The 54,549-nt window shown below is 62.6% G+C and carries 60 protein-coding genes, 1 tRNA gene and 1 riboswitch (1 of these 62 only partly in view); of the genes, 21 read left to right on the forward strand and 40 right to left on the reverse strand.

Going from position 1 to position 54,549, the window contains the following annotated elements; translation table 11 throughout:
• Positions 1-126: 126 nt before the first annotated feature.
• The 9 genes from ACUXUR_RS09815 to ACUXUR_RS09855 form a co-directional block, all read right to left on the reverse strand.
• Positions 127-849 (reverse strand): DUF6602 domain-containing protein, encoded by a 723-nt coding sequence (locus tag ACUXUR_RS09815; RefSeq protein WP_445502170.1) that lies wholly within the window; start codon positions 847-849, stop codon positions 127-129.
• Positions 846-1,607, reverse strand: coding sequence for a nucleotidyltransferase family protein (locus ACUXUR_RS09820; RefSeq protein WP_445502171.1), 762 nt, complete (start codon positions 1,605-1,607; stop codon positions 846-848). The genes ACUXUR_RS09815 and ACUXUR_RS09820 overlap by 4 nt, the downstream gene beginning before the upstream one ends.
• Positions 1,608-2,233: 626 nt before the next feature.
• Complete coding sequence (locus ACUXUR_RS09825) at positions 2,234-3,031, reverse strand: DUF3987 domain-containing protein (RefSeq protein ID WP_445502172.1); 798 nt, start codon at positions 3,029-3,031, stop codon at positions 2,234-2,236.
• Positions 2,974-3,744 (reverse strand): DUF3987 domain-containing protein, encoded by a 771-nt coding sequence (locus ACUXUR_RS09830; RefSeq protein WP_445502173.1) that lies wholly within the window; start codon positions 3,742-3,744, stop codon positions 2,974-2,976. Before ACUXUR_RS09830 ends, ACUXUR_RS09825 begins: the two co-directional genes overlap by 58 nt.
• The gene (locus tag ACUXUR_RS09835; RefSeq protein WP_445502174.1) at positions 3,741-4,607 is read right to left on the reverse strand and encodes a DUF7146 domain-containing protein; all 867 of its coding nucleotides are present in this window, start codon (positions 4,605-4,607) and stop codon (positions 3,741-3,743) included. The genes ACUXUR_RS09830 and ACUXUR_RS09835 overlap by 4 nt, the downstream gene beginning before the upstream one ends.
• On the reverse strand, positions 4,604-4,801 hold the full coding sequence (locus ACUXUR_RS09840) for a helix-turn-helix transcriptional regulator (protein ID WP_445502175.1): 198 nt from the start codon (positions 4,799-4,801) through the stop codon (positions 4,604-4,606). The genes ACUXUR_RS09835 and ACUXUR_RS09840 overlap by 4 nt, the downstream gene beginning before the upstream one ends.
• A 105-nt stretch (positions 4,802-4,906) precedes the next feature.
• Complete coding sequence (locus ACUXUR_RS09845; protein ID WP_445502176.1) at positions 4,907-5,821, reverse strand: hypothetical protein; 915 nt, start codon at positions 5,819-5,821, stop codon at positions 4,907-4,909.
• Between the two features lie 118 nt (positions 5,822-5,939).
• On the reverse strand, positions 5,940-7,133 hold the full coding sequence (locus tag ACUXUR_RS09850; protein WP_445502177.1) for a tyrosine-type recombinase/integrase: 1,194 nt from the start codon (positions 7,131-7,133) through the stop codon (positions 5,940-5,942).
• A 138-nt stretch (positions 7,134-7,271) separates the two neighbouring features.
• Positions 7,272-7,361 (reverse strand) — tRNA-Ser (locus ACUXUR_RS09855).
• A gap of 202 nt (positions 7,362-7,563) precedes the next feature.
• On the opposite strand from ACUXUR_RS09855, the gene ACUXUR_RS09860 reads away from it, so the two are divergent.
• The gene (locus ACUXUR_RS09860; protein WP_445502178.1) at positions 7,564-7,884 is read left to right on the forward strand and encodes a PetM family of cytochrome b6f complex subunit 7; all 321 of its coding nucleotides are present in this window, start codon (positions 7,564-7,566) and stop codon (positions 7,882-7,884) included.
• A gap of 178 nt (positions 7,885-8,062) precedes the next feature.
• Positions 8,063-8,722: a peptide-methionine (S)-S-oxide reductase MsrA gene (msrA, locus tag ACUXUR_RS09865; RefSeq protein ID WP_445502179.1), complete on the forward strand. Its 660-nt coding sequence runs from the start codon at positions 8,063-8,065 to the stop codon at positions 8,720-8,722.
• A gap of 39 nt (positions 8,723-8,761) precedes the next feature.
• On the opposite strand, the gene mepA is transcribed toward msrA, so the two are convergent.
• Both mepA and ACUXUR_RS09875 read right to left on the reverse strand, forming a co-directional pair.
• The gene (gene mepA / locus ACUXUR_RS09870) at positions 8,762-9,673 is read right to left on the reverse strand and encodes a penicillin-insensitive murein endopeptidase (RefSeq protein WP_445502180.1); all 912 of its coding nucleotides are present in this window, start codon (positions 9,671-9,673) and stop codon (positions 8,762-8,764) included.
• 107 nt (positions 9,674-9,780) lie between these two features.
• A complete protein-coding gene (locus ACUXUR_RS09875) occupies positions 9,781-10,971 on the reverse strand; it encodes an SDR family oxidoreductase (RefSeq protein ID WP_445502181.1) in 1,191 nt (396 codons plus the stop codon).
• A gap of 191 nt (positions 10,972-11,162) precedes the next feature.
• Here ACUXUR_RS09875 and ACUXUR_RS09880 point away from each other — a divergent pair, with 191 nt between their 5' ends.
• From ACUXUR_RS09880 to ACUXUR_RS09905, 6 genes are all read left to right on the forward strand, one after another.
• Positions 11,163-11,573: a PRC-barrel domain-containing protein gene (locus tag ACUXUR_RS09880; RefSeq protein WP_445502369.1), complete on the forward strand. Its 411-nt coding sequence runs from the start codon at positions 11,163-11,165 to the stop codon at positions 11,571-11,573.
• A gap of 140 nt (positions 11,574-11,713) precedes the next feature.
• Positions 11,714-12,421: a hypothetical protein gene (locus tag ACUXUR_RS09885; protein ID WP_445502182.1), complete on the forward strand. Its 708-nt coding sequence runs from the start codon at positions 11,714-11,716 to the stop codon at positions 12,419-12,421.
• A gap of 509 nt (positions 12,422-12,930) precedes the next feature.
• Positions 12,931-13,797, forward strand: a complete 867-nt coding sequence (locus ACUXUR_RS09890) for a DMT family transporter (RefSeq protein ID WP_445502183.1) — start codon at positions 12,931-12,933, stop codon at positions 13,795-13,797.
• The gene (locus ACUXUR_RS09895) at positions 13,794-14,885 is read left to right on the forward strand and encodes an ATP-dependent DNA helicase (protein ID WP_445502184.1); all 1,092 of its coding nucleotides are present in this window, start codon (positions 13,794-13,796) and stop codon (positions 14,883-14,885) included. Before ACUXUR_RS09890 ends, ACUXUR_RS09895 begins: the two co-directional genes overlap by 4 nt.
• A 97-nt stretch (positions 14,886-14,982) precedes the next feature.
• A complete protein-coding gene (locus ACUXUR_RS09900) occupies positions 14,983-15,156 on the forward strand; it encodes a DUF1328 domain-containing protein (RefSeq protein WP_445502185.1) in 174 nt (57 codons plus the stop codon).
• 188 nt (positions 15,157-15,344) lie between these two features.
• A complete protein-coding gene (locus tag ACUXUR_RS09905) occupies positions 15,345-16,433 on the forward strand; it encodes a TRAP transporter substrate-binding protein (RefSeq protein ID WP_445502186.1) in 1,089 nt (362 codons plus the stop codon).
• Positions 16,434-16,566: 133 nt separating this feature from the next.
• Here the strand turns inward: ACUXUR_RS09905 and ACUXUR_RS09910 are convergent, their stop codons facing one another.
• The gene (locus ACUXUR_RS09910) at positions 16,567-17,400 is read right to left on the reverse strand and encodes a lytic murein transglycosylase (RefSeq protein ID WP_445502187.1); all 834 of its coding nucleotides are present in this window, start codon (positions 17,398-17,400) and stop codon (positions 16,567-16,569) included.
• A gap of 140 nt (positions 17,401-17,540) precedes the next feature.
• On the opposite strand from ACUXUR_RS09910, the gene ACUXUR_RS09915 reads away from it, so the two are divergent.
• The 3 genes from ACUXUR_RS09915 to arsC all read left to right on the forward strand — a co-directional run bounded on the left by ACUXUR_RS09915 (position 17,541) and on the right by arsC (position 20,101).
• A complete protein-coding gene (locus ACUXUR_RS09915) occupies positions 17,541-18,179 on the forward strand; it encodes a hypothetical protein (protein WP_445502188.1) in 639 nt (212 codons plus the stop codon).
• Between the two features lie 204 nt (positions 18,180-18,383).
• Entirely contained in the window at positions 18,384-19,664 is a 1,281-nt protein-coding gene (locus ACUXUR_RS09920; protein ID WP_445502189.1) for an HWE histidine kinase domain-containing protein, read from the forward strand.
• An 11-nt stretch (positions 19,665-19,675) separates the two neighbouring features.
• Positions 19,676-20,101, forward strand: coding sequence for an arsenate reductase (glutaredoxin) (gene arsC / locus ACUXUR_RS09925; protein ID WP_445502190.1), 426 nt, complete (start codon positions 19,676-19,678; stop codon positions 20,099-20,101).
• A 3-nt stretch (positions 20,102-20,104) separates the two neighbouring features.
• Here the strand turns inward: arsC and ACUXUR_RS09930 are convergent, their stop codons facing one another.
• The 5 genes from ACUXUR_RS09930 to hrcA form a co-directional block, all read right to left on the reverse strand.
• A complete protein-coding gene (locus ACUXUR_RS09930) occupies positions 20,105-21,340 on the reverse strand; it encodes an MFS transporter (protein WP_445502191.1) in 1,236 nt (411 codons plus the stop codon).
• Between the two features lie 252 nt (positions 21,341-21,592).
• The gene (gene lepA, locus ACUXUR_RS09935; RefSeq protein WP_445502370.1) at positions 21,593-23,398 is read right to left on the reverse strand and encodes a translation elongation factor 4; all 1,806 of its coding nucleotides are present in this window, start codon (positions 23,396-23,398) and stop codon (positions 21,593-21,595) included.
• Between the two features lie 144 nt (positions 23,399-23,542).
• Positions 23,543-23,821: an STAS domain-containing protein gene (locus ACUXUR_RS09940; RefSeq protein WP_445502192.1), complete on the reverse strand. Its 279-nt coding sequence runs from the start codon at positions 23,819-23,821 to the stop codon at positions 23,543-23,545.
• Positions 23,822-23,941: 120 nt separating this feature from the next.
• Positions 23,942-24,355, reverse strand: a complete 414-nt coding sequence (locus ACUXUR_RS09945) for a hypothetical protein (protein WP_445502193.1) — start codon at positions 24,353-24,355, stop codon at positions 23,942-23,944.
• 102 nt (positions 24,356-24,457) lie between these two features.
• Complete coding sequence (hrcA, locus tag ACUXUR_RS09950) at positions 24,458-25,549, reverse strand: heat-inducible transcriptional repressor HrcA (protein ID WP_445502194.1); 1,092 nt, start codon at positions 25,547-25,549, stop codon at positions 24,458-24,460.
• A gap of 143 nt (positions 25,550-25,692) precedes the next feature.
• Between hrcA and rph the strand changes: the two genes are divergently transcribed.
• Positions 25,693-26,406, forward strand: a complete 714-nt coding sequence (gene rph / locus ACUXUR_RS09955) for a ribonuclease PH (protein WP_445502195.1) — start codon at positions 25,693-25,695, stop codon at positions 26,404-26,406.
• On the forward strand, positions 26,403-27,044 hold the full coding sequence (gene rdgB / locus ACUXUR_RS09960) for an RdgB/HAM1 family non-canonical purine NTP pyrophosphatase (RefSeq protein WP_445502196.1): 642 nt from the start codon (positions 26,403-26,405) through the stop codon (positions 27,042-27,044). Before rph ends, rdgB begins: the two co-directional genes overlap by 4 nt.
• Positions 27,045-27,230: 186 nt before the next feature.
• On the opposite strand, the gene ACUXUR_RS09965 is transcribed toward rdgB, so the two are convergent.
• Together ACUXUR_RS09965 and ACUXUR_RS09970 are read right to left on the reverse strand one after the other, a co-directional pair.
• On the reverse strand, positions 27,231-27,707 hold the full coding sequence (locus tag ACUXUR_RS09965) for a DUF2852 domain-containing protein (protein ID WP_445502197.1): 477 nt from the start codon (positions 27,705-27,707) through the stop codon (positions 27,231-27,233).
• A gap of 180 nt (positions 27,708-27,887) precedes the next feature.
• Positions 27,888-28,553, reverse strand: a complete 666-nt coding sequence (locus tag ACUXUR_RS09970) for a TetR/AcrR family transcriptional regulator (protein ID WP_445502198.1) — start codon at positions 28,551-28,553, stop codon at positions 27,888-27,890.
• 305 nt (positions 28,554-28,858) lie between these two features.
• On the opposite strand from ACUXUR_RS09970, the gene hemW reads away from it, so the two are divergent.
• A complete protein-coding gene (gene hemW, locus ACUXUR_RS09975) occupies positions 28,859-30,019 on the forward strand; it encodes a radical SAM family heme chaperone HemW (protein WP_445502199.1) in 1,161 nt (386 codons plus the stop codon).
• Positions 30,020-30,167: 148 nt separating this feature from the next.
• On the opposite strand, the gene gshB is transcribed toward hemW, so the two are convergent.
• Positions 30,168-31,115 carry a glutathione synthase gene (gene gshB / locus ACUXUR_RS09980; protein ID WP_445502200.1) on the reverse strand — a complete coding sequence of 316 codons (948 nt, stop codon included), beginning with the start codon at positions 31,113-31,115 and terminating at the stop codon, positions 30,168-30,170.
• A gap of 321 nt (positions 31,116-31,436) precedes the next feature.
• Here gshB and ACUXUR_RS09985 point away from each other — a divergent pair, with 321 nt between their 5' ends.
• The gene (locus ACUXUR_RS09985) at positions 31,437-32,306 is read left to right on the forward strand and encodes a lipid kinase (RefSeq protein ID WP_445502201.1); all 870 of its coding nucleotides are present in this window, start codon (positions 31,437-31,439) and stop codon (positions 32,304-32,306) included.
• On the opposite strand, the gene ACUXUR_RS09990 is transcribed toward ACUXUR_RS09985, so the two are convergent.
• On the reverse strand, positions 32,303-32,512 hold the full coding sequence (locus ACUXUR_RS09990; RefSeq protein ID WP_445502202.1) for a YjiS-like domain-containing protein: 210 nt from the start codon (positions 32,510-32,512) through the stop codon (positions 32,303-32,305). The two genes, ACUXUR_RS09985 and ACUXUR_RS09990, sit on opposite strands and share 4 nt — an antisense overlap.
• Before the next feature lie 103 nt (positions 32,513-32,615).
• Between ACUXUR_RS09990 and ACUXUR_RS09995 the strand changes: the two genes are divergently transcribed.
• On the forward strand, positions 32,616-33,488 hold the full coding sequence (locus ACUXUR_RS09995; RefSeq protein ID WP_445502203.1) for a LysR family transcriptional regulator: 873 nt from the start codon (positions 32,616-32,618) through the stop codon (positions 33,486-33,488).
• On the opposite strand, the gene ACUXUR_RS10000 is transcribed toward ACUXUR_RS09995, so the two are convergent.
• Both ACUXUR_RS10000 and rsmI read right to left on the reverse strand, forming a co-directional pair.
• Positions 33,485-33,862, reverse strand: a complete 378-nt coding sequence (locus tag ACUXUR_RS10000) for a YraN family protein (protein ID WP_445502204.1) — start codon at positions 33,860-33,862, stop codon at positions 33,485-33,487. The genes ACUXUR_RS09995 and ACUXUR_RS10000 overlap by 4 nt on opposite strands.
• An 89-nt stretch (positions 33,863-33,951) precedes the next feature.
• A complete protein-coding gene (rsmI, locus tag ACUXUR_RS10005; protein WP_445502205.1) occupies positions 33,952-34,890 on the reverse strand; it encodes a 16S rRNA (cytidine(1402)-2'-O)-methyltransferase in 939 nt (312 codons plus the stop codon).
• 140 nt (positions 34,891-35,030) lie between these two features.
• Here rsmI and ACUXUR_RS10010 point away from each other — a divergent pair, with 140 nt between their 5' ends.
• Positions 35,031-36,353: a penicillin-binding protein activator gene (locus ACUXUR_RS10010; RefSeq protein WP_445502206.1), complete on the forward strand. Its 1,323-nt coding sequence runs from the start codon at positions 35,031-35,033 to the stop codon at positions 36,351-36,353.
• Between the two features lie 156 nt (positions 36,354-36,509).
• Here the strand turns inward: ACUXUR_RS10010 and ACUXUR_RS10015 are convergent, their stop codons facing one another.
• Genes ACUXUR_RS10015 through ACUXUR_RS10030 form a run of 4 tightly spaced genes read right to left on the reverse strand, consistent with a single transcriptional unit; the run spans position 36,510 to position 39,674 of the window.
• Positions 36,510-37,019, reverse strand: a complete 510-nt coding sequence (locus tag ACUXUR_RS10015; protein ID WP_445502207.1) for an OsmC family protein — start codon at positions 37,017-37,019, stop codon at positions 36,510-36,512.
• Between the two features lie 20 nt (positions 37,020-37,039).
• Positions 37,040-37,828 (reverse strand): ABC transporter ATP-binding protein, encoded by a 789-nt coding sequence (locus ACUXUR_RS10020; protein ID WP_445502208.1) that lies wholly within the window; start codon positions 37,826-37,828, stop codon positions 37,040-37,042.
• Positions 37,828-38,682 (reverse strand): ABC transporter permease, encoded by an 855-nt coding sequence (locus ACUXUR_RS10025; RefSeq protein ID WP_445502209.1) that lies wholly within the window; start codon positions 38,680-38,682, stop codon positions 37,828-37,830. Before ACUXUR_RS10025 ends, ACUXUR_RS10020 begins: the two co-directional genes overlap by 1 nt.
• A gap of 23 nt (positions 38,683-38,705) precedes the next feature.
• A complete protein-coding gene (locus ACUXUR_RS10030; RefSeq protein WP_445502210.1) occupies positions 38,706-39,674 on the reverse strand; it encodes an aliphatic sulfonate ABC transporter substrate-binding protein in 969 nt (322 codons plus the stop codon).
• A 43-nt stretch (positions 39,675-39,717) separates the two neighbouring features.
• Positions 39,718-39,795: riboswitch (SAM riboswitch) on the reverse strand.
• A 140-nt stretch (positions 39,796-39,935) separates the two neighbouring features.
• Here ACUXUR_RS10030 and ACUXUR_RS10035 point away from each other — a divergent pair.
• The 3 genes from ACUXUR_RS10035 to ACUXUR_RS10045 are packed head-to-tail and all read left to right on the forward strand — an operon-like array spanning position 39,936 to position 44,006.
• Entirely contained in the window at positions 39,936-42,686 is a 2,751-nt protein-coding gene (locus ACUXUR_RS10035; RefSeq protein ID WP_445502211.1) for a [protein-PII] uridylyltransferase, read from the forward strand.
• Between the two features lie 60 nt (positions 42,687-42,746).
• Positions 42,747-43,370 carry a nucleotide exchange factor GrpE gene (gene grpE, locus ACUXUR_RS10040; RefSeq protein WP_445502212.1) on the forward strand — a complete coding sequence of 208 codons (624 nt, stop codon included), beginning with the start codon at positions 42,747-42,749 and terminating at the stop codon, positions 43,368-43,370.
• On the forward strand, positions 43,371-44,006 hold the full coding sequence (locus ACUXUR_RS10045) for a trimeric intracellular cation channel family protein (RefSeq protein ID WP_445502213.1): 636 nt from the start codon (positions 43,371-43,373) through the stop codon (positions 44,004-44,006). It begins immediately after the preceding gene.
• Between the two features lie 5 nt (positions 44,007-44,011).
• Here ACUXUR_RS10045 and ACUXUR_RS10050 read toward each other — a convergent pair whose 3' ends face one another.
• Entirely contained in the window at positions 44,012-44,950 is a 939-nt protein-coding gene (locus ACUXUR_RS10050; RefSeq protein WP_445502214.1) for a hypothetical protein, read from the reverse strand.
• A gap of 9 nt (positions 44,951-44,959) precedes the next feature.
• Between ACUXUR_RS10050 and ACUXUR_RS10055 the strand changes: the two genes are divergently transcribed.
• Entirely contained in the window at positions 44,960-45,124 is a 165-nt protein-coding gene (locus tag ACUXUR_RS10055; RefSeq protein ID WP_445502215.1) for a hypothetical protein, read from the forward strand.
• Here ACUXUR_RS10055 and ACUXUR_RS10060 read toward each other — a convergent pair.
• The 12 genes from ACUXUR_RS10060 to ACUXUR_RS10115 all read right to left on the reverse strand — a co-directional run.
• Complete coding sequence (locus ACUXUR_RS10060; RefSeq protein ID WP_445502216.1) at positions 45,121-45,741, reverse strand: alpha-ketoglutarate-dependent dioxygenase AlkB family protein; 621 nt, start codon at positions 45,739-45,741, stop codon at positions 45,121-45,123. The genes ACUXUR_RS10055 and ACUXUR_RS10060 overlap by 4 nt on opposite strands.
• 24 nt (positions 45,742-45,765) lie before the next feature.
• Complete coding sequence (locus ACUXUR_RS10065; protein ID WP_445502217.1) at positions 45,766-45,897, reverse strand: hypothetical protein; 132 nt, start codon at positions 45,895-45,897, stop codon at positions 45,766-45,768.
• Positions 45,898-45,918: 21 nt separating this feature from the next.
• Positions 45,919-46,539 (reverse strand): 2,3-bisphosphoglycerate-dependent phosphoglycerate mutase, encoded by a 621-nt coding sequence (locus ACUXUR_RS10070; RefSeq protein WP_445502218.1) that lies wholly within the window; start codon positions 46,537-46,539, stop codon positions 45,919-45,921.
• A 38-nt stretch (positions 46,540-46,577) separates the two neighbouring features.
• Positions 46,578-47,384 carry a 4-hydroxy-tetrahydrodipicolinate reductase gene (dapB, locus tag ACUXUR_RS10075; RefSeq protein WP_445502371.1) on the reverse strand — a complete coding sequence of 269 codons (807 nt, stop codon included), beginning with the start codon at positions 47,382-47,384 and terminating at the stop codon, positions 46,578-46,580.
• A gap of 176 nt (positions 47,385-47,560) precedes the next feature.
• The gene (locus ACUXUR_RS10080) at positions 47,561-47,866 is read right to left on the reverse strand and encodes a DUF1330 domain-containing protein (RefSeq protein WP_445502219.1); all 306 of its coding nucleotides are present in this window, start codon (positions 47,864-47,866) and stop codon (positions 47,561-47,563) included.
• 4 nt (positions 47,867-47,870) lie between these two features.
• Positions 47,871-48,158, reverse strand: coding sequence for a DUF1330 domain-containing protein (locus ACUXUR_RS10085; RefSeq protein ID WP_445502220.1), 288 nt, complete (start codon positions 48,156-48,158; stop codon positions 47,871-47,873).
• Between the two features lie 53 nt (positions 48,159-48,211).
• Entirely contained in the window at positions 48,212-48,940 is a 729-nt protein-coding gene (gene pyrF, locus ACUXUR_RS10090) for an orotidine-5'-phosphate decarboxylase (RefSeq protein WP_445502221.1), read from the reverse strand.
• Between the two features lie 8 nt (positions 48,941-48,948).
• Positions 48,949-49,572, reverse strand: coding sequence for a class I SAM-dependent methyltransferase (locus tag ACUXUR_RS10095; RefSeq protein ID WP_445502222.1), 624 nt, complete (start codon positions 49,570-49,572; stop codon positions 48,949-48,951).
• A 66-nt stretch (positions 49,573-49,638) separates the two neighbouring features.
• Positions 49,639-50,778 carry a molecular chaperone DnaJ gene (gene dnaJ, locus ACUXUR_RS10100; RefSeq protein WP_445502223.1) on the reverse strand — a complete coding sequence of 380 codons (1,140 nt, stop codon included), beginning with the start codon at positions 50,776-50,778 and terminating at the stop codon, positions 49,639-49,641.
• Positions 50,779-50,964: 186 nt separating this feature from the next.
• Positions 50,965-52,884, reverse strand: a complete 1,920-nt coding sequence (dnaK, locus tag ACUXUR_RS10105) for a molecular chaperone DnaK (protein ID WP_445502224.1) — start codon at positions 52,882-52,884, stop codon at positions 50,965-50,967.
• Positions 52,885-53,126: 242 nt separating this feature from the next.
• Positions 53,127-53,786, reverse strand: coding sequence for a DUF2268 domain-containing putative Zn-dependent protease (locus tag ACUXUR_RS10110; RefSeq protein WP_445502225.1), 660 nt, complete (start codon positions 53,784-53,786; stop codon positions 53,127-53,129).
• 208 nt (positions 53,787-53,994) lie between these two features.
• Positions 53,995-54,549, reverse strand: the 3' portion of a protein-coding gene (locus ACUXUR_RS10115) for a methylated-DNA--[protein]-cysteine S-methyltransferase (protein ID WP_445502372.1). The gene runs 306 nt beyond the window's last position; 555 of the gene's 861 nt are visible here — the last part of the coding sequence; its start codon lies off the right edge, out of view; its stop codon occupies positions 53,995-53,997.

Genomic DNA, 54,549 nt, shown 5'->3' on the forward strand with positions numbered 1-54,549 from the left:
ACGAAGCTGAAGTAAGGCTTTGGTCCGCTGAAACGGCTTAAGCAGACATTGCACGAGAAATCGGGCACACAAGGATCATGTTGATCAGGATCCTGACCGTGAGCAGCTTTGCTCGACATTGCCTCCTCAGTCTGTCAGCCACTTTGCGTAGGCGCGCATGTCAATCATCGGAACGGTGGCGCTCGCCTGGAGGCGCGCGATCAATTCGAACAGGAAGGCTGTTGCCGGTTTACCCTCCGGTGTGAAGGCGTAAGAGCCGTCATCGCAGCGGCTGAAATGGCCATGAGCAGCCACGCATCCGAGGTCGAATGCCCCGTCGACATCGCCAGAATCGAGCGCCTGAGAGAGCGATGGACCGAAGGGATCCTTCCAGGTGCTCTCGAACGTGAGCAGTCCGGCGAGAATGCGCGGAGGTTCCTTCGGCGTGGCCACGCCGCTCACGTGAGGGACAGGCAGGCTGGTGCGGTGGAGCCTGCGGACGCTTGCGGCCTTCTCCTGCGCGTAAGCGACGTTCCTGGCGTCGATCACCTGCTTGGCCTCAAAGACGGCATAGACGCTCTCGGCCGGAATGACGTTCTGGCCGTGCATCGTGAGGATGAACGGACTGTACTGCCGGTCAAAAATCACAACATCAATCTGTTGGCTGAACGCTCCGAGGCTGTCGGCGACCGTTGCCTTCGCGACGCTGTAGCGCTTGGGCAGGTAGGTGGACAGCAGTTCAAGCCAAACGTTCTCGGAGGCGTCACCCTTGGAGACGGGATGGCCGAGCAGAGACCGCGCGTGATCGAGCTTGCGCTGAATGTCATTGTGAAGGCCGGTCAGGAGATTGGAGAGGTTCCACTCGTTCATCGCACTAAATCCTCCCATGCGCCCGCAAGAGATCGCCTCGCCGTGATCTGGACCCTCGCCTTGTCGGTCATGCTGATCTCGTCCGAGAGAACGTTATTTGTGTTAGACGGGTCAAGCACACGGGCATTCGCGAACTGTTCGCTCAGATAGGTCAAGCACGTGACGATGTTCTGGCACAATGTGTTGTCGTAGACGCTTCCCAGTGCTTCAATGACCGTCAGCTCGAGATAGAGCGACGGGAAATCGAGCTTGCGCTGATCGCGCCAGAGCTTGAGGAGCCTGATCTCGTCCTGGCAGCCGGAGCCCGATACGATGGCGATGTGCCGGGCAACATTGGTCTTGATCCAAGTGTCGGCCTTGCGGCGATAGAGGCTGTGGTCCTCGGAGACTTGGGCCCAACGCCGGGCTGGGACGAGGTCGACGTCGAAGCCGCCGACGGTAATTCCGAGAGATACGTTCTGACGGCGCGGCTTGAACCCCTTTCGGTGCAGGAAGACGAAGAAGTTATTGTAGAGCTCTCGTAGCGTGCCCGGCGTCTCGTGATGGAGCGAGATGAAGATGTCGATGTCGGTCCCCGAGCGGTTCGCCGTGCCCTTGGCGAAGGAACCGCTCGGCATCGCATCAACGAGGTAGATGCCGGCCCATTCCCTCAGGACGGGGAGCAACTCGGCCCGAAAGATGTTCGCTGGCGTGTAGAGCCCTGTGGCGATTGCCTCGCGGGCTAAGATCGAGCGGAGATAATTGTCAGGAGAGGTCATTGAGGGCAGAGACAGGAGATCACCATCTAGGTTAAAGCACTCTGGCTGTCACGCAAGCTGACACGATTGCCCCTCACTCTTTCGCTTACGGGTTGGGGGAAGCCACGGGCGTATGGCGAGGACGGGCACAGCTATGACTTCTCAGCGTCAAGACCTGAGGACGAGTACGTCCAATACCGACGGAATTCTGACCCTAGCGCTCGCACTCATGCTCCATGATCTTGTAAAAGAGAGCCCGCGGTCGATTTTTTTGTGGAAGTAGGCCGGGCTGTTGCGAAACCCGCCTACTTTTGCGACTCCCAAAAGGCCCTTTTTCAAAGGGTGGATATGGTGATTGAGATAAGCGTCGACAGCGCTGGGCAGCATCGACTCGGCCGATTACCCCGAGACGTCAGCCAAGCAGCGAGGAAGGCCAGCTAAAAGGCCGAAAATTCAAATAACCAAAAATTCAAACGCTTCCCAGCCGTCAGCGTCCTGAGATACAACCGAGGCTGCCACAGATTGCGGACCACCAAGCCTGCACGGCGCTAAACTGCTAATCCTGCTAAGGCGCCGAACTTCGCAATGAGCTTTAGCAATTTTAGCAGTTTAGCCGATAGCCGGGGCTTCGGGCAGATCATTTTTGGTCAGGTCGGACGACGAATAATCCGCCAGACATCCCGGCGGCGGGCATTCTTGACGACCGCTGCCCCCTCATGCCGCACAAGCCAGTGATGCCCCTCCAGGATGGTGATGGCCTCCAGCGCCGATTTCTTGTCCCGAAGCGTGCTCGGCCCCCACTGATAGACGTCGGGCAGCGACACCAGCGGCTCGCTCCATTGCTCATGGAGCCAGGTCAAGAGTTGCTTTGCGCGGGAGATCTCAGGCCGTATGGCTGAAGCCCCTTCGAGACGGAGCGCCTCCTGAGCGTAATGCTGCGCCAGTGCGATGCCGGCCTCCAGAGCCTCGCTGGAAATCTCCCGACCCGTCACGTCGCGCACGAGCGACAGAATGCCCGCGAGGCGGGCGGCATGCTCGGCCAGTTTGCTGGCCAGCCCCCGGATCGGCTCCAGTCTTCCTCCAGGCCCAACCTCACTTTCCACCTCGTCGGAGAACCGAATCCAGCGGCTCCGAGCCGGACTCGAGAACTCCAAGGCAGGCGGGCTCAGTTCGTTGAGAGTACCCTGCGCAAGCGGCAGTGGCATTGCAAGGATCGTAATCAGCCGCTCGTCGAACGCGTCAATGGCAGGATCAGACTCGGCGGTCTCGCGCCAGAAGCGCGTGCCCGCCGCCGTCGGCGGAGCTGTAACCAGCAGCCGGGACAGGAGACCCTGATCAGCCAACAGCCGGTCAGACAGCAGAATTGTCGCAACATCCGGCTGGACCATCAGGTGCAGGGCCAGGCGGCGGCCCGGCAGAACGATGGCGCCGTCGCCGGCCCGCACGCGCCGGATCGGCTGTCCGTCCCACATGCTCGACAGGGACGTTGCCGTGCGGGGCTTCGTCTCCTCCCGCAGCCATGACCACCAACAAACTGGCCGCCCTCAGCAGAGAAAACCCCAAGGCTCGGCTGTCCGAGAGGCAACAGACGCTCGATGCCCTCAAAGGTCGGTTCCGTGCAGATCAGCATCGGATTTAGCGGTGCCATGGGCATCGGCCCCAGGAGCTTGAGCGCGACTTCCTTCGTCTGGACATCAGGATAGTGCTTCTTGTTGTTGAGCACCTGATCGCGCTGCTTGGCCCAGGCGTCTCGGGCATTGAGATAGCCCGGGAGCTCAGCCTCATATTGCTGACGCAGGATCTCCTCATGGCGTCGGATCGGCCGCAAGGCCTCATTGTCGGCGGTGCTCTTGCGCTCACCGGAAGCGCCAATAGTGATGAAGTAGCACGAGATGGGCCGGGTCTGCCCCATCGGAAGCCGCACGTCCGCATGACCTTGCACGGCCAGGGTGGCGGCACCGAGCACCGACTGGGCGCAGATGGCGAGGGGCGCCTGGGTTTTGACCTGGATTGCCTTGGCTGCATTGCCGAGCAAGGAGCCGAGGGCATCCGCCGGGAACGGCTCCGCTGGCGGCAACTCGCGCTGCAGCGGCAACGGGGATTCGGGCAAAACCGTCACGGCAGCATCGAACACGGCTTTGGCGTGATGGCTCGTCATGACTGGGCCCTCAAAAGATCGTTGAAGTCGTGTCCGAGAGGCGGAGCAGCGATCCGCACCTTCCGTCCTTCGGCGAGCCATCGCTCCGCCGCATCACACGCGGCATTCATGCCAACAGGATCAGGATCCGCCGCAATCGTCACCACGGTGGCCAATGGAAGCGGCGGCAGGCGAAGCGCGCGGATGCCATTGGCGCTCAGAGCTGACCAAGCCGGAATGCCCGTGGCGAGCTGGACCGACAGCGCCGTCTCAATCCCCTCCGCCACGGCCAGGTGCTCGCCGCAGGGAGACAAGTGGACGGCTCCGCCACAGACCGGACCGAGGCTCATCTTGACAGGAGACACAGGCGCCTTGCCGATACCGTCCGAGCACAGGTAGGTGCGATGGATCGCGACGATGTTCTGGCTTGGGCCACGCACGGCAGCGATCATGGCCGGAAGCTTGGTTCGGGACGGCGCATGCCAGCAGGAGAGCAGGAAGCGCAGGGTGGGCGGAACAGGTCCCGTGAGGCCACGGCTCTTCAGGTACACGTCCACCAACGTGCCCGCCGCTGGCTCGCTCGCGAACCACAAGCGCCATGCCCGATCCGTAGCTGTCGCGTCATTAAGGCTCTGTTTGGAGGCCCGGGCGGGTTCAGCAGCGACAGCGTCCGAGTCGAAGCCGTTCGAAAGGCCCATGGCGCGAAGGGCGCTTAGCACGGTCGCCTGCGGACAGCCGGCATGACAGTGAACCAGCAGCTTGCCGTCACGGCTGTCGCGCAGCGAAAGGCTCGGGTTATAATCGTCATGAGCCGGGCAGCGGGCAGTCCAGCCCGCGCCGCACCGCTGCCCATCGAGAGCACGAGCAATGATCTCGGCTCTCATTGCACACCCTCCTTGATCAGGGCGCGGATGTCTTCCACGCGCCAGGCGGTGATGTTCGGGCCGAGCTTTACGGGTTGCGGGAAGCGGCCCGAGCGCACGCCCGCCCACCAAGTTGCGCGCCCAATCGGGATAAGAGCGAGAACGGACGCAAGCCGGACGAAGCCGGTCTCAGGAAGACTTGTGGGATGCGGCATGGATCACCTCTGTCTAATGAGCGACAGGGCGATCTTCGACGATCCAGCGAGTGCTGTGGCCGAATTCGGTTTAGCCCAAGCCGAATTCGGTTTAGGCTACAAACATTACAGGGAAGGCGAGTCAGAATCGGATAGTACCTCGCTGGCGGCAGTCCTCAGGCAGCCCAGAATGGTACCCTCGTCGAGGTCAAGGCCCAATTCGTTGAGGTCAGACTTGATCTCCCTTACCGTCGTCGTCCGCGCCTTCTTTGGGTCCCACGCGTAGCCCTTGATTGCCATTGCTATCACCAAGCGCAGCAAGCTCGTGCGTGTATTCATCCAACCCGGAGGGTTTTCCTGCAACTGTAACTCCAGCTCTGAGATTCTCTGCCGAAGAGTGTCGTTCTCCTCCTGCAATCGGCTTCGCTGAGCCGCCAAATCTCCGTTCGGATCTTCCTTGCTGCCGGCGTGGCCAGACAGCGCAGTCGACGCTACTCCAAGCGCCTCTGGACAGCGAATGCCATTGCGCTCCAGCCACATGACAAACTGTTCTGGCACAACTGGAAATACCAATTCTGCCACAGCCTCCGCTCGCCTGATGCGCTCTCGAAGCTCAGCATACTCGTCGGCAAAGGCATGGTAGCCGACATAGTTCTGCACACGTTCCCAGTTCACCAAATCGGGATCCTTGCCCAGAGTTAGTGCAACGGCCTCATCGGACGACCAAGAGGGACGTTTGCCCCAGCGATTAAAGTCGGCCATTGCCACCCTTGGCTCAAAAACGCCCGCGGCGAACACCGAGTGGTCGAGGAACCCTTTGCTGTCCCTCACCTCATCCTCATACATCTCCTTGAGCCTTGCATCGGGCATGTCGTAGAGAGAGGTTATCCACGCCTCATTTTCCCGTAAGCGCTGCTGGGGATCATCAGAAGGCCCGGCAAGATGTTCAGGAGAGCGGTTCAACTCCTGTTCGAGCTTCTTAAGGTAAACCATCCGATCTCGGAGAAAGCGGATCATCTCCTCGCGGGACTTATCCGACATGAGGATCTCCATCGCTTTGGAATCACAGCAAGAGTGTGATCCGGCGACGGCGAACGCAAGCCGCCAGCTTCGGTGCGTCCGAGCTGCTTCTCTGGGAGAAGCGCCGCCTGATGAACCTCTACGCTGCCGCAGATGACACTGCAGTCACAAAGCGGTACCACTCATCCATCAGCTCGCGCCGTTTCTCCAGCAGGTCGCCTCTGCGGTAGGCCGCTTCGACGCGGTTCGGAATGGAATGAGCCAGCGCCATCTCGCAGACATCATGAGGATGGCTCGTCTGTTCCGCGGCCCAATCCCGGAACGCTGAGCGAAACCCGTGGGCCGTCACTTGAACGTGCATGCGGCGCAGCGCCATCAGGAGGGCCATGTTTGAGAGCGGCCGGGCAGGAGAGCGGCTCGGAAACAGGTAATCGCTCCCGCATCCAAGCTCCTTCGCCCTGTCAATGATCTCAAGGCATCGCGGAGCCAGGGGCACACGATGTTCTCGTCCTCCCTTTATACGCTTGGCCGGAATCGTCCAAAGCTGCTGTGACAGATCGATCTCGCCCCACGTGGCGCCGAGCACCTCATTGGTGCGTGTGGCGGTCAGGATCAGGAACTCGAAGGCGAGCCGCACGATCTCGGCACTGTTTGAGGCATGCAGTTTCTCGATGAACTGCGGCACGTCCACGTAGGGCAGGGCGGCGTGGTGGTCGGGTTCGTCGGATTGCTTCGGCAGTCCCTTCGTGACGCCCTCCACTGGATTGTCGCCTGACCGGAACCCGGCCGCCTTGGCCCAATCGAGCACGGTGCCAATCCTTTGGCGGACCCGGCGGGCGGTTTCTGGCCGGGTCAGCCAGATCGGCGCCAGAACTTTCAGGATCTTGGGCGTATCGATCTGATCCACCGCCAGCTCGCCCAAAACAGGATTAGCATACTGGCGCAGGGTATTGATCCACTGCTGGGCATGCTTAGCGTTTCGCCAGGAGCTTCTGTGCTCAGCATGAACCCGCTCCGCCGCATCAGCAAAGGTCGGAACGATACGAGTGCTAGTGCGCCGCTCCGCCACCGGATCTCCGCCCTGGCGAGCGATCTTGCGCAGGGCGAGTGCCGTCTCGCGAGCTTCAGCCAAGGAGATGAGACTGGCGCTGCCGAGACCTATGTCACGCCGCCGGCCCCGGACCACCGTCCGCAGGGTCCAGCGCTTTGCCCCGGAGACATCAACCTCAAGGTAGAGACCATTCCCGTCGGCATACCGGCCTGGCTCGCGCAGGGATCGAACCTGCACGGCCGAGAGCGCCTTCTCGGGATGCTTGCCTGATCTCTTGGGCATGGTGCACCCACATCTAACCCCACAATTTTAACCAGATTGGGCTGGATTGCAATAGATGCGCATGGACAGGCTCTGAGGCTCAAGCCATTGCTTAGGATGGTATTTCTGGACGGGGCTAGACGGTCTTGGACACGAGGATGGCGGAGGGAGCGGGATTCGAACCCGCGATACGGTTTCCCGTATACACACTTTCCAGGCGTGCGCCTTCAACCACTCGGCCACCCCTCCAGCACGGAACCCTTTGGCTTTCGCAACTCTGTTCGCATCTGGGCGAACGAGATCAGATTCCCCGCATCAACGCGGAGCGCTCCTGTAGCTCCAAAACGGTGCAAAAGGCAAGACCGATCTTCAGAAAGTTTGGGGGAGGTGACTTTGCGGCAGCCTCAAAACGCTCTAGATAATTCCTCTCTGTTCGGAGAGGTGTCTTCCCTTGAAATTCCTGGCGCGTAGTTTGGGACTTCTGCTGGTTGCGGCCGGCTTCATCGGTCTTGTGATCGATGGGACGCGTTCGATCGTCAATCATGACATCTCGTTCGTTTCGCTCTCGAGCGCGGCCGGCACCTTGTTCCCGGGCGGCGCGACGGGTTTCGAGGGGCAGATCGCGGCGCGTACCTATCCTTGGCTATGGGATCCCTTCGTCAGTCATTTCCTCCAGCTTCCAGCCTCTCTCACCGGCTTCCTGGTCGGCGCGCTGCTCCTCTGGGTCGGACAGAAGCCGCTCGAGCCCATCGGCTACCTCGCAGGGCGCTAGAGCGTTTCGAGCGAGATAGATAGATCCGGTTCTCCGTCTAAAGACTCGCCCAAGCAACGAGGAGGGCCATTTCCGTGATGATGGAATGGCAAAGCCCTTCACGGCAAGGTGAGGGCTCAAACCCCTCCTTTCGGCGGCATGGAGTGCCTACATAAGGCCAGTCACCAGAGAGGCCTTCATGTTCAGCTTCCGCAAACCCCTGACCCTTCCCACTCCGGATCAAGCTTTGCCTGGCCGTGCGGCTCCGCTTCCGACGGCCGAGCGTCACTTCGTCAATGGTCGTTCCCTCCAGCCGCCTTATCCGGAAGGCATGGAGAAAGCTCTGTTCGGGCTTGGCTGCTTCTGGGGAGCCGAGCGCAAGTTCTGGCAGATGGGCGACGGCATCTGGGTGACGGCCGCGGGTTATTCCGCCGGCATGACGCCCAACCCGACTTATGAGGAAGTGTGCTCAGGCATGACCGGGCACAACGAAGTCGTGCTTGTCGTCTTCGACCCGAAGGTGACGTCCTATGAAGCGTTGCTGAAGACCTTCTGGGAGAACCACGATCCCACCCAAGGCATGCGCCAAGGCAACGACGTGGGCACACAGTACCGCTCAGGGATTTACGTGTTCAACGAGGCTCAGCGCAAAGCGGCGGAAGCGTCGAAGGCAGCCTACGCTCAGGCGCTCGCGGAGCGCGGCTATGGCGCCATTACGACGGAGATCCTGGACGCCGGTCCGTTCTACTTTGCCGAGGATTACCACCAGCAATACCTCGCCAAGAATCCGAACGGCTATTGCGGCCTTGGCGGCACGGGTGTGTCCTGCCAGATCGGCACCGGTATCGCGGCTGAGTAAAGAAAACGCAGACAGAGAGCACTGTCTGCGCCTGCATTCTCACGGTGAAACGAGAACCCGCCGGCATTCCTCAGGCAGCTGCGCCATGGTGAGGGGCGGGCGCGGCTTGCCGGGCTTCGGATGGAGCATTTCCGGCGTGAACCAGCGCGCGAGCTCCTCGCCGCATCCATCGCCGCGCGGCGGCGGATCCTGATCGGAGCAGGTGGCGTCCCCCGCAGGACAGGCGATGCGGATGTGAAAATGATAGTTATGGCCGAACATCGGCCGTACCTTGCTCAGCCAGCCGCGATCCTGCCCGGCTTCCCGGCAGAGCGCCTTCTTGATCGCCGGGTTCACGAAAATGCGCGCGACGCTTTTCTCGGACGCGGCGGCACGGATGAGAGCCGTATGCTGCGGCGTCCAGACAGCGGGATCGACATCGAGCCAATCGCTGCGCACCATATTGGTCGCGGACATCTCCTCGCGCTCGAGCCGTGACAGGCGGCGATCGGGCATGGGAGTGAGCCACACATCCGCATCAAGGCCGATCTGATGGGAGGCGTGCCCCGTGATCATGGGGCCACCGCGCGGCTGCGAGATGTCGCCGATGAGAAGGCCTGGCCATCCATTGATGCTGGGTACGCGCGCGGAGAGGCGCTGCAGCAGGGCGATCAGCTGGGGATGTCCCCAGTTGCGGTTGCGGGACAGCCGCATGACCTGCCAAGTCTCCCCGTCAACAGGGATTGCAGCCGCTCCGGCCATGCAGCCGCGGGCATAGCTGCCGATGGAGCGCGCTTGAAGCGATGCAGGAGCCGTGCGTCGGCCGAACAGTTCCTTCGCGGCAAGGGAGGGATCGTCGGGATTGGCCAGGGGCGGCAGCGGCTTCGGGTCGACCGTGCCCTTGTCCTGGGCAGCAGCGGAGCCGCCGATGACGAGCGCGGTGATAAGGGCAAGGGAGCGAATCGGATTCATGCAGCAAGGCTAGCGCGTGCGCGCGAACTCTGGAACGACCCGCATGCTGTCATTGTGTCGCTTGAAGATGGGCCGGACCTCACAAGGTCCGGCCCCTTCCCTGTCGATCAATGCCGCGGCTGCGGACGGCCTTCGCTCGCGCCGCGTTGGCTGATATGACCGGGACCCATGGTGCGCTTGTCATGGCCATTGCCGGTGCGGCGCATGGTGGGCTGGTAGCGCGGCGTCGGGCGCTTCGCGTGGCTCGGGCGGCGTCCGGTGGTGGTGAAGGGTGCCAAGAGCAGGCTTGCGACCGCAGCGCCGATGCCGGCCAGAACGGCTGCCGTCGCGAAGGGATGGAGCTGCGCCTCGAGAAGCAGGCTCGTCTTGCGCGGCTCGCCGGGCAACGACGAATACATGTCGCCATCCTCGCGCGCGCGATAAAGGTCGCCATCCTCGCGCGCGCGATAAAGGTTGTCGCGCATCTGCCGTCGCTCGGACTGGTTGGTCGTCTGAGAGCTGTAGCCCGTCCACTCCATCGCCTTGTCCACCATGCGCGGGGCGACCTTGCCCATGGCGCCGATGACCCATCCGCCGAAGCCAATGGTGAGCTCGCGTCGATGGTGCTCGGCGGCGAAGACGATCGCCTTGGCCACCAGATGCGGATCATAGGTCGGTGGCGGAACGGCGGCCTCCTTGTCGAGATAGTTGCGGGCATGCTCGACATAAGGCGTATCGATGGAGGAGGGCTTGATGAGGGTGATCGCAATCGGCGCGCCCTGCTCCTCCAGCTCCATGCGCAAACCATCGGTGAAGGCCTTCACCGCATGTTTGGAAGCCGAGTATTGAGTCTGCAGAATCATGGTGCGTTCTGACAGCACGCTGCCGACATTGATGATGGTACCGCCGCGGTTGCGCAGATGTTCGGCCGCGATCATCGAGCCGTTGACCACGCCCCAGTAATTCACCTCGAAGAGCTGCCGCTGATCCTCGATCGGGATCTTGTCGAGCGGTCCGTAGAGGGCAACCGCAGCATCGTTGACCCAGGTGTCGAAGCCGCCGAAGGTGTCTATGGCGGTTTTGGCGATCCGCTCCAGATCCTCACGCCTGCTCACGTCCGCCGGCACTGCAATGGCGCGGGTGCCGCCCCGGCTGAGTTCGTCCGCGACCTTGCGCAGAGCCTCTTCGTTCCGGGCGGCCAGAACAAGGCCCTTGGCTCCGCGCGAAGCAAACAGATGCGCTGTCGCGAGGCCGATGCCGCTGGAAGCTCCCGTGATGACGACCACTTGCTCCTCGACCGGCTTCTGGCGAACGGGCATGGCGATCTCCTTCATTGTTCTGGGGGGAAGTCGAGGGTCAACGTGAGGGTAATCGCGGGGTTCCTATGGCAGCGCTTGATGCGAGAGCGGCCGCAAAACCTTGGAATGCCTAGGAAGTGCGGGCTCAACAACCGGAACGGCTTCTTGACCCGAGCGTTGCCTTAGACCTTGCAGATGAAGGGAGCGAGATGATGGAGACGACGGTACAAAGCAGCGATGTCCGTGAAACCCACAACCTGATTGCCAGCGACAAAGTAGAAGGGACTCCGGTTCGCCGCACGGATGGTGAGAAGATCGGAACGATCGAGCGTGTCATGATCGAGAAGCGGTCCGGCAAGGTCGCCTATGCGGTCATGAGCTTCGGCGGCTTCATGGGGCTGGGCGAGGAATACTACACGCTTCCCTGGAGCGTCCTGAAGTACAATACAGAACTTGACGCCTACGAACTGAATCTTTCGGAAGACCAGCTGCGCGGGGCGCCCCGTCGCACGGCCGAGGGGCATGACGCCTCTTATGATCGCGAATGGGAAGAACACGTCCACCGCTACTACAATGCCACCCCCTATTGGGGCGAGAGCGACCCGATGAGCACTGGCCGCTAAAGCAGATATCGGCCTCTCAAAAGAAAATCGCCCGGCTTTCACCGGGCGATTTTTTATGCCTCATATACCGGCCGACAGGGCTAGGCCCTCTCCTGGCGCATGAGGCATGCTTGGCTTAGCGCTTCGACTTCGAGGGGCTCTTGCGAGCGCCCGACGAACGCTTGGCGACCTTGCCGGACTTCTTCGTCGCGGAAGTGCGGCTGGACGCGGCAGCAGCGCGCTTGGTCGTCCGCTTGGCAGCCGTCTTACGGGCCGTAGCCTTCACCGCGGTGCGGCTGGAGCTGCGGGCCGGGGACTTGCGGGCCGTCGAGCGAGCGGAAGACTTGCGAGCCGAGGACTTCGCAGCCGACTTGGCGGAAGTCTTCCTCGCGGTGGTCTTCTTAGCTGCAGTCTTCTTGGCGGAGGACTTCGCCGAGGACTTTGCGGCCGACCTGGCCGAAGTCTTCTTGGCGGCAGTCTTCTTCGCCGTCGTCTTCCTGGCAGAGGACTTCGCCGAGGACTTCACGGCCTTCTTCGCCGTGGTCTTCTTGGCAGCAGTCTTCTTTGCAGCGGCCTTCGTGCCGGCCTTCTTCGTGCTCTTGCGAGCAGAGGAAGTGCCAGCCTTCTTGGCGCTGGTCCTGGAGCTCTTCCTGGCTCCGCTTTTTTTGGTGCTGGTCGCACCGGTGTCACCCGTGAACAATGCTGTCAGCGGGTTCTTGTTGTCTGTCGGCATAGCCGCCTCCTTCAAGGGCCTTCGCGTGCAACCGTCACGCTTGCAAGGCAACGTCGTTATACCAAGCGGGTTCCGATTAACGGAAAGTGTAGAAAGTAGAACTTGCACTTTTTCTGTGGATACTTTGCCAGGATGAGCTGCCTGAACTTGCGCTTTCAGAGCGCGATAGAAGGCGCGAGATATGACTCGCAGAGTCTCTTCTTCGGACTCTTCAACATCACTTCTGATCTATCAGATTAGTTTTGAGGGATACTTGAAATCCGTTTAAGATCAGCTACTTAGCGGCATATTTCCCATCCCCGTCTTTGCTTCGAGCTTCTTGTCGAGCACGTCGAAAATCCCTTCTGCACGAGAGGGATGGAGCAAGTGGAAGAGGTGTTCTTGACGTGCTTTTCGGGAGCCGAAAAATTTTTCGCGGTCCACTCAAAAAAATGCGCCCCGAAGGTCGTCGAAACGCAGTTTGATGCTTCGAATGACTCAAGAATCACCTCACGAGCATCCTGACGTAGGGACAGGAATGACTCTGAACCGTGCCTCTCGATTCATAGTGGAGCGACACGCGGCAATCTTGCCTCCCGCTCGACCCTTCACCTGGTGCACGAGGCAAGGTATCGAAGGGCATCAATCAACTCTCCATGGTCCATCTTGCCTCATCGCAACCTCCTCGCCGTCGTCGCCTGGATGAGCGGCGCGCTCCTCGCCTTCTCCGCAACCGCCGTTGCGGTTCGTGCGCTCGCCCCGAGCTTCTCGGTTTTTGAAATGCTGGCTATGCGCAATGCCGCGGGCGTCGCGATCCTGCTTGCTCTTGCCGGCTTCAAGCCGAAGCTCCGAGCCGGCTTGAAGCCGCGGCGCTTCTCGCTTCATCTTGCCCGCAACGTGCTGCATTTCGCGGGCACCGATGGCTGGGCTTTCAGCCTCACGCTTCTGCCTCTCGCCACCGTCTTCGCGCTTGAATTCACCACGCCTGCATGGGTGGCATTGCTCGCCATTCCGCTGCTTCAGGAGCGGATGACCTGGGGCCGTTTCGTGGCTGTCTTGCTTGGGTTTGCGGGCGTTCTCATCATCCTTCGCCCAGGTGTGGAAACGCTGCAGCCAGCAAGCCTCCTGATGCTGGGTGTGGCCTTCGCCTTCGCTCTCGTGGCCATCATGACGAAGCGCCTGACGCGAACGGAGAGCACCTTCTCGATCCTCTTCTTCATGAATCTGCTGCAGCTGCCCATGAACCTCGCCGGCGTCAGCCGGGCCTTCTGGCTCGCGATCCAGCCGGTGCATATTCTGCCGCTTGTCGGCATCTGCGCGGGCGGCCTGCTTTCGCACTATTGTCTGACCAACGCCTATCGCCGAGGCGATGCCACCATGGTCGTGCCCCTCGACTTCATGCGCATTCCGCTGATCGCCTTTGTCGGCTGGCAGCTCTATGGTGAGCCGCTCGATCCTTATGTGTTTCTCGGCAGCGGCTGCATCGTCGGCGGCCTTCTCTACAGCCTGAACCGCGAGGCGAAATCGTCATGACCTGGTCGCCGCAGCAAGACGCCGCCTTGAAAGCCGTGGCCGATTGGCTCCGGCGTGGCGACCGTCCGGTCTTCCGCCTCTTCGGATATGCAGGAACCGGCAAGACGACGCTCGCCAGGCACATCGCCGAAGGTGTCGACGGCGAGGTGGCCTTCGGAGCCTATACGGGCAAGGCGGCGCTCGTGTTGAGAACGAAGGGCTGCACGGATGCGTCCACCATCCATTCCATGATCTATCGCTCGCGGGAGGGAGATGAGAACGGCCCGCAATTCGTCATCAATCGGCAGAGTCAGGCCGCCAAGTCCGATCTCATCGTGATCGATGAATGCTCGATGGTGGACGAGGAATTGGGGCGCGATCTTCTCTCCTTCGGCAAGCCGGTTCTCGTTCTCGGCGACCCGGCGCAATTGCCGCCGGTGAAGGGTGGAGGATTCTTCACCGAGGCCGAGCCCGACGTGATGCTCACCGAGGTTCACCGGCAGGCCAAGGACAACCCGATCGTTCACTTATCCATGCAGGTGCGTGAGGGCGGCAGGCTCGAGCCCGGCTCTTACGGCGAGAGCCGCATCATCCGTCGCCGCGAGATCGACGCCGCCACCGTGATGGCGGCCGATCAGGTGCTGGTGGGTCTCAACAAGACGCGACGCCTCTACAACACGCGCCTGCGCGAACTGAACGGCTATCGCGATCCGATGCCGGCCGCCGGCGAGAAGCTCGTGTGCCTGCGCAATGACAAGACCAAGGGGCTGCTCAATGGCGGTACCTGGAGCATCCAGGCACTGCGCGGCATTCGCAACGATTTCATCCGCATGGACGTCATTCCCGACGATGACGTGCGCCGGAAATCCGTCGAGGTCGCAGTCCATAAGGCCTTCTTCGAGGGCACGGAGGAAGAGGTGCCGTTCGTCCTGCGCCGCGAGTCCGACGAATTCACCTATGGCTATGCGCTGACCGTGCACAAAGCCCAGGGCTCGCAATGGGACGACCTCGTGCTCTTCGACGAATCCTATGCGTTCCGCGAGCACCGCAGCCGCTGGCTCTATACCGGCCTGACCCGCGCTGCCGACAGGGTGACCGTCGTCATGTGAGGCTCCGGCAGAAGGGTCTGCCGAACCCGTCAAGGAACCGGGGCCAAGCTCTCGTGCTTATACGTCAAGCTGAACCGTTCTCGACGAGGCTTGCACGATGCTGAAATGGGCCCTGATTTTTCTCGTGGTGTCGCTGGTCGCAGGAGCCTTGGGATTCACCGGTGTCGCTTCAGGCGCCAAGACGATCGCCAAGATCCTGTTCGTTCTTTTCCTTCTCGGCTTCATTCTTCTCATTCTTCTCGCTTGGGGCGCGGGCGAACTGCTGATGTAGGCCGGGAGGACGCGGCTATATGATGCGTTAAGCATGCGCTCAGCGCATGTGGTCCTTGCTTCCGGGGCCCTGCCTTCCGGCGTAGAGATCCTTATGAGAAGCGTCTCCCTTTTTTACGTTTCGGGGCGCCAAGTTGAAACAATCTGTCTCGGCGGCGCGTTGAAACCTTCATTCGTGAAAGAGACGCCATGAAACGCCGTGCTTTCCTCAAAGCCGCCACCCTCGGTGCGGCGGCGGGAGCCATCGCCAAACCGGCCATCGCCCAGTCGCAACCCGAGATCCGCTGGCGCATGACCTCCGCTTTCCCGAAATCTCTCGATACGCTCTTCGGCGGCGGTGAGACCTTCGCGAAGCTCGTGTCGGAGGCCACCGACGGCAAGTTCCAGATTCAGGCCTTCGCGCCGGGCGAGATCGTCGGCGCGCCGCAGGCGGCCGATGCGATTGCCGGCGGCACCGTCGAGATGGGGCATACCTGCTCCTATTACTATGTCGGCAAGGATCCGACCTTCGCGATCGGCACCAACCTGCCGTTCGGCCTGAACTCGCGCCAGACCAATGCCTGGCTCTATCACGGCGGCGGCAACGATCTGCTGAACGAATTCTATGCCAAGCACAACCTCTTTGCGTTGCCTGCCGGCAACACCGGCGCGCAGATGGGTGGCTGGTTCCGCAAAGAGATCAAGACCGTGCAGGATCTGCAGGGCCTGAAGATGCGCATCGCGGGCCTCGCAGGTCAGATCATGCAGAAGCTCGGCGTGGTGCCGCAGCAGATCGCAGGCGGCGATCTCTATCCGTCGCTCGAGCGCGGCACCATCGATGCCGCCGAATGGGTGGCTCCTTACGACGACGACAAGCTCGGTCTCAACAAGGTCGCGCCTTATTATTATTACCCGGGCTTCTGGGAAGGTGGGCCGGCGATCCACTTCTTCGTCAATCTGCAGAAGTGGAACGAACTGCCGAAATCCTATCAGGCGGCCATCCAGGCCGCCTCCGGCTATGTGAACGTGGATACGCAGGCCAAGTATGATGCCAAGAACCCGGCGGGTCTGCGCAACCTGATCGGCAACGGCGCACAGCTGCGTCCCTTCTCGCAGGAGATCATGGACGCCGCCTACAAGGCCGCCAACGAGATCTATGACGAGATCTCGGCCAAGAATGCCGACTTCAAGAAGATCTACGACAGCTACAAGGCATTCCGGGGCGAGGAATATCTCTGGTTCCAAGTGGCCGAATACGCCTACGACACCTTCATGGTCCGCGCCCGCGCTCGCGGCTGACTGGACTTCACCACAGAAAAAGGGCGGGCTTCATACCCGCCCTTTTCAGTTAGCGCATCGTGCGGACCCGCAGGGCCGCGTCAGTGAAAAGTGGACCCGGTTCTCCGCTCAGAGCGATGCGATGCTCTAGGCTTCATTGGCTCGGGAACGCCGAGGTGTCTCCACCTGCAAGCTTGGTGGCGTAATAAGCAATGGTTTGCGAATAGACCTGCGACTTGTTCCAGGCGCGGATCGCTTCGAAATTCTGCGAGCCGGGCTCCCAGCCGCTGCCCCTGACCCAGCCGTGACTTTTGAGATAATTGGCCGTTGAAGCCAGAACGTCAGCCGGAGAGTGGAGCAGGTCCGCGCGTCCATCCCCATCGAAGTCGACGGCATGTTTCACGTAGTTCGAAGGCATGAATTGTGTCTGCCCCATCTCGCCTGCCCATGCCCCACGCATCTCGGCAGGTGAGAGATCGCCGCGATCGACGATGCGCAGGGCATCGAAGAGGTGCGCCTGGAAGAATTCCGAGCGACGGCAATCATAGGCGAGAGTTGCGACCGAGCGGATGACGGGGAGGTTGCCTTTCACCGCGCCGAAATCCGTCTCAAGACCCCAGATCGCCACGAGCACGGGACCCGGCACACCGTAGCGCTGTTCGATCCGTGAGAGGGTCGCGGCATGTTTTTTAAGCATGTTCGCTCCACCTTTCAGGCGCGCGGGCGACACCATGCGTCCGGCAAATTGTTCAAAGCTCTGCTTGAACACACCCTGGCCACGATCTTTCCGGATGATGCTCTGATCGAATGTCACACCCGACAGGCTTCGTTTCACCGCCTCCGGTGAAATGCCCTGCGCGATGGCTTCCTGCTCGATATCCCCAAGCCATTTCTCGAATCCGGCGGGATCCCGGCAGGTGGCGGCCGTGGCATGTCCCGCCGTAAGAAGAAGAGTTGCAATGACCGAGGCGCGCAGCAAAGCCTGCATGAGTTCTCTCCCAGAATTGTTCAGCTGTGGAGCGAGGTAGGGTCATTGTCAGGCAACTCAAGGCCGCTGCGCTTCAGGCAACCTGCCGAGCTTTGAGGCGTTGCCATGAAGAGAGGCCGATCTGAAGGTAATCGGAAGAGATGAGACACTATCTTGCAGGGCTGTCGTGCGTGGGATTGGTGGCGGCCATTCTGTGCGGGATCCCGGGAGCCCAGGCCGCAAAGATCCCGTTGCAGGGTGCCTCCGGCTTTGGTGAATTCATGCGCATGCAGTTCGATCAGCAACTCCGACAGACTCGAGTCGCAGGTCACGTCGCCTCTCACCTGTGCTTCTCCTTCGCACTTCAGCAGGAATGGCGCTCCACGACGGGCGGCATGGAAACGCGCCTGAAGTCGGTGCTTTCTAATGCGGAGCTCAAGGTCAGTCTTCGCCCTGCACATGAGCTTCGCGGACTGCAGCAAGCTGATCTGGCGAGCCGGGATGCCGCCTTCCTTCAGCAGGATTATGAAAGCCTTCTCGGCCGTCCTGCCCAGTCTGTTTCCTTGGTGTCTCTCTCCCCGGAGACGACCCGATGGTCCGCAACGTGGGTCGATGCTCATCTTCCCTCCGGCCCGTTGACAGTCGAGGCGTTCATCGTCCCCCTTTCAGAGGAGTGGGTTCTTGAGCTTTCCTTCTCGAATGTCGCTGAGAAGGAAGAGTACGATTCTCTAGTGCGCAGCCTTCTGTCAGGCCTGAAGGTGCACCATGGACATATCTGCGGCAGCCAAATGGCTTTCTAAACCAGGGATACAGCGGCATCCGCCATGAAAACTCTCCTCCGTAACTCGCAAAAGGGAATGGATCGGTCTTCCCGCAAGAGCTCATTTCAAGTCGTGAGCCCTTGTTCTATGTAGAACCGTCATAGTCCCTCCTCGCACAAAGCCGGTTTCGTGCTCACCCGTTATACAAAGATAGTCCCTGCCAATTCTCCTCTCGCGATGGGGATGGCCGTCGGCTGTGTCACCGTTGCGACCGCTGTGCGCCTTGCCCTGACGGCTGTCATGGGCCCCACGGCCCCGTTCGTCACCATGTTCCCGGCCGTCCTGCTGGCTGCGGTCATCGGAGGTCTCTGGCCGGGCCTGCTGGCGATCGCCCTGAGCATTGCGGCAACCTGGTACTTCTTTTTTACGTCGGGCACGGGCTTCGGCTCTCTCTCGGCAGCGGATGTGACCAGTACTGTCTTGTTCACGCTGGGGGCGCTTCTGGTGGTTCTGGTCGCGACATCCATGAGGCGCGCGGTTGAGCGCCTGGGGGAGGCACAGGAGAAGCTCCTTGCAGCGCTTGATGTCTCCAACACCGGGACATGGCGATGGGACATCCAGAGAGACATCGTCGAGTGGGATCCGGCCATGGTCAATGTGTTCGGGCTCAGCCTGAAGAAGACACCGCGCAATCTGGAGGAGTTCGTCAGTCTCATTCACCCTGAGGATCGGGGCTACGCAAGGACCGTGATCGGGGATTCTATCAAGCATGGAAAGACGATTGAGTACGAGTTCAGGGCGGTTCTCCCTGAAGGGGAGGAGCGGTGGATCTATGATCGCAGCCGTCCCGTCTATGATCCTGAAGGAAAGCCGCTCTACATGATCGGGGCGTGTCTGGACATCACCCGCCGCAAGAAGGCGGAGGAGCGGCAATCGCTCCTGATTCATGAGCTCAATCACAGGGTCAAGAATACTCTGGCGACAGTGCAGTCCCTCGCGATCCAGACCATGCGCAGCAGCCCCGATCCTGAGGCGTTCCAGTCTAATTTCATGGCCCGCCTGATGGCGCTGTCCGCCACCCATGATCTGCTGACCCAAACCTACTGGGAGAGCGCGTCGTTGAGCGAAGTGATCGAGGCTGAACTTCGACCGCACGGAGGCATCGACCAAGAGCGCATCAAGGCTCGAGGAGACGCTGTCCGGCTCAAGCCTCAGCAGGCTCTCAGCCTCGGGCTGGCCTTCCATGAGCTGGCGACCAACGCCATCAAATACGGTGCATTGTCATCGCCTCAGGGGCAGCTCTCGATTACCTGGAATCTCAAGACGGACGCTGCCGGCGAACGCCAGCTCCTTATTCACTGGCATGAACAGGGCGGACCTCCGGTCGCGAAGCCCAAACGCCAGGGTTTTGGAACACGCCTCATCGACCGCAGCATCGTGCACGAGCTCGGCGGTCTCATCGAGGTCGATTATGCTTCCACCGGCCTGGAGTGCCGGATCAAGGTTCCCCTGGCCTCCTCTTAAGGATACGGATCATGGATGTGATTATCTACCACAATCCGCAATGCGGGACCTCGCGCAATACGCTGGGGCTGATCCGCAATGCCGGGATCGAGCCGCATATCGTCGAGTATCTGAAGACGCCACCCACCCGATTGCTCATGCGCCAGCTCATCACGCGCATGGGCCTGGGTGTGCGCGACGTCATCCGCGAAAAGGGGACGCCGTATCGCGAACTCGGGCTCGATGATCCGTCGTTGAGTGATGATCAGCTGCTCGATGCCATGATGGAACACCCCGTTCTCATCAACCGCCCCATCGTCGTCACCCCGCTCGGTGTGCGCCTCTGCCGTCCTTCCGAGACAGTGATCGATATCCTTCCGCCGCAATTGGGCGAGTTCCGGAAGGAAGATGGCGAGATCGTCGTGGACGCAGCAGGTCGTCGCGCTCGAACGGCCTGAGTCTCAAGACGCTTCAAGCTGCGTCCCGACAGGAACCGTAGGTTCCGGAACGAAGAGTTCCTTCTCGGCTTGGGGAGGGGATGCACGCATGAGGCTGCGATAGGCTCCCCAGATCGCCATGAGAGCCTGAGCCACGATGACAATATAGAGAAGTCCCAGGCGTCCGAACTCCGTCATCGCGAGGCCCGAAATGACAGGCCCGATGACGGAGCCCGCACCCTGGAGGATCAGAAGGCCGCCGGCTGCCGCCACAAACTCGCCGGGCCTGACCATGTCGTTCACATGCGCGGTGACGATGCTGTAGGTAGGGATCACGCTGCCGCCGAAAACCGCGACATAGATGAAGATCAGCCATGTCGGCACTGTCGGCGGCACGAAATGGATCAATGCCATCAGGATGGTGGCCGCCATAGCCGATGCGGCGATGATGACGTGGCGCCGGTCCATCCGGTCCGACAACCAGCCGAGCGGCCAGGTGGTGACGAAGCCTCCAAGCGTACCGCAGGCCATGAAGATTGCGATCTCCGCCGTGTTCAACCCGCGCTCCTGCGCCCAGATGGGGCCGAGCGCGAAGAACGAACTGGTGGTGATGCCGCAGAGGACGGCAGCCACCACGCCGAATGGCGATTGTCGGTAAAGCTGCATCAGGTTGATCCTGGTGTCGCCGACCGCATGGGCTGGTGCAACCGCTCGTGAGAGCGCGGTCGGCACGAGCGCGAGGCAGATGAGAACGGCGACAAAGCAGAACAGCCTGAATCCGGCTGGATCGCCGGTCGGAAGAAGCATTTGTCCGCCAATGCCTGCGATGAGCCCCGTCATCCCGTAAACACTGAGGATCTGCCCGCGTGCCTGGGCCGTAACGGAGGCATTGAGCCAGCTCTCGACGACGATGAAGAGCCCCGCGAAGCAGAAGCCTGTCACCGCACGGGCAGCGATCCAGACGATTGGGTTGATTACGAGAAGATGGAGAAGTGCGACGCTTGCCGCGATGGCAGCCAACGCCGCGAAGGCGCGCGTGTGTCCCACCTGCTGGATGACGCGTCCGGCCCAGAGAGAGCCCACGACGATGCCTGCCCAGAAGGCCGCGCCTACAGCGCCGATGATCGTGGGTGAGAACTGCTCGATGCTGCCGCGCACGCTCAGGAGAGTGCCCTGCAGAGTGTTGCCGATCTGCATGAGGGCATAGCCGAGAAGAAGCGCAACCAGGGTCGGCAGCACAGAGCGCATGGAGGTGGGCATGGGCTCTCCTGAAAAGGCGAGTTTCTTTGAGTTTGTCTTGTCAGGGTTCAACTCGCCAACCGTATACCCATGGCATGCCGAAGCCCGACGTGGGAGAAACGCCGTGCTTTGTGGAGACCGTTGGGAGACGAGCCCTGTGCCTGGATTGAACTCTGGCCGGGAGGTCGGGTTCCGAAGTTTGACAGGGCAGCAAAAAAGCCTGGCTCGATATCAAGCCAGGCTCATCAAGATGCGTGGAGGTGTGGGCCGAGTTTACGTATCCATCTTCAGCGCGGCGATGAAGGCTTCCTGCGGGATGTCGACCTTGCCATACTGGCGCATCCGCTTCTTGCCTTCCTTCTGCTTGTCGAGCAGCTTGCGCTTGCGGGTGGCGTCGCCGCCGTAGCACTTGGCGGTCACGTCCTTGCGGAGCGCGCGGATGGTTTCGCGGGCAATGATCTTGCCGCCGATGGCCGCCTGCACCGGGATCTGGAACATGTGCGGCGGGATGAGCTCCTTGAGCTTCTCGCACATGGCGCGGCCACGGCCTTCGGCGCGGGTGCGGTGCACGAGCATGGAGAGCGCATCCACCGGTTCGCCGTTCACCAGCACCGACATCTTCACGAGGTCGCCCTCGCGATAGTCGGAGATGTGATAGTCGAACGAAGCATAGCCCTTCGAGACCGACTTCAGGCGGTCGTAGAAGTCGAACACCACCTCGTTGAGAGGTAGGTCGTAGACAACCATGGCGCGCTTGCCGACATAGTTGAGATCGATCTGCACGCCGCGTCGATCCTGGCAGAGCTTGAGCACGGCGCCGAGATAATCGTCCGGCGTGAGGATCGTGGCGCGGATCCACGGCTCCTCGATGGCCTCGATCTTCATCACATCCGGCATGTCGGCCGGGTTGTGCAGCTCCTTCGCCGTGCCGTCGGCCATACGCAGGTGATAAACTACAGACGGCGCGGTGGAGATGAGGTCGAGGTTGAACTCGCGCTCCAGGCGCTCCTGAATGATTTCGAGATGCAGGAGGCCGAGGAAGCCGCAACGGAAGCCGAAGCCGAGAGCGGCCGAGGTTTCCATCTCGTAGGTGAAGCTCGCGTCGTTGAGGCGGAGCTTGCCCATGGCAGCGCGCAGGTTTTCGAAGTCGGCGGCATCCACGGGAAAGAGGCCGCAGAACACCACCGGCTGTACCGGCTTGAAGCCGGGAAGCGCCTCGGCGGTGGGCTTGCGGTCATCGGTGATGGTGTCGCCGACGCGGGTGTCGGCCACTTCCTTGATCGATGCGGTGAGGAAGCCGACCTCGCCAGGGCCGAGCACATCCACATCGGTCATCTTGGGCCGGAACACGCCAATCTTGTCGACACCGTAGGTCGCGCCGGTTCCCATCATCTTGATGGTCTGGCCCTTCTTCAGCGTGCCGTCGATGATGCGCACGAGCACGACCACGCCGAGATAGGCGTCGTACCAGGAATCGACCAGCATCGCCTTCAGCGGCGCTTCCTTGTCGCCCTTGGGCGGCGGCAGCTTCTGGACGATGGCCTCCAGCACGCCCTCGATGTTGAGACCGGTCTTGGCCGAGATCGGAACCGCGTCGGAGGCATCGATGCCGATCACCTCCTCGATCTGCTCCTTGATCCGGTCCGGATCGGCGGCGGGCAGGTCGATCTTGTTCAGGACAGTCACGATCTCGTGGTTGGCATCGATGGCCTGATAGACATTGGCGAGCGTCTGGGCCTCCACGCCCTGAGAGGCATCGACGACCAGCAGTGAACCTTCGCAGGCGGCGAGCGAACGGGAGACTTCATAGGCGAAGTCCACGTGGCCGGGGGTGTCCATGAGGTTCAGGATATAGGTCTTGCCGTCCTGAGCCTTGTATTCCAGGCGCACGGTCTGTGCCTTGATGGTGATGCCGCGCTCGCGCTCGATATCCATGCTGTCGAGCACCTGCTCCGTCATCTCGCGGGCGGAAAGCGCCCCCGTGGTCTGGATCAGGCGGTCGGCCAAGGTCGACTTGCCGTGGTCGATATGGGCCACGATGGAGAAATTGCGGATGTTGTCGAACGTACGTGCGGTCATCATGAAACTCAGGCGGGTCTGAAACCCTGTTGGCCGGGCAATAGCAGCCCGGCCTCATAAAGCCAAGGGAAGGCGGTGTCGCGTAGCCGTTCCGGGGTCGATTCGGGCCCTTCCGTGCACGGAGGCGAGCTTTGCCCCTTCTTTCTAGTGGGCACCCAGGGGCAACAGAGTGGCGCTGGCCTCGTTCAGGCCCGCGATCTCCACCGGAATATCGTGGTGGCGGAACTTCAGCACAACCCGGTCGAGGGCGTTGATGCCGATGATATCCCAGAAATGGAAGGCATGGACCTCGGTGACGATCCCTTCCTGGCCCTGCTCGCGGCAGTCAAAGGCGTGCTGGAAGGCCTCCACCGTGGCGAAAAAGATCTCGCGGTTCACTTGGCAGGTCCGCACGTCGCCTTCCCGGGCAGAGACCGGGATCATCTTACCCTATGCATTGCTCTGTCCGAAAGCTGAGCGGCACGCGGTTTGATGGTCGGATTCACCGGTCCCGATGCGACAAGCGCAGGTCGCGTGCCTGCGCTTGTCGTCAAGGATGGAAGATCAGCGAGCGCATTCCACGGGAACGCGCTGGTCGGTACCCGGAACAAGCACGGTGCGGCACGGGACGCCGTTGATGACGCGAATCTCATGCGGTGCGGCATTGGGGAAGGGCGAGGCCGGAGTGCCGGAGATGGGAGCACCAGGAATTCCAGGAGCGGGGGCAGCGAAAATGCTTCCAGTCGTCGCTGGCTCCATGCCGATCATGCCGGACGGGCCGGCGCATTGAACCGGGATGCGCTGGTTGGTTCCATGGTCGAGAACGGTGCGGCAGGGCACGCCGTTGATGATCTGAACTTCATGCGGAGCGGCATCCGGGAAGGGGGAGTTTGGCGTGCCGCTGACCTGTGCCTGCGCGAGGCCGATCGACCCAAGCATGATGAGACCAGCGCTGGCGATGAATGTAAATCTCTTCAAGGTAACCTCCTGTAGGATGGGGTCTTGCCCCTTTGGGACGGAGGTTTAACGCTTGCGATAAGGTTAGTTTCCTCTCTCACGGCAAAGTGTGGGAGACAGTGACTATCGCCCTTGCTCCAGAATGCGTGAGATCACCTTGGCCGTATAATCCACCATCGGCACGATACGGGCATAGTTGAGCCGTGTCGGGCCGATGACCCCGAGAACGCCGACGATCTTCTGGCTGCCGTCCCGGAAGGGGGCTGCGATCATCGAGGAGCCGGAAAGCGAGAACAGCTTGTTTTCAGAGCCGATGAAGATCCGCACGCCTTCGCCCCCCTCGGCGCGGCTCAAAAGGTCGATCACGTCGGTCTGGGTTTCGAGATCGGAGAAGAGCAGGCGGATGCGCTCCAGGTCTTCCACCGCCTTCAGGTCGTCGAGCAGGTTCGCCTGGCCGCGCACGATGAGCTGGCGCGATTCCGCCGGGCCTACGGTGGTGGCAAGACCTGCCTCCACGAGCTTGGCGGTGAGCGCGTCGAGCTCGCGCTCCATCTCCCCGCGGCGGGTTTCGATCTCGCGCTTGAGATCACCCAATGTCTTGCCCTGAATGCGGGCATTAAGGAAGTTTCCTGCCTCCACCAGGGCGCCGGCGGGCAGGCCTGCGGGCAGATCGAGGAGGCGGTTCTCGACGGAGCCGTCCTCCGACACCAGCACCACGAGGGCGCGGGTGGGATCGAGTCGAACGAATTCGATGTGCTTGAGGCTGGCATTGGATTTCGATGTCAGCACCACGCCCGCGCCACGCGAGACGCCCGACAGAAGCGCCGAAGCCTCGGCGAGCGCCGTTTCCATGGTGTGGCCGGAAGCGGCCGCGCGCATCTGGGCCTCGATCCGCGCCCTCTCGTCGGCGGTCACGTCGCCGATTTCCATCATGGCGTCCACGAAGAAGCGCAGGCCGATTTCCGTGGGCAGGCGTCCGGCGCTGGTATGCGGCGCAAAGATCAGGCCCGCCGCCTCCAGATCCGCCATCACGTTGCGGATCGAGGCGGGGGAGAGCGTCATCGGCAGGATGCGGGAGAGATGGCGCGAGCCGACGGGTTCGCCGGTCACGAGATAGCTCTCGACGATCTGGCGGAAAATCTCGCGGGAACGGTCGTTCAGCTCCGCAATGGCGCGGGTGTCCGACAGGTTCGAGAAGGAGCCGTTGGCGTGCATGCGATGGGTTCTACGCTTTCACAATTCCACCCTGCAAGTGGTCATTATGTGCGGGTGAACGGTGCTTTAGGCAAGGCTTTCGCTTGCCTAAACCGCCTCCTGGCCCCAAAGAGGCTTCAAACAAGCCTGATGGAGAAACGAACATGCGTCCTTCCAACCGCGCCCCCGACGAATTGCGTCCCGTCACCCTGGAGCGAAGCGTCGCGCGCTATGCGGAAGGCTCCTGTCTCGTGACCTTCGGCAACACCAAGGTGCTCTGCACCGCTTCGCTCGAGGAGAAAGGTCCGCCGTGGCTGCGCGGCACCGGGAGGGGCTGGGTGACGGCGGAATATTCCATGCTGCCCCGCGCCACGCATGAGCGCACCAAGCGCGAGGTCAATTCCGGCAAGCCCTCCGGCCGGACGCAGGAGATTCAGCGCCTCATCGGCCGCTCGCTGCGCGCCGTGGTGAACCTGCCGGCCATCGGCGAGCGGCAGATCGTGCTCGATTGCGACGTGATCCAGGCCGACGGCGGCACGCGCACGGCCTCCATCACCGGCGCCTGGGTCGCCCTACACGAGTGCTTCACCTGGATGCAGAACCGCTCGATCATTTCCATCAACCCGCTGCGCGAGCCCGTCGCCGCCATTTCCTGCGGCATCTATCAGGGCCAGCCGGTGCTCGATCTCGATTACGCGGAGGATTCCGCCGCCGAGACGGATGCCAACTTCGTCATCACGGGTTCCGGCGGCATCGTCGAGGTGCAGGGCACGGCGGAAGGAAAGCCCTTCTCCGAAGAGGAATTCCTGAACCTCCTGCGTCTCGCCAAGGCGGGCGTGACGCAACTCGTGGAGCTGCAGAAGAAGGCCGTGGCGTGATGCAGCACCGTCCTCTTACCGGCAAGGTCGTCATTGCCACCCACAATGCAGGCAAGCTGCGTGAGATGCAGGAGCTGCTCGCTCCCTTCGGCGTGGAGGCCGTGTCGGCGGGCGAGCTCGGCCTGCCGGTTCCCGACGAGACGGGTCACATGTTTGCAGAGAATGCTGCCATCAAGGCACACGCTGCGGCGAAAGCCACGGGCCTTCCCGCGCTCTCCGACGATTCCGGATTGTGCGTCCACGCGCTCGACGGCGCACCGGGGTTGTTCACGGCGGATTGGGCCGGTCCCAAGAGGGATTTCTACGCTGCCATGGAGCGGGTGCATCACGAGATGGAAAAGCGCGAAGCGACCGACAAGCGCGCTCACTTCGTCTCAGCTCTCGTCATCGCCTGGCCCGATGGGCATGAGGAGCTGTTCGAGGGCCGCGTGTTCGGCGAGGTGGTCTGGCCCCCGCGCGGCGAGAAGGGTTTCGGCTACGATCCCATGTTCCAGCCGGACGGTTTTACGCAGACCTTCGGCGAGCTGTCATCGGAGGAAAAGCACGGCATCGACTGGTCGAAGCCGGAGCCGGAAGGTCTCTCCCACCGGGCGCGCGCTTTCCTCAAGCTCGCGGCGGGGTGTTTGCGAAGGGCTTAGCGCCACCTCTCGTCATCATCGGCCTTGTGCCGGTGATCTTAGTAACAACTTGCCTCTGCTCTCCTCAGGATGAGGACAATGGGGCTGGAAACGAGATGGCCGGGACAAACCCGGCCATGACGTACCATGACGTAAACAAGTTCCAAAAGCAGAAGCGCCCCGTAGGGCGCTTCGCTTGTTTGAGGCTTAAACGTTCGTCGGGCCGTTGCCGCGGCGCTTGGCCATGAAGGCGTCGAACTCCTCGCGATCCTTGGCGCGCTTCAGTTCCTCCACGAACTCACGGAAGGCGCGGGCCTCCTCGTCGAGCTTGCGGCGCTCCTCCTCGAGACGCTCCAGCTCGCTGCGGCGGTACTCGTCGAAGGCCGCATTGCCTGAGCTCGCATAGCCGAAGCCGCCGGTGGGGCGGCGCGATCCGAACAGGTCCTCAGCCGTGCGGCCGAAGGTGTCGCGGAAGAAGGCCCTCGCCTCGTCGTATTTCGGATATCCACACATTTTCCACACCAGATAGGCCAGCGCGAGCGGCCAGAACCAAATGAAGCCCAGGATGATGGCGACGATCTCCAGACCGCGTCGGGGTGAGCGCCCGCAGCGGCGGTGAGCGCCGGCATTCCAAGGTCCCGCATGAGGGCCCTGGTTCCAGGCGGTTGAAGCAGAGTCAGACATCGTAAGTCTCGCTATGTTAATGCTAACAACATTAACATGCGGATCGATTTTGGCGCTTTCAAGGGAGGTTTGTTCGATTTTTGGTAAGTCGAGGACAGCCCTGGAGAAGGCTTCCCATGAAGAAGGCTTTCCACGGAGAAGGGGAGAAGGCTTGGGGAACGGAAGCTCATCCAGCAGCCGTCAGCGGCCGGCCGTCCCAGGCTTGTCCTTCAGAGCGCCGTGGACCAGGGCGAGGACGCCTGCGCGAAGCAGCTCGTATTTGTCCGGTAAACCCGGACCTTTCGGAAGCTGGCCTGCGGCATCGAGGGTCGCGATGCCGTGAGAGAGGGCCCAGACCTCAAGGGCAATGAAACGGACATCCACGCCCTGGAAACCCTCGGGATAGGTCTTGGTGAGCGCCTCGACCAGATAGTCGAATGCCGTGGCCGGAGCGTTGGATTTGTCTGGGGGGCCTTTGCCCCACGGGCCGCAGCCTTCACCCTCCTGGGGCTTTGCTGAGAACATGGCCGTGTAGAAGCCCGGCTCCTGCTCGGCAAAGGCAAGATAGGCCTCGCCCATGCGGGTGAAGCGCTCCCGTGGCGTTCCCTCGCTTTGAAGCGCCTTCCCGAGCCGCTTGGCGAGCTCGTCGAACCCGCGGAAGGCCACTTCGGCCACCAGGGCCTCACGGCCCCGGAAGTGCCGGTAGAGGGCTGCGGGCGTGACGCCCACGAGCTTGGCGGCATCGGCCAGGGTGAATCCGCCAAGGCCGCGCTCGGCAATGAAGCGCTGCGCTGCCTCGATCAGCGCCTCTTTCAGATTGCCGTGGTGATAGCCCTGCCGATCGAACGGGCCGCGCCAATGCCGCATGATGGCTCCTTTGGACACTCCAAGAACCAATCTTAAGTCTCCGCTCCCCAAGTGGCTAGGGCGCAGGGCTCATGAAGGATGAACAACCACTTAGGCAAGAGGTTCGGAAAAGTTTGCGCAGAGAATTCCAAGAAGCGTCATCCCGGACGGCGAAGCCGATCCGGGATCCTCCGCCGAGTAAAGCGCCATACTCATCAGACGATCCCGGGGCTGCGCAGCAGAACCCGGGATGACCGCATGTCCGATGGCAACGACGCGACAACGCCACCCGTGACGTTTCTGCCTGGAACTGCCATATACGGCCCATGATCGATCATCCGACGCGCGATGTGGGCTTTGGCGTCTATGTCCATTGGCCCTTCTGCGCCTCCAAATGCCCCTATTGCGATTTCAACAGCCATGTCCGCCACCAGCCGGTGGATCAGGAGCGATTCTTGGCGGCCTTCAAGCGTGAGATCGCCCATACGGCAGCGCGTATTCCCGGTCGCACGGTCAGCAGCATCTTCTTCGGCGGCGGCACGCCCTCGCTCATGAAACCGGAGACCGTCGGCGCAATCCTCGATGCCATCGGCGGTGCTTGGCCGATTGACCCGAACGCCGAGGTCACGCTCGAGGCAAATCCAACCAGCGTCGAAGCTGAGCGCTTTCGCGGCTATCGTCATGCCGGCATCAACCGTGTGTCGCTGGGCGTGCAGGCGCTCAACGATCCGGACCTGCGCCGCCTCGGTCGCATGCATTCGGTTGAAGAGGCGCTCGCCGCGGTGAAGATTGCAGCGTCGATCTTCGACCGCTATTCCTTCGACCTCATCTACGCGCGTCCAGGCCACACGCCCGAAGCGTGGGCTCAAGAGCTCGAGCAGGCGATCGGCTACGCCGTGGAGCATCTTTCGCTCTATCAGCTCACCATCGAGCCCGGCACGTGGTTTCAGCGGCTGTTCGATGCGGGCAAGATCACCGTGCCGGACGAGGAGACGGGCCGCGCGCTTTACGACATCACGCAGGAAACCTGCGAGAAGCATGGGCTTCCGGGTTACGAGATTTCCAACCACGCCAGGCCCGGCGCGGAATCGCGGCATAATCTGCTCTACTGGCGTTACGGCGAATATGCCGGCATCGGCCCAGGCGCACACGGGCGTCTCGTCACCGGCAATGCGCGGCTTGCGACCTCGACCGAAAAACATCCCGAGACATGGCTCAACCATGTCGAGCGCGAGGGCCACGGCGTGATCGAGGAGGAGGTGCTCACCTCCGAGGCCGAGGGCGACGAATTCCTCCTCATGGGCCTTCGCCTGAAAGAAGGCATCGACCCGCGCCGCTACGAGGCGTTCACGGGGAGGCCGTTGAATGCGCGAGGGGTGAGCATTCTCGAAGAGGAAGGCCTCATCCGCATCGACGGCACGCGTCTTGCCGTGACGGAGAAGGGCTTTCCGGTGCTGAATGCGGTGATCGCGGAATTGGCGGCTTAATAAAGGTTTGCCCTGTCGTTCCGGGGCCGCGCAGCGGAGCCCGGAATCCATAAACACAACCTTTCAGGACAAAGCGGATGCCATGGCATCTGTCCTGCAGCAGTTGTCGTTATGGATCCCCGCCTTCGCGGGGATGACAGGGGGCGTGTTACACCCGCTTCACCTTCGACTCGATTGAATCCCACACCGTCACCGCAAGGTCAGGCCCGCCGAGGCGCTTGATGGCACGGATGCCGGTGGGGGCCGTCACGTTGATCTCGGTGAGATTGCCGTCGATCACGTCGATGCCGACGAGGATGAGGCCCATCCGCTTGAGATCCGGGCCGATGGTCTCGCAGATCTCGCGCTCGCGCGGCGTCAGATCGGTGGGCTTCGCAGCCCCGCCGCGCACCATGTTGGAACGGATATCATTGGCGGCCGGGACGCGGTTGATCGCGCCTGCCGCTTCGCCGTCGATGAGGATGATGCGCTTGTCGCCTTCCGTGATCTTCGGCAGGAAGCGCTGGATCACCCAGGGCTCGCGGAAGAGGGTGGAAAAAAGATCGTAGAGCGAGCCGAAATTCGGATCCTCGCGACCCACCTTGAACACGCTGGCGCCGCCATGTCCGTAGAGCGGCTTCATCACCACGTCGCCATGCTCGCGGCGAAACTCCTCGATTTCCGCCTTGTCGCGGGAGATCAGCGTCGGCGGCATGAGATGCGGGAACTGCGTGACGAAGATCTTTTCCGGCGCATTGCGCACATGCATGGGATCGTTCACCACGAGAGTCTTTGGGTGAATCCGTTCCAGGAAATGCGTGGCGGTGATGTATGCGAGGTCGAAAGGCGGGTCCTGACGCATGAGCACCGCGTCGACGGTCGAGAGATCGACTCGCTCCGGCTTGCCAAGCGTGAAGTGGTTGCCCTCCTCATCCCGCACCTCGATGGGGTCCACAAGCGCGACCACCTTGCCGTCATGCAGGGACAGGCGGTCGGGAGTGTAGTGCATGATCTGGTGACCTCGCCGTTGCGCCTCGAGCAGGAGCGCGAAGCCCGTATCGCCTGCGATCTTGATGCTGTTGATGTGATCCATCTGGATCGCAACGGTGAGGGTCATGATTGTGGTCTCCTGGCGCATCGTGCGGAAAAGTGGACCCGATTTTCCGCTGAAAACGATGTGCTACTCTAGAGAATGAGCATTTTTCGGCGAAGTGGTCCCGGTTCGCCATCAAAAATGCGGCACGGCAAGGAACGGAGCCGATTCCACACACGTGGAAACGGCTCCGATGAGGCGGGTTTATTGGACTGTTTCTTGAGGAAGGCAACTCTCGTGGTGCCGGAATGAACGAAAAAGAAGGAAGGGTGTTATTGAATAGCCTCGCGCCAGGCTTTCCCTGAACCCTTGCGGGTAAGCCCAAGCTCCCTCATCTGATAGGTCATGTCACGCCGCGCCCTCCTCATCATCAACGCCAAGAGCCGAAGCGGCGAATCCCAGACCAGAGCGGCCATCAAGGCCCTTGAGTCCCACGGAATCGAGCCCGTTCATGTGGAATGCGGACGGCGAGAAGACCTGTCGCCTCTCATCGTGAAGAATCGCGAAGGGGTGGATTTCGCCGTTGTCGGCGGAGGCGATGGAACGCTGAATGCGGCTGCTTTCGGTGTGATCGAGGCCGGCCTGCCGCTCGGCATCCTGCCTCTGGGAACAGCGAACGACCTGGCCCGGACCTTGGAAATCCCCTTCGATCTCGATGGTGCCGCACAGGTCATTGCCGATGGGCATACCCGCAGGATCGATCTGGGCGTCGTCAATGGCCAGCCTTTCTTCAACGTGGCGAGCCTCGGCCTCTCGGCGGAACTCGCGCAGCAACTGACCCATGACATCAAGCGCCGCTTTGGTCGGCTCGGCTATGCGCTCGTGGCCATGAAGGTGCTGGCACAGGCCAAGCCTTTTCGCGCGACGATCACGAGCGAAACCGAATCCGTGCGCGTGCGGACGTTGCAGATCGCCGTCGGCAATGGGCGCTTCTATGGTGGCGGCAATGCGGTGGAGAAGGATGCGGCCATCGACGATCAGCACCTCGATCTCTACAGCCTGGAATTCGAGCGCGCCTGGAAGCTCGCCTTCATGGCGCGCTCGTTCCGTTATGGGGAACACGGCGCCTGGAGCGAGGTGCGGGCGATCCGCGCCAAGGAGTTCGACATCCGCACAAGACGGTCGAGACCGATCAATGCGGATGGCGAGATCGTGACCCGGACGCCTGCGCATTTCTCCATCAGGCCCTGCGCCGTTACTGTGTTTGCACCTTAGCGGCGGCCACAACGGACGGCATCCTCGATGCTGCCATGCCCGAGGCCGATATCATGGAGCGTGGCATCGTCCAGGGCTGCGACCTCCCGCATGGCACGGCGGATGCGGATTTCGCGCATGACGGCCGAAAAGAAGTTCTTGAGGCCGGCAGGGCGGGGCGCCGAGGTCTCATAAGTTTCCGAGCAGGTGTTCGAAAAGGCTGACATAGCGCTCTCCTTGAGTTGATGAGGAGAGTATGGGGCTGCCACTTGCATAAGTGAAACGAATGTTCATTATATTGAGAATAATGATCCGTTATGGAGAGGGTCCATGCCCTACAATCTCGATGTCAGCCTTTTGAGGGCGTTCGTCGCCGTCGTGGACATGGGCGGCATGACCGCGGCCTCGGGGGTCCTCAATCTCACTCAGGCGGCGGTGAGCCAGCAGATCAAGCGGCTCGAGGAGACCTTGGGCGAGGAGCTCATCACCCGCGATCGGCGAGGGATGACCCTGACGAGCGCGGGCGAGCGGCTGTTCGGGCGCGCCAAGCGCCTGCTCGCCATGAACGACGAAATCTGGACCGAAATGACGACGCCGGAATTCGAGGGCGAAATCCGCCTCGGGATCCCGAGCGACATCATCACCACCTATCTGCCCACCTTCCTGAAGAGCTTCGCGCGCAGCTACCCGCGCGTGCAGATCTCGCTCAACAGCGGCTCGAGCGCCGAGCTTCGCGGGAAGCTTGCGTCCGGCAGGGTCGATGTGGTGATGGCGACCGAACTCACCTGCGATGCAGAAGGAGAGAACCTCGTGATGGATCGTCTCGTGTGGGTTGGCGCGCGGGGAGGCGAGGCGGCGTGGAAACGTCCGCTGCCGGTCTCCATCGGCTGCTCCGATTGCGCTTTTCGCGCACCGGTCCGTGAGGCTTTGCAGAAGGCCGGTATCGAATGGCGCTCGGTGTTCGATTCCACCAATACATCGGCGCAGGTTGCGACCGTTGCCGCCGATACGGCCGTGATGGCATGGATGGCATCGACCGTGCCGAGCAATCTGGAAGTGCTGGGGCCCGATACCGGCCTGCCGCTGCTTCCGCCTTTCATGGTCAATCTCTACCTGCCGAAAGGTGGCGGCAATCACATCGTGCAGGAAATGGCGCGGTTCATCCGGGACGCGGTGCGTGATCCTCGCAAGATCGCGGCTTAAGAAATCGCAAGCTCGAATGCCGACACGATGTGCTGCGGCCACCGCTTCGGCGCGATGAACACCGCATCCGCCCGCCATGTCTTTCCTTGCGCGTGAGGATGGCGTGCAAGCCATGCCCGCACGGCGCGGGAGAAGCGCTGGCGCTTGATCGCGGTGATGGACGACAGGGCATCGTCCATGAGCCCGCGCGCCTTTACCTCGACAAACACGATGGTGTCGCCGCGCGCCATGACGAGATCGATCTCGCCCCCCGCAGCCGCATAGCGGCGGGCGAGCGGACGGTAGCCTTTCGCAAGCAGGAACAGCAGCGCAACCCACTCGGCATAGTGGCCGCGCAGGAACGTTGCGCGTCGACGTTCGAGAGCTGATTCCACGCGAGTGGAATCAGCTCTCTTCTTTGTCGTGGCGCATTTTCTCGCGGCGAACCGGAACCACTTCGCCGGAAAATGCTTGCGCGCCGTCTTCATGCGTCCCGTTTCGCGAGTTCGAGAGCGCGGGCATAGACCTCGCGCTTCGGCAGGCCGAGATCTGCCGCGACGAGAGCCGCTGCATCCTTGATGGAATGGTTCTTCAAGGCTGCTTCGAGCTTGGCGTCGAGGGCGGCGTCGGCTTTTTCCGCATGCATCTCTTTCGTCGCTTCGCCGATCAGCACCACGATCTCGCCCTTCGGCGGACCTTCTTCCGCAAACTGCGCGGCGAGTTCCGGCAAGGTGCCGCGCCGGATCGTCTCGAACATCTTCGTGAGTTCGCGCGCCACGACCGCCTGCCGTTCACCGAGAATGGCGGCCGCGTCGGCCAGCATTTCAGGCAGGCGGTGCGGCCCTTCGAACAGCATCAGCGTGCCGGGGATCGAGGCGAGTTCCGCGAGTCTCGTCCGGCGCGCCGCGCTCTTCGGCGGCAGGAAACCTTCGAAGAAAAAGCGGTCCGTGGGCAGACCCGAGGCGACAAGGGCCGTGAGTACGGCGGAAGGGCCGGGAATGGGCGTCACCGGCAATCCTTCTTCGATGGCGGTCTGCACGAGCTTGTAGCCGGGATCCGACACGAGCGGCGTGCCGGCATCCGACACCAGCGCCAGAGCCTGGCCCTCGCGGATGCGGTGGACCATGCGCTCGCGCACGGCGTCGTTGGAATGTTCGTGATAGGCCACCAGCGGCGTGGTGATGCCGTAATGGGCGAGCAGCGTCTTCGTGACCCGCGTGTCTTCGGCCAGGATCGCGTCCGCCGCCGCCAGCACGTTCAGCGCCCGGAAGGACACGTCCTGCAGGTTGCCGATGGGGGTCGCGACCACGTAAAGGCCGGGCGTCAGGGGCTTGGCCTCGGCGGCAAGGCCGAAGGCGGTGAAGGTGGCGGTCCGTTCGCCCGGCTCACGCCGCCGGGTCCGGTTGTCGATTCTCTGTGTCATCACCTGTTATTCTCGCATGAATGCCCCGGCCGGCGGAAGAAGCCTTGGCTTCCCGTCCTGCCGGTCTTGGAAACAATGTTTACCTTTTCGTGCCAAGGTTGGCCGCATGTCCGATGAGCTGTTTCCAAAAGGGGGTGGAGATGGCGTCTCTTTCCGGGGCTATGGAGCAGGGCTGGCCGAGCCGGGCGGTCTTGGCTGTCATGTTGACAGGCGCACTCGCGCTGTCCGGATGCGTCGGAGCAGGCCCGACGCGGCAAACGCGGAAGGCGAGCCGACCCGCCCCGCAATCTGCGCCCTCTCAGCCCGTCTATAACGCCGATCTCCCTCCAGAGGACACTCCTGTCGGCCAGATCCAGGCCGCCCCGATGCAGGCCGCCCCTGTGGGCCCTGTGCCGGTTCAGATGCGTGGCACGACCCTCGGAAACGGCCCTGTGAAGGTCGCGCTGATCCTCCCGCTTTCCGCCCCTGGCCAGGGCTCCCTGGTGGCGCAGAGCATGCGCAACGCCGCGGATCTCGCCCTCAGCGAGTTCCAGGGCTCCGATCTCACCCTTCTCGTCAAGGACGATCGCGGCACGCCGGAAGGTGCGCAGGAAGCGGCGAGCCAGGCCGTTGCGGAAGGAGCCCAGCTCATCCTCGGTCCGCTCTTTGCCGGTTCCGTCCAGGCGGCGGGGCAGGTGACGCGCCAGGTGGGCAAGCCGCTCATCGGCTTCTCCTCCGACCGCGCCGCGGCCGCGCAGGGCGTCTATCTCCTGAGCTTCATGGTGCAGGCGGAGGTCGACCGCATCGTTGCCTTTGCGGCTGCGCAGAACCGCCGCTCCGTGGCCGCCCTGATCCCGGAGACGGCTTATGGCCGCGTGGCGGAGGCGCAGCTGCGAGACTCTGCTGCGGAAAACGGCATCCGCCTCGTCGCCGTCGAGCGCTATCCCGCCGGACAACCGCAGGAGGCCGTTCAACGCTTGGCGCGGGTGATCGGCGGGCTCGCGCCGCAGGCCAATGCGCTGTTCATTCCTGAGAACGGTGATGGATTGCCCGCCGTCGCGCAGGCGCTCCAGATGGTTCGCTTCAATGCCCAGCAGGTCAAGCCGCTCGGCACCGGTGTATGGGACGAGGCGCGCGTGTTCGGGCTGCCGACGCTTCAGGGCGGCTGGTTTGCCGCGCCGGACAAAAGGGGCTTCATGGATTTTGCCGCGCGCTATCGTGCGCGTTTCAACAGCGACCCGGTGCGTCTCGCAACGCTCTCGTACGATGCGGTGACGCTTGCCGCTGCGCTCGCCCGCATGCAGGGGCCGCAGGCCTTCAACGACAGCGTGCTGACGAATGGATCGGGCTTTGCCGGTGCCGACAGCGTGTTCCGCTTCAACCCCAACGGCACCAATGACCGCGCTCTGACCGTTCAGGAAATCCGGGGCGGCACGGCTGTCGTGATCAACGCCGCGCCGCGGACCTTGATGGCGAACAACTGATCGCATCAATAAGCTCTCACCGTCATGGCCGGGCTTGTCCCGGCCATCCCGATCTGAAAGGCGTTGCGCCTCACCGAAGCGAGATCACCGGCACAAGGCCGGTGATGACAAGGGAGACTTGCAGGATGAAGCGCAAGCGGATGAGGACCGTTTCTCTTACTTGCGCGTCAGCACCGCGCTCAGATTCGGTTTGTTGTTGAGGGTCTGGAACACCACGCAATAGCGCTCGGTCAGCTTGAGCAGCTGATCGATCTTCTCCTGCGGCGCATCCGTGTCCACCTCGAAGGAGAGGCGGATGTCCCTGAAGCCGACCGGTGCTGTCTTGTCGACGCCGAGCGTGCCGCGGAAATCGAGATCGCCCTCGGCCTTCACGGCGCCGTGGCGCAGATCGATCTCGAGAGCGGTCGCGACGGCTTTCAGCGTCACGCCCGCGCAGGCGACGAGCGCTTCGAGCAGCATGTCACCGGAGCACAGCTCCGCGCCGGAGCCGCCGGTCGCCGGGTGAAGACCCGCGACGGCAAGCGCGCGGCCGGTCTCGACCTTGCAGGCGATGTGCTGGTCATCCAGCGTGCCCTGCGCCTTCAGCGTGATGACGGCAGATTCCGGATTGCTGCGATATTGATCCTTCAGCGGTGCCTGCAGAGCGCGCAGTTCGGTCGAGTCCATGATGCCTGTCCTTAAATGATCTACCACCACAATGCGGCAGCCTGCCGGTCGCGTTCCCGCTGCGGCTGCTGTTGAGATGGGTTGAGGGAATGATCGAGCGCCGTCAAGACGCGGCGCACCGAATTCTCGAAAGGAAGGCCCGTCTTGTCGCGCGGGCGCGACAGCGTGAGGGGCAATTCATCGAAGATGCGGCCGGGTTTCGGCTGCATGACGACGGCGCGATCCGCGAGCGTCACGGCCTCCTGCACATCGTGCGTCACGAGAACGACGGTCGGGCGCGTTTCCTCCCACAATCCGAGCAGGTGCTCATGCAGGCTCGCGCGGGTGAAGGCATCGAGCGCGGAGAAGGGCTCATCCAGCAGAAGCACTTTCGGGTTGGTTACGAAGGCCCGGGCAATCGCCACGCGCTGCTGCTGTCCGCCGGAGAGATCGCGCGGCCAGCGCTTGGCGTGCTCGGACAGGCCGACCTTGCCGAGCGCATGCTCGACGCGCGCTTTGCGCTCGTTCGCGCCGATGTGCTCGAGACCGAAGGCAATGTTGTCGAAAACCGACAGCCATGGCAGCAGGCGCGGCTCCTGGAATACGATGCCGACGGAAGGGTGCGGACCGGAGAGCACTTCGCCGTCGAGCCGGATCGCGCCGGCGCTTGCGCGGTCAAGACCGGCGATCAGGCGCAGCAACGTCGTTTTACCGCAGCCCGATCCGCCGATCAGCGAGACGATCTCGCCTTCGCGGACGGAGAGGTTGATGTCGAAGAGTGCGCGTGTGCCGTCGGCATAAGTTTTGGAGAGGTGTTCGAGTTCGAGCATCAGAGCCTCTCCCGCACGGTGTCCTGCCAGCGCACGAGCGGCTTGGTGAGAAGAACGAGCAGGCTGTCCGCGAGCTTGCCGAGAAGCGCGAAGGCGATGATGGCGGCAAGGATCTGATCGGGCTTGCCCATCTGCTGTCCGTCGACGAGCAGATAGCCGAGACCCTCGGAGGCGCCCATGAATTCGGCCGCAACCACGAACATGAAGCCGAGGCCCAGTCCTGAGCGCAGCGCGATCACCGCCTCGGGCAGAACGGCAGGGAGCAGAATGCGCTTGGCGAGCTTGAAGCGCGAGAGGCGGAATACCTGGCCCACTTCCACGAGCTTGCGGTCGACGGAGAGGATCGCGCCGGCAATGCCGAGATAGACGGGGAAGAACACGCCGACCGCGATCAGCGCCACTTTCGAGGCTTCGAAAATGCCGAGCCAGAGAATGAAGAGCGGCACCCAGGCGATCGAAGGAATGGCGCGGAGCGCCTGAAGCGTCGGATCGAGCAGGCGGCGAGCCGTTTCGCTGGAACCGGAGAGCGCACCGAAGACGATGCCGGCGACGGCGCCGATGACGAAGCCGGTGAGGACGCGCCAGAGCGTGGTCCAGACATGCGTCCAGAGTTCGCCTGTCTCGGCCAACGACCAGAGCGTGGCGAAGATGCGGCTCGGCGGCGGGACGAGGCGGCCCTGCGCGAGGCCGAAGCGCACCGCGGCTTCCCAGAGAAGCGCCACGGCGATGGGTAATAAAAAGCCGAGAAGGATGCGCCAGTCGAAGGCGCGCCGCTTCTCGGCAAGGGAAGGGGCCGCGAGAGCGGCGGCACCCTGTTGGGAGGACCAGGCGGAAGCTGCGATTTCGCCTGTCACGGCGCTCTCCCGTGATGAAGTCATTAGCGAGCCGCTGTGGCGAAGCGGCGGTCGATGAGAGCATCGACGGTCGCCTGCACATTCGTGTCGGCGGGCACCACTCCGGCCTGCTGCAGGGCAAGGCCCGCGGCGATGATCGTGTCAGCCTGCGGCTGGCCGATGGTGGAATGCGTGAGTTCCGTGCGCTGCAGCTGACGCTCGATCACCGCCTCCGGAAGCTTGGTGTAGGTGACGAGAGTCTTCTTCAGCTCCTGCGGGTTGGCGAGAGCATATTGGCGGGCTTCTTCGTAGGCCTTCAGCACGCGGCTCACGAGAGCCGGATTGTCCTTCGCGAAAGCCTCCGACACGTTCAGCACACCCCAGGTGTTGGCACCCGCGTTGCGATAGAAGAGCTTCGCGCCGCTTTCTTCTTCAGCAGCCGCCATCATCGGGTCGAGACCAGCCCAGGCATCCACGTCGCCGCGCTCGAGAGCCGTGCGGCCATCGGGATGCTGAAGCAGAACGAGCTTCACGTCCTTCTCGGTGAGCTTGGCTTCCTGCAGGGCGCGCACCAGGAAGATGTGCGGATCGGTGCCGCGGGTGACGGCGATGCGCTTGCCCTTCAGGTCCTCGACCTTGGTGATGCCCGTGTCCTTGCGGGTGACGAGGGCGGTCCATTCGGGGCGGGAATAGACGTAGATCGATTTGATCGGATTGCCGTTGATCTTGGCGATCAGGGCGGCGGCGCCTGCGGTGGAGCCGAAATCGATGGAGCCGGCATTGAGGAACTCAAGGGCCTTGTTGGAGCCGAGCGACTGCACCCAGCGGACGGTGATGCCGTCCTTCTCCAGTTCCTTTTCCAGGAATCCTTTGTCCTTCAGGACGAGGCTCACCGGATTGTAGGTGGCGAAATCGATTTTGATCTCCTTGACCTGCGCGAAGGCGCCGGTGGCGAAGGAGGTCAGGCCGGTCGCAAGGGAGGCGGCGAGGAGGAGGCGGCGTGTCAGGCTCATGTCTTTCATCCCATGTTTGGCGCATGGGAGCTTGAACCTGTGGTTCTCAAGGCGCCCGGCGCTTTAGCTGTACTTGTTTCGCGCCCGCAAGCTGCATGCTCAAATCGGCGCGTGTTCTTTTTATGGAACGATTAGTTTTTCCAGTCAAACGAAATTTCATATAAAGAACACTCTATCCGTCTTACCGGATAAGTCGAGTCCTCCCTTGGGGGGAGGCCTCGGGAGTGATAAGCCAGAACGAGTTTCGACGATGGTTGTTCCATGCCGCTCCAGACCCCTGATGCTATCCTGACGGCTCTCGGCGACAAGCCGCTCCGCGATGCGGGGGAGTTGCGGGCCAGGCTCGTGCCCGAACTCAAGCTCTACCTTGAAGAGGGAAGGGCGAGGGGGGAGCAGCAGCTTCTCGATGCCCAGGACGGCCTTGTCTGCGCCAAGTATCTCTCGACGCATATGGACGATCTGGTCCAGCTCGTGCACGACGCGGTGGTGCGGCACCTCTATCCTGCCGAGAACCCGTCATCGGGCGAGCGCATCGCCGTAGTGGCGACCGGCGGCTACGGACGCGGAACGCTGGCGCCGGGCTCGGATGTCGATCTGCTTTTTCTCCTTCCCTACAAGCAGACCGCATGGAGCGAGAGTGTCGTCGAGGGAATCCTCTATGTGCTGTGGGACCTCAAGCTCAAGGTCGGTCACGCCACCCGCTCGGTGGAGGACTGCATTCGCGAGTCCAGAGCCGACATGACGATCCGCACGGCGCTCCTCGAAGCTCGCTTCCTCTTTGGCGACAAAGCCTTATTCGACGATCTCGTGCAGCGCTTCGACAAGGAGATCGTCGCGACATCCGCCGCGGAATTCGTGGACGCGAAACTGAAGGAACGCGATGCGCGCGTGGCGAAGGCCGGGGCGTCGCGTTACCTCGTCGAGCCCAACGTGAAGGACGGCAAGGGTGGGCTTCGCGACCTCAACACGCTCTTCTGGATCGGCAAATACGTCTATCAGGTGAAGAAGCCGAAGGAGCTCGTGAAGGCGGGCCTCTTCACGCCCGAGGAGTTCAAGCTCTTCCAGCGCTGCGAGGAGTTTCTGTGGCGCGTGCGCTGCCATATGCATTTCGCAACCGGTCGCGCCGAGGAGCGCCTCACCTTCGACCTGCAGCGCGTCATCGCCGAGCGCATCGGTTTCACGCCGCGCAGCGGCTTGTCCTCGGTCGAGCGCTTCATGAAGGCTTACTTCCTCATCGCCAAGGACGTGGGTGACCTGACCGCCATCGTCTGCGCGGAGCTCGAGGCACGCCAGACGAAGAAGCGGCCCATGCTCGATCGGATGCTCGGACGCTTCCGCCGTCGCCGTGGCGGCGCGCTCGCGGGGAACGACTTCATCATCGACAATAACCGCATCAACGTGAAGAACGAGGATGTGTTCGGACGCGATCCCGTCAACCTGATCCGCCTGTTCTGGCTGGCGGACAAGCATAATCTGGCCATTCATCCCGACGCCACGCGGCTTGCCACGCGTTCGTTGAAGCTCATCGGGCAGAACCTCCGCCGCGACCCCGAGGCGAACAAGCTCTTCCTCGACATCATCACCTCCAAGAATGCTCCGGAGGTGGTTTTAAGACACATGAACGAGGCGGGCGTGCTCGGCCGCTTCATTCCCGATTTCGGCCGCATCGTCGCGATGATGCAGTTCAACATGTATCATCACTATACGGTGGACGAGCATCTCATCCGCTCCATCGGTGTGCTCACGGAAATCGAGGCGGGTCAGCTCGGCGGCGAGCATCCGCTCGCCCATCAGATTTTCAGTACGATCAAGAACCGCCGCGCACTCTATGTCGCCGTGTTCCTGCACGATATCGCCAAGGGGCGCCCGGAGGATCATTCGACTGCGGGCGCCGCAATCGCGCGCAAGCTCGGCCCGCGCTTCGGGTTGACGGATGCGGAAACGGATACCGTGGCGTGGCTTGTCGAGCATCACCTGCTCATGTCGAACACGGCGCAGAGCCGCGATCTGTCGGACCCCTCCACCATCAAGAGCTTCGCCGATGTGGTGCAGACCATGGAGCGGTTGAAGCTTCTTCTCGTGCTCACGATCGCGGACATCAAGGCCGTAGGCCCCGGCACATGGACGGGCTGGAAGGGCCAACTGCTGCGCACGCTCTATTACGAAACCGAAGTGCTGCTCGGCGGTGGCGCGGCGGATGTCGCGCGCTCGGATCGCGTGCGCTTTGCGCAGGAACAGCTGCGCACAGCGCTTCCTGATTGGTCGGACGCGGAATTCGAGCAATATGCGGCGCGCCACACGCCGGCCTATTGGCTGAAGACTGATGATGAGCGGCGCGTGAAGCAGGCGCATTTCGTGCGCGCCGCCGAGAGAGATGGACGCACGGTCACCACCTGCTACGAAACCGATCACTTCCGCGGTGTCACCGAACTGACGGTCCTCTCGCCCGACCATCCGCGTCTGCTCGCCATCGTCACCGGCGCCTGCGCGGCGGCGGGCGGCAACATCGTGGATGCGCAGATCTTCACGACCACGGACGGCATGGCGCTCGACACTATCGTACTCTCGCGCGCCTTCGATCGGGATGAGGACGAGCTGCGCCGCGCGGAGCGTGTGGCCAAGGCCATCGAGCGGGCGCTGAAGGGAGAGGTGAAGATTGCCGATCTCGTGGAGAGCAAGCGGCCGTCCAAGCCTCCTTCACGGGCCTTCAACGTGCCGCCCGAAGTCATCATCGACAACTCTCTGTCGAGCCGCCAGACCGTCATCGAGATCTCCGGGCTCGACAGGCCGGGCCTGCTCTACGATCTCACGACGGCGCTCGGAAAGCTCAACCTCAACATCGCCTCCGCCCATATCGTGACCTTCGGCGAGAAGGCGGTGGACGTGTTCTATGTGACGGATCTGACGGGCACCAAGGTGACCCATGCCGGCCGCCAGGCCACGATTCGCCGGACCCTGCTCGATGTGTTCAAGACCGAGGAAGCGGAGCAGCCCCAGAAGCGGAGCGCTTGATTTGTGAGCGCTTCGACCTGATATGTGCCCTGACCCTTTCCCTATACCAGTTGATCGACCATGAATCCGAACGATACGGAAAACCAAAACATGAATCCCCAGGCCGAGCCCGCCAATGGCGCCGAGACCGAGGCTGCGGCTGCGCCCCAGGCTGACCCGGTGGCCGTTCTCGAGGCTGAAAAGGCCGATCTGAAGGACAAGCTCCTGCGCCTCATGGCGGACATGGAGAACCTGCGCCGCCGCACCGAGCGCGAGATGGCCGATGCCCGCACCTATGCGGTGGCCAATTTCGCCCGCGACATGCTGAACGTGGCCGATAACGTCCGCCGCGCCATCGAGAGCGTTCCGGAGGATGCGAGGGCCTCCGCCGAGGGCGCCTTCAAGGGCCTCATCGAGGGCATTGATCTCACTGAGCGCGACCTTCTCAAGACCCTGGAGCGCCACGGCGTGAAGAAGCTCGACCCTCAGGGCCAGAAGTTCGATCCGAACGTCCATCAGGCCATGTTCGAGGTGCCGAATCCTGATGTGCCGAGCGGCACGGTCGTGCAGGTGGTCCAGTCCGGTTATGTGATCGGCGACCGCGTGCTGCGTCCGGCTCTTGTCGGCGTGGCAAAGGGCGGCCCCAAGGCCCCGGCCAACGGCGCGGGCTCCGAGGCCGCCGAGAATCCTTCCTCTGCCTCTTAAGTGAACCTTCTCCAGCACATTCCTTTTGAAGCCATCGGCGTCGCCGTCTTCGCGCTCACGGGCGCGTTGATGGCGGCCCGCAAGGGCATGGACCCGTTCGGCTTTGCCCTTCTTGCCACTCTCACAGGCGTGGGCGGCGGGACCGTGCGGGACCTGCTTATCGGCATACGGCCCGTCTTCTGGGTGGGCGATCCCTCCGATGTGCTGGTCTGCCTGATCGTGGCCGAGACCGTCTTCGCCCTCGGCCCGAAGCGTGTCGCCGCCTTGGAGGGCGGGCGGCGCGGCCGCGTGCTCCTTTGGGCGGATGCCCTGGGGCTCGCACTCTTTGCCATCACCGGCACGGTCAAGGCTCTGGCCGCCGGCGTCCCGGCCCTGTCCGCCATTGCGCTCGGCACGATCACGGCCACCTTCGGCGGCATCATCCGCGATATCTTCGCAGGCATCACGCCGCTCGTCCTGCGGCAGGAAATCTATGTCACGGCGGCAGCCCTGGGTGCCGCCGTTGCCGTCACCCTGCAGGCCATCGGCCTCCCGCTCTCCTTAAGCATGGCAGCAGGTTTTACCGCCGCCTTCGGATTGCGGGCACTGGCCATCCTGCGCGGATGGTCTCTCCCGACCTTCCCAAGCCGGGGGTAGTGTTCTCAAAAGTTCGTCTCGATCCCGTCGGCGATGGCGCGGAAGCGCGGCAGGTTCTGATCCCGCTGCTCTTCGCGCGTGAGGCCGACCATGCGCACGTAACGGTCGCCGTCGAAGCGGATCGACTGCATCACGACGATAGGCTGGCCCGATTCCGCCTCGACCGCACGGGCGACGATCTCATGCCAGTCCTGACCCTTCAGGCGGAAGGATTCCGAGCGCTCGATGCGGATGTCTTTCAGCACCTGGTTCGAATAGAGGGCGGCCTGGGCGAATTGCTTGCGCCGCTCGCCGGGAGGCGGCGGGGGCTGGAGGGAGGCCGCCAGGATCATGATCGGCTGCTCCACGGACTTGATCGTGTCCTTCGGACCGTCGGTGAACAGCACGGAATTGCCGGCCATCACCCGCACCGGCCTGAAACCGGCCTTCTCGCCGAGACGGAAGGGCAGGGCGGAGACCTGCTCGTCGAGCGACACGTCACGGCGCAGGGCGACGCTTTTGAGGGCATCGCGAATCTGCGAATCGCTGTAGCCGTCCTGGCCGCCGTGGACCTGGGCCACCACGAGGCCGGTCATGGCGTCATCCTTGACCACGAGGAGCCATTTGCGACCCATCTCTGGCCTGGTCATGGTGCCGCTGACGAGAATGGCATTCTTGGAGCCGAGCTTCACATCCTCGCGGGACTTCACGTCCAGGCCCTGCTTCTTCAGCACTTCCTTGGTGAGCCCGGAGGAGAGCTGATTGAAGGCCTGGGGCGGCATTTCCGCGAAGGTGATCACAGCGGCCCGCTCCTCGTTCTCGAAACCGCTGAAGCGCTTGGACAAGGCCATGTCCTGCGGCGGAACAAGTCCGATTCGCGAGGCGGGCGGGAAAACGGGCTCGGCGGCGGAAGCCGCCTGGGCGGACAGAACTAGACCGAATGCGGTGGCGACAAGAGCTTTCATGGAGGCCCCTTGAGCGTTCTTGATGGTTATCAGGCTAGAGCATCAGACCCAAAAGTGGAAACCACTTTTGGGATCGATCTGATGCTCGCTTCCTTTGATAAGCGCATCGTTTTGAGCGGAAAACCGGGTCCACTTTTCACTGACGTGGCCCTGCGGGTCCGCACGATGCGCTAAAGCGGCTTTTCCACTTTGCGCAAGGTGAGATTGAGCCGTCCCGCATGCGACAGCAGGTCCGAGGAGTGAGGGATCAGCCGGTCGATTCCATGATGGATCAGGCGCGCCGGCCCTCCGAACACGATTGCGTCGCCGGATTTGAGCCGGATGGAGCGGGTTGGATCCTTGCGCTCCAGCCCGCCATAGCGAAACAGGGCGGTATCACCCAGGGACAGTGAGACGACGGGAGCGTCGAACTCCTCCTCGTCCTTGTCCTGGTGCATCCCCATGCGCGCCGTGGGCTCGTAGAAGTTGATCAGGCAGGCATCGGGCGGGTGCGGATAGCCGCTCACCTCGTCCCAGGCCTTGAGCACCTGATCGGGCATGGCAGGCCAGGGCTGGCCGGTCTCGGGATGGGTGGGCTGATAGCGGTAGCCCTCGACATCCGAGACCCAGCCGAGACGCCCGCAATTGGTCATGCGCACCGAGAAGGGCTTGCCCGTGCGCGGCATGCGCGGCGTGAAGAGGGGAGCAGCCCTTGTAATCTCGCGCAAGGCTTCGAGAAGCTGCTCCTGCGCAGGGCGGTCCAGGTAATCCGGGTAGTAGGTGAGGCCGGGGCTCAGGGTGATGGCAGTCATGGGACGACTTTGAAGGATGCAGCCTCACTCGTCATCCCCGGCCTTGTGCCGGGGATCCACGTCTTCAAGCCGCTGCGATTCCCAAAACGTCATGGCCGGGTCAAGCCCGGCCATGACGTTGGAAATGCCATGACGTGAGAAAACGAATGCGGCCATGATGCCATCGACAGGTCGCCGTTAAGCTTCCAACACCTTCTTATCGGCGACGGTGGTGTCACCATTGAGCTTGTAGACCAGCGGAATACCGGTCGCGAGTTCGAGGCTGGGGATCGTCTTGGCGGTCAGGCCGTCGAGCACCATCACGAGGGCACGGAGGGAATTGCCGTGGGCTGCCACGAGCACACGCTCGCCGCGCATCACGCGGGGCAGGATCTCGCGGATGTAATAGGGCAGCACGCGGGCCACCGTGTCCTTCAGACTCTCGCCGCCGGGCGGGGGCACGTCGTAGGAGCGGCGCCAGATGTGGACCTGATCCTCGCCCCAGCGCTTGCGGGCATCGTCCTTGTTGAGGCCGGAGAGATCGCCGTAATCGCGCTCGTTGAGCGCCTGGTCGGCAAAGGTCTTCAGATCCGGCTGGCCGATCTCTTCCAGGATCAGCTTGCAGGTGGCTTGAGCGCGCGACAGGTCGGAGGTGAAGGCGACATCGAACTGCACGCCCATCTCCTTGAGGCGACGGCCGGCATTGCGCGCCTCCTCGATGCCGAGATCGGTCAGGCCCGGATCCTTCCAGCCGGTGAACAGATTCTTGAGGTTCCATTCGCTCTGGCCATGGCGGGCAAGCACAAGAAGGCGATCCATCTCTTTAGCGTCTCCGTAATCTCGTGGTGGGTGGTGTCTTAGAGATCTTTGAGGCCAAGCACATCGGCAATGGTGTAAAGCCCGGGCTTCTTGTCGAAGCCCCAGAGCGCGGCCTTTACCGCGCCGCGGGCGAAGATGCTGCGATCCTCGGCCCGGTGCGACAGCTCCAGGCGCTCGCCGGTGCCTGCGAAGATCACCGTATGATCGCCGACGACCGAGCCGCCGCGCAGGGTTGCAAAGCCGATATCGCCGGCATTGCGTGCGCCGGTATGCCCGTCGCGGCTGCGCACCGAGCGCTCCTTCAGGGAAACTTTCCGGCCTTCGGCAGCCGCCTCGCCGAGGAGAAGCGCCGTGCCGGAGGGGGCATCCACCTTCATGCGGTGATGCATTTCGAGGATCTCGACATCGAAGTCTTCGCCCAGCGTCGCAGCGACCTTCCGCACGAGGCCTGCGAGCAGGTTCACGCCCATCGACATGTTGCCGGACTGGATGATGCGCGCGTGCCGGGCGGCGGCTTCGAGCTTGGTGAAATCGTCGTCCTGCAGGCCGGTGGTGCCGATCACATGCACGATGCGCGCCTGGGCGGCGAGGCCGGCAAAGGACACGCTGGCGGCCGGCGACGTGAAGTCGAGAACGCCGTCGGCCTTGGCGAAGACGGGGAGGGGATCGGCCGTCACGCTGACGCCGAGCGGGGAGAGGCCGGCAAGCGCCCCCGCATCCTGGCCGAGCGCATGGGAGCCCTCGCGCTCGATGGCCCCGACGAGGCGGCAGCCTTCCGTCTCGGCCACGGTCTTGATGAGCATGCGCCCCATGCGCCCGGCCGCTCCGACCACGACAAGTCGCATTTCGCTCATGCTCGTTCTCCTATTTGCCTGCGCAAGGCATATAGCGGCTTAAGCCATCTTCGAGAATGCCCTTTGTCGTCATGGCCGGACTTGTTCCGGCCATCCCGATTCATGAGAGCGTGGCGCTTCAGGTAATCGAGATCACCGGCACAAGGCCGGTGATGACGTGAGAGATCTCAACCCGGCTGCGGGCCCTCATAACCCTCGATGATGATGATGTCGGCCACCGCATGACCGTCCCGCTCGGCTTTTGCGGCCTGGTACTCGGGCGAGTCCCAGCAGGCCAGAGCCGCCTCAAAGGTCGGGAACTCGATCACCACGTTGCGGGCGCGCGCCTCGCCCTCCGCCACGCGGTAGCCGCCGCCGCGGACCAGGAAGCGGGCTCCGAACTTGGCGAACGGCACGGCATTGGCCTTCACATAATTCTGATAGGCATCCGGGTTCGAAACGTCGACCCGGCCGATCCAATAACCCTTCGGCATCGCTTTAGGCTCCTTCCACCAACACGAACTCGGCGACGCATGCGCCCTCGCGCTTGGCCTTCGCCGCCTGATATTCAGGAGAGTTGTAATAGGTTCGGGCCTGCTCGACGGAATCGAATTCGATCACCACGTTGCGGGGACGAGCCTCACCCTCCAGTGCTTCGTAGGCTCCGCCGCGCACCAGCGGGCGTCCGCCATATTGCTTGATCGCCTCCGTCGCACCCTTCGCATATTCGGCATAGGCCTCCGGATTGGTGACGGTGACGCGGGCGATGACATAGCCTTTGGGCATGGAGCGGTCCTCTTTGTTGGGGTGGGGCAGCGAAAGCCAGGAGACGCGATGCGTCAAGCGATGGCTTCGCTCATTTCCTTGATTATGGCTTCAGTCGCCGCGCGCGGGTCGGTGGCCTTCACGATGGGGCGCGCGACCACGAGATGCGTGGCGCCGTTGCGGATGGCGTCGCCCGGCGTGACGATGCGCTTCTGGTCGCCTGCTTCTGCCCCCGCCGGGCGAATGCCGGGGGTGACGACAAGGCGATCAGGTCCCACGATGGAGCGCACGTGCGCGGCTTCCGTGGCCGCGCAGACGATGCCGTCAATGCCGATGTCGCGTGCCTGACCGGCTCGGCGGGCAACGAGTTCCGCGGCCGACACGGGCGCATAGCCCGCCTCGAGGAGGTCGTTATCGTCGTAAGACGTGAGCACCGTGACGGCGAGGATCTTCAGATTCGATCCTGCCTTTCCGGCAACGGCGGCGCGCATGGTCTGCGGATAGGCGTGCACCGTGAGGAACGTAACGCCCATGCGTGCGATGGAGCGCACGCCTTCTTCCACCGTGTTGCCGATGTCGTGCAGCTTGAGATCGAGAAAGATCTTCTTGCCCTGGCCGATCAGCTCGCGCGCGAATTCAAAGCCGCCGGCATAAGCGAGCTGATAGCCGATCTTGTAGAAGGTGCCCGCATCGCCGATGCGCGTGACGATGGACCGTGCTTCCTCGACGCTTCCGACATCGAGGCCAATGATGAGCCTGTCGCGAATGTCTCCCCCTGAAACGGGATTCGTGGAAGGAGACACGCTGTTGCTCATGGATGATTGACCTTGTTGTAGACCCAGACGCGGGCAGGGGGCAGGTTGCGCCAGATGCGATTGGAGGCTCTGGCCTTATACGCTTGCGAACGCGCCGGAATCGGCGGCACGACGGCATAGGTGAACTGAATGAAGGGCGCGTTCGGATGCATCAGCGCCTGCGCGGCCTCGAGAAGATCCAGGCGCTGGTCCATCGGCTTGGTGAAGAGCGGCAGGCTCGACACGGTGGCGGCCGCAGGCTGGTTGAGGATGCCGGACAATGTTTCCTTGAGATCGTAGGCGTCGCCCTGGATGATCGTCGCCTTGGGGAAGCGGCGCTTCAGGAGCTGGCAGAATTCGGGATTGAACTCGACGAGGATCAGTCGCTCCTGCTCCACGCCGCGCCGGATCAGGGCGTCGGTCACCGGACCCGTGCCGGGGCCCAGCTCGATGACGGGCCCCGGAATGCGGGGATCGACGTAGGAGGCCATGGTCCGCGCCAGGATCTTGCCCGAGGGCGTCACGGCGCCGACGACAAGCGGTCGTTCGAGCCAGGAGCGCAGGAACCGGGCTTCGTCCTGAAAGCGGTCCTTCTTGAAGGGGAGTTTCCGGGTCGTGGGCCGTTGGGACGACTGAAGCACTGGGAAGACCCCTCAAGCGGGCGGATCACAAGGGTTGTTTAGAACTCAAAGGAAAGCAGCGTCAAGTTAGCTTGATCCGCCAAGCCCATCGAGGAACTCGCGGAAGCGCGAGAAGAAGCCTGAGCTTTCCGGGTGGTTCTCCTTCGAGCATTCCCTGTCGAACTCCTCGAGAAGCTCGCGCTGGCGCTTGGTGAGTTTCTGCGGGGTTTCCACAACAACCTGGATGTAGAGATCGCCCACATCGCGCGAGCGCAGCACCGGCATGCCCTTGCCCCTCAGGCGGAACTGCTTGCCGGTCTGAGTGCCTTCGGGAACCTTCACGAGAGCCTCGGAGCCGCCCAGGGTCGGCACGCTGAACTCGCCGCCGAGCGCTGCCGTCACCATGGAGATCGGCACGCGGCAGAACAGGTCCGCGCCGTCGCGCTGGAAGAACGGATGCGGCTTGATGGAGAGGAAAATGTAGAGGTCGCCCGCAGGGCCGCCGCGCAGGCCCGCCTCGCCTTCGCCCGCCAGGCGAATGCGCGTTCCATCTTCGACGCCGGCCGGGATGTTGACCGAGAGCGTGCGCTCGCGCGTGACACGGCCCGCGCCGCCGCAAGCCGCGCACGGATCGTCGATCACCTCGCCGCGCCCATGGCAGTTCGGGCAGGTCCGCTCGATGGAGAAGAACCCTTGAGTGGCCCGTACGCGGCCCGCTCCGCCGCAGGTGGGGCAGGTCTTCGGCTTCGAGCCCGGCTTCGCACCGGTGCCTGAGCAGGCCTCGCAGGTGATGGAGGTGGGAATCTTCAGCTCGGCGGTCTTGCCATGGAACGCATCGTCGAGGGTGATTTCGAGATTGTAGCGCATGTCCGCGCCACGCTCGCGGCCGCCCGTTCCGCGGCCTCGGCCGCGTCCGCCCGCATCGCCGAAGAAGTTTTCGAAGATGTCCGACATGAAGTCGGAGAAATCGCCGCCGAAGCCCGGACCCGCGCCGCCGCCATTGGCGAAGGCCGCATGGCCGTAGCGGTCGTAAGCCGCGCGCTTCTGCGCGTCGGAGAGGGTCTGGTAGGCCTCGTTGATTTCCTTGAACTTGACCTCGGCCTCGTGGTCGCCCGGGTTGCGGTCCGGGTGATACTGCATCGCGAGCTTGCGGAAAGCGGATTTCATCTCCGCTTCGGTCGCGGTCCTCGTAACGCCGAGAACGTCGTAGTAATCGCGCTTGGACATGTCAGGCGCCCCTGGGAGCACACAAGCGCTCCGTCATATTGCCGATCAGATTCCGGCGCTCGAAGCGGCCTGCAGCATCGTGATGATGGGTCGATGGATCGGTCATTGTTGTTTCAAGCCGTTTCACGAAAACGGCACCCGGCCATGAAACCGGGTGCCGAATTCTCTTAAGACGTGCGCATCGTTTTAAGCGCGCTTCTTCTTGTCACCCTCGTCGACTTCCTGGAAGTCGGCATCGATGACGTCGTCCTTCTTGGTCTCTTCGCCGCTCGATGCCTGCTCGCCGCCTTCGCCAGCGTTGGCTTGAGCCGCGTACATGGCCTCACCCAGCTTCATGGAAGCCTGCATCAGGTCTGTGGTGCGGGCCTTGATGACTTCAGCGTCCTCACCGGCAAGAGCCTGCTTGAGCGCATCGATGGCGGTCTGGATGCCCTGCTTGTCCGACTCGGAGACCTTGTCGCCGTACTCGGTGAGCGACTTCTCGGTGGCGTGGACAAGGCTTTCGCCCTGGTTCTTCGCCTCGACGACTTCGCGACGCTTCTTGTCTTCCTCGGCGTGAGCCTCGGCGTCCTTCACCATCTTCTCGATGTCGGCATCCGACAGACCGCCCGAGGCCTGGATGCGGATCTGGTGCTCCTTGCCGGTGGCCTTGTCCTTCGCCGTGACGTTCACGATGCCGTTCGCGTCGATATCGAAGGTCACTTCGATCTGCGGCACGCCGCGCGGTGCAGGCGGAATGCCCACGAGATCGAACTGGCCGAGCAGCTTGTTGTCCGCCGCCATTTCGCGCTCGCCCTGGAAGACGCGGATGGTCACCGCATTCTGGTTGTCTTCCGCGGTCGAGAAGACTTGGCTCTTCTTCGTCGGGATCGTGGTGTTGCGCTCGATCAGGCGGGTGAACACGCCGCCGAGCGTCTCGATGCCGAGCGAAAGCGGGGTCACGTCGAGGAGCAGAACGTCCTTCACGTCGCCCTGGAGCACGCCCGCCTGGATCGCCGCGCCGATGGCCACGACCTCATCCGGGTTCACGCCCTTGTGGGGCTCCTTGCCGAAGAAGTTCTTCACCACTTCCTGGATCTTCGGCATGCGGGTCATGCCGCCGACCAGGACCACCTCGTCGATGTCGCCGGCGGAGATGCCAGCATCCTTGAGGGCCTTGCGGCAGGGCTCGATGGTCTTCTGCACGAGATCGTCCACGAGCTGCTCGAACTTGGCGCGCGAGAGCTTGAGGGCGAGGTGCTTCGGACCGGACGCATCCGCCGTGATGTAGGGCAGGTTGATTTCGGTCTGGGAGGCCGAGGACAGCTCGATCTTCGCCTTTTCGGCGGCTTCCTTCAGGCGCTGAAGGGCGAGCTTGTCCTTGGTGAGGTCGATGCCCTGCTCCTTCTTGAACTCGGCCGCGAGGTACTCGACGAGGCGCATGTCGAAGTCTTCACCGCCGAGGAAGGTATCGCCGTTGGTGGACTTCACCTCGAACACGCCGTCGCCGATCTCGAGGATCGACACGTCGAAGGTGCCGCCGCCGAGGTCGTAGACCGCAATCATGCCGGACTGCTTCTTGTCGAGGCCGTAGGCCAGCGCCGCAGCGGTCGGCTCGTTGATGATGCGCAGAACCTCAAGGCCGGCGATCTTGCCCGCGTCCTTGGTGGCCTGGCGCTGGGCGTCGTTGAAATAGGCGGGAACCGTGATGACGGCCTGCGTCACCGGCTGGCCGAGATAGGCTTCCGCGGTTTCCTTCATCTTCTGCAGGGTGAAGGCGGAAATCTGCGACGGCGAATATTGCTTGCCGTCGGCTTCGACCCAGGCGTCGCCGTTCGGACCCTTGATGATGTGATACGGAACGAGGCCCATGTCCTTCTTGGTCATGGGGTCGTCGAAGGTGCGCCCGATCAGGCGCTTGATGGCAAAGAAGGTCCGCGACGGGTTCGTGACCGCCTGGCGCTTGGCCGGCTGGCCGACGAGGCGCTCGCCCTCATCGGTGAAGGCGACGATGGACGGAGTCGTCCGGGTGCCTTCCGCGTTTTCGATAACTTTGGGCGTCGTGCCTTCCATGACAGCGACGCAGGAATTGGTGGTGCCGAGGTCGATACCGATGACCTTACCCATGGCGGGATCCCTCACTTTCAAGCAGACCGCCGAGCCCTAAAAGCAGCTCGGCCCATGGCTTACATGTTGAATGACTTAAACAGGACGCCCCCGAACGGAACTGCCCTGCAGGCGCTGATATAAGAAGGGGTTTCAAGCGCTGCAAGACGATCCTGACGGCTAGTTGGCTTCAATTTATCGGAGCCGGACCCTGTTGCATGGCTGCAATAGGAGTGAGAGGTGGGAAAAGGCTGAGCGTTCGGTTAGGGCCTCTTTTTTCGATCCTGCGCCGGCGGGGTTGGCTCTCCGGATTCCTCCCGGAGATGGGCCCAAGCCCTCGTGACAATGTCCATGGCCGGAGTTTCGGCCATCCGGGACGGCCTCGCCTCAGGATTCATGTCCAGATAGGCTCCGACGAGATGGTAGCCGATGGTGTAGCCTGCCCAGCGCGGGATGAGGCCGATGGAATCGCAGCCATGGCCTCCGAAGAACCAAAGATGATGATCGTAATCTGAGCGGCCAAAAGCCTCCTCGGCCTGCCGGAGCAGGGCGGGCCATTGCCCGGGTCCGAGAGCATGGTCCCACAGCTGGCCGTCGCCCCCGTTGACCTCGCGGTCGAAGTGATCCGCCAATCCTTCGCTGACAAGGGCCTCGGCGAGGGTGGTCCCATACCCGACACTGCGAAACCGGAGGCAGTGATGAAACTCATGGGTCAGGATGCGAATGAAATCACCCGCTTTCAGACTTGCTTCGAAATGGGGATTGTCCGGATCGAGGGTAATCGCCATGCAGCTTCGGCGAGGGGTGAATCCGGTCAATCCGAGTTCCGGAATGGTTTCGCCCCTCAGGCGCTGGATCACGACATCGACGGGCGGCATGTCAATGTCCGGAGCAAGGCAGGTGGCGATGCGTTGCTCGGCCATCCGGGCCGATGCCTCCAAATGTTCGCGCCAAGGCCGGAGGCTCCCTTCGGCTTCGAGAAAGTGCAGCATCCAACTCATCATCCCGGCGCCTTGCTGCGGAAATTCCGTCCTGCCCGCCAACCGATGAACGGCCTTGATGAACTGCTATGGCAGCGCCTCCCCATTCCTGGGGGCGCAACTTACGCACAATATAACAAAATGCTGGGTTTTATGCTTCATTTGCGCCCAGGCCCCGCCCCGCTTCCCATCCCAGGATCGCCTGCTTGCGAGTAAGCCCCCAATGATAGCCGGTGAGCGCGCCGGAGCGGCCGAGCACCCGGTGGCAGGGGACCACGAAGGAGACGGGATTCTTGCCGACCGCCGCGCCGACCGCCCGGCAGGCAGCGGGTTTGCCGATATAGCGGGCGATGTCGGAATAGGTGGTGGCCTTGTCGCGGGGGATGCGCAGCAGGGTCTGCCAGACCCGCACCTCGAAATCGGTGCCGATCAGCACGACCCTAAGGGGCTGCTCCGCCTGCCACTGAGTCGGGTTGAAGATGCGTTGCGCCAACGGCGCGGTGGCGGCTGCGTCCTCGACATAATGTGCCCTCGGCCAGCGGCGGGTCATGTCGGCGAGCGCTGCTTCACGATTGCCGTCATCTACGAATCCGAGGCCCGCGAGCCCTCGCTCAGTCGCCACCAGAACGGCCTCGCCGAAGGGGGAGGGGTGAAAGCCGTAGCGCATGGTAAGGCTGGCGCCACCGGCCTTGAAGTCGCCAGGCGT

It is taken from the genome of Microvirga medicaginis, from assembly GCF_052658925.1.

Coding starts and splice junctions, on each gene's coding strand:
- ACUXUR_RS09815 (WP_445502170.1), bottom strand. CDS start 849: ATGAACGAGTGGAACCTCTCCAATCTCCTGACCGGCCTTCACAATGAC.
- ACUXUR_RS09820 (WP_445502171.1), bottom strand. CDS start 1,607: ATGACCTCTCCTGACAATTATCTCCGCTCGATCTTAGCCCGCGAGGCA.
- ACUXUR_RS09830 (WP_445502173.1), bottom strand. CDS start 3,744: ATGACGAGCCATCACGCCAAAGCCGTGTTCGATGCTGCCGTGACGGTT.
- ACUXUR_RS09835 (WP_445502174.1), bottom strand. CDS start 4,607: ATGAGAGCCGAGATCATTGCTCGTGCTCTCGATGGGCAGCGGTGCGGC.
- ACUXUR_RS09840 (WP_445502175.1), bottom strand. CDS start 4,801: ATGCCGCATCCCACAAGTCTTCCTGAGACCGGCTTCGTCCGGCTTGCG.
- ACUXUR_RS09845 (WP_445502176.1), bottom strand. CDS start 5,821: ATGTCGGATAAGTCCCGCGAGGAGATGATCCGCTTTCTCCGAGATCGG.
- ACUXUR_RS09850 (WP_445502177.1), bottom strand. CDS start 7,133: ATGCCCAAGAGATCAGGCAAGCATCCCGAGAAGGCGCTCTCGGCCGTG.
- msrA (WP_445502179.1), top strand. CDS start 8,063: ATGTTCAGCTTCCGCAAACCCCTGACCCTTCCCACTCCGGATCAAGCT.
- mepA (WP_445502180.1), bottom strand. CDS start 9,673: ATGAATCCGATTCGCTCCCTTGCCCTTATCACCGCGCTCGTCATCGGC.
- ACUXUR_RS09875 (WP_445502181.1), bottom strand. CDS start 10,971: ATGCCCGTTCGCCAGAAGCCGGTCGAGGAGCAAGTGGTCGTCATCACG.
- ACUXUR_RS09880 (WP_445502369.1), top strand. CDS start 11,163: ATGGAGACGACGGTACAAAGCAGCGATGTCCGTGAAACCCACAACCTG.
- ACUXUR_RS09895 (WP_445502184.1), top strand. CDS start 13,794: ATGACCTGGTCGCCGCAGCAAGACGCCGCCTTGAAAGCCGTGGCCGAT.
- ACUXUR_RS09900 (WP_445502185.1), top strand. CDS start 14,983: ATGCTGAAATGGGCCCTGATTTTTCTCGTGGTGTCGCTGGTCGCAGGA.
- ACUXUR_RS09905 (WP_445502186.1), top strand. CDS start 15,345: ATGAAACGCCGTGCTTTCCTCAAAGCCGCCACCCTCGGTGCGGCGGCG.
- ACUXUR_RS09910 (WP_445502187.1), bottom strand. CDS start 17,400: ATGCAGGCTTTGCTGCGCGCCTCGGTCATTGCAACTCTTCTTCTTACG.
- ACUXUR_RS09915 (WP_445502188.1), top strand. CDS start 17,541: ATGAGACACTATCTTGCAGGGCTGTCGTGCGTGGGATTGGTGGCGGCC.
- ACUXUR_RS09920 (WP_445502189.1), top strand. CDS start 18,384: ATGGCCGTCGGCTGTGTCACCGTTGCGACCGCTGTGCGCCTTGCCCTG.
- arsC (WP_445502190.1), top strand. CDS start 19,676: ATGGATGTGATTATCTACCACAATCCGCAATGCGGGACCTCGCGCAAT.
- ACUXUR_RS09930 (WP_445502191.1), bottom strand. CDS start 21,340: ATGCCCACCTCCATGCGCTCTGTGCTGCCGACCCTGGTTGCGCTTCTT.
- lepA (WP_445502370.1), bottom strand. CDS start 23,398: ATGACCGCACGTACGTTCGACAACATCCGCAATTTCTCCATCGTGGCC.
- ACUXUR_RS09940 (WP_445502192.1), bottom strand. CDS start 23,821: ATGATCCCGGTCTCTGCCCGGGAAGGCGACGTGCGGACCTGCCAAGTG.
- hrcA (WP_445502194.1), bottom strand. CDS start 25,549: ATGCACGCCAACGGCTCCTTCTCGAACCTGTCGGACACCCGCGCCATT.
- rph (WP_445502195.1), top strand. CDS start 25,693: ATGCGTCCTTCCAACCGCGCCCCCGACGAATTGCGTCCCGTCACCCTG.
- ACUXUR_RS09965 (WP_445502197.1), bottom strand. CDS start 27,707: ATGTCTGACTCTGCTTCAACCGCCTGGAACCAGGGCCCTCATGCGGGA.
- ACUXUR_RS09970 (WP_445502198.1), bottom strand. CDS start 28,553: ATGCGGCATTGGCGCGGCCCGTTCGATCGGCAGGGCTATCACCACGGC.
- hemW (WP_445502199.1), top strand. CDS start 28,859: ATGATCGATCATCCGACGCGCGATGTGGGCTTTGGCGTCTATGTCCAT.
- gshB (WP_445502200.1), bottom strand. CDS start 31,115: ATGACCCTCACCGTTGCGATCCAGATGGATCACATCAACAGCATCAAG.
- ACUXUR_RS09985 (WP_445502201.1), top strand. CDS start 31,437: ATGTCACGCCGCGCCCTCCTCATCATCAACGCCAAGAGCCGAAGCGGC.
- ACUXUR_RS09990 (WP_445502202.1), bottom strand. CDS start 32,512: ATGTCAGCCTTTTCGAACACCTGCTCGGAAACTTATGAGACCTCGGCG.
- ACUXUR_RS09995 (WP_445502203.1), top strand. CDS start 32,616: ATGCCCTACAATCTCGATGTCAGCCTTTTGAGGGCGTTCGTCGCCGTC.
- rsmI (WP_445502205.1), bottom strand. CDS start 34,890: ATGACACAGAGAATCGACAACCGGACCCGGCGGCGTGAGCCGGGCGAA.
- ACUXUR_RS10010 (WP_445502206.1), top strand. CDS start 35,031: ATGGCGTCTCTTTCCGGGGCTATGGAGCAGGGCTGGCCGAGCCGGGCG.
- ACUXUR_RS10015 (WP_445502207.1), bottom strand. CDS start 37,019: ATGGACTCGACCGAACTGCGCGCTCTGCAGGCACCGCTGAAGGATCAA.
- ACUXUR_RS10020 (WP_445502208.1), bottom strand. CDS start 37,828: ATGCTCGAACTCGAACACCTCTCCAAAACTTATGCCGACGGCACACGC.
- ACUXUR_RS10030 (WP_445502210.1), bottom strand. CDS start 39,674: ATGAGCCTGACACGCCGCCTCCTCCTCGCCGCCTCCCTTGCGACCGGC.
- ACUXUR_RS10035 (WP_445502211.1), top strand. CDS start 39,936: ATGCCGCTCCAGACCCCTGATGCTATCCTGACGGCTCTCGGCGACAAG.
- grpE (WP_445502212.1), top strand. CDS start 42,747: ATGAATCCGAACGATACGGAAAACCAAAACATGAATCCCCAGGCCGAG.
- ACUXUR_RS10050 (WP_445502214.1), bottom strand. CDS start 44,950: ATGAAAGCTCTTGTCGCCACCGCATTCGGTCTAGTTCTGTCCGCCCAG.
- ACUXUR_RS10060 (WP_445502216.1), bottom strand. CDS start 45,741: ATGACTGCCATCACCCTGAGCCCCGGCCTCACCTACTACCCGGATTAC.
- ACUXUR_RS10065 (WP_445502217.1), bottom strand. CDS start 45,897: ATGGCCGCATTCGTTTTCTCACGTCATGGCATTTCCAACGTCATGGCC.
- ACUXUR_RS10070 (WP_445502218.1), bottom strand. CDS start 46,539: ATGGATCGCCTTCTTGTGCTTGCCCGCCATGGCCAGAGCGAATGGAAC.
- dapB (WP_445502371.1), bottom strand. CDS start 47,384: ATGCGACTTGTCGTGGTCGGAGCGGCCGGGCGCATGGGGCGCATGCTC.
- ACUXUR_RS10080 (WP_445502219.1), bottom strand. CDS start 47,866: ATGCCGAAGGGTTATTGGATCGGCCGGGTCGACGTTTCGAACCCGGAT.
- ACUXUR_RS10085 (WP_445502220.1), bottom strand. CDS start 48,158: ATGCCCAAAGGCTATGTCATCGCCCGCGTCACCGTCACCAATCCGGAG.
- dnaJ (WP_445502223.1), bottom strand. CDS start 50,778: ATGTCCAAGCGCGATTACTACGACGTTCTCGGCGTTACGAGGACCGCG.
- dnaK (WP_445502224.1), bottom strand. CDS start 52,884: ATGGGTAAGGTCATCGGTATCGACCTCGGCACCACCAATTCCTGCGTC.
- ACUXUR_RS10110 (WP_445502225.1), bottom strand. CDS start 53,786: ATGGCCGAGCAACGCATCGCCACCTGCCTTGCTCCGGACATTGACATG.